This is a genomic window from Pedobacter deserti (genome assembly GCF_024436415.1).
Lineage (GTDB): Bacteria > Bacteroidota > Bacteroidia > Sphingobacteriales > Sphingobacteriaceae > Pedobacter > Pedobacter faecalis.
The window spans coordinates 1,268,771-1,326,441 of the sequence record NZ_JAFMZQ010000001.1 but is presented as its reverse complement, the minus strand read 5'-3'; the positions used below and the strand labels follow the sequence as shown (position 1 = coordinate 1,326,441).

The following is a 57,671-nucleotide window of genomic DNA, read 5'->3' as shown; positions in this document are numbered from 1 at the left end:
ACTACCGGCCGGAGTTCAGGTTTCCCTATTGGCAAAATTTGAGATAAGACAACAAGTAAAAAACCTAAACAAAGTAAAAGTAATGAATTTTTACACTAAAAGCCTATACCGGCATCGACCGGCTATGGCGAAAATTTTGTTGGTGATGAGGCTAATCGTAGTACTATTAACAACGGCAATACTCCAGGTAAGTGCGGCAGGCTACGCCCAAAAAATCAGCCTGTCTAAAAGATCAGCTCCCCTGATCGGCGTATTTAACGACATCAGGAACCAAAGCGGCTACGACTTCGTGTTTACCACCGCCCTGCTCGAAAGCGCCAAGCCCGTAAGCATTAACGTAAAGAACACCGAACTCAAAGAAGTGCTGGACAAAATATTCGAAAACCAGCCCCTCACCTACTCCATAGAAGACAAAACCGTAGTCGTCTCCAAAAAAGAAAGCAGCCTGCTCGACAGGGTAATCGCCCGATTTCAGGAGACTGATGTACGAGGCAAGGTGGTGGACACTCTAGGCAACGGTCTGCCCGGCGCTACAGTAAGTGTGAAAAATGGCAAAGGCTCTACATCTACAGATGCCGGCGGAAACTTCCAGCTGAGGGATGTGGACGAGGGAGCAATGCTGGTTGTAAGTTATTTGGGCTATGTAACGAAGGAGGTAGCTGTGAGTAAGGAGTTTAACTATATAACTTTACAGCAAAGTGCTAGTAAGCTCGATGAGGTGCAAATACAAGCATATGGTGTGACATCGAGAAGACTAAGTACTGGGAATATTTCGACCGTTAAAGCAGACGAAATATCAAAATCATCCTTATCAAATCCTCTTTTGGCCATTCAAGGGAGAGTTCCTGGAATTTTCGTGGAGCAAGCTTCTGGGGTGCCGGGTGGTGGGGTAAAAGTTCGAATCCAAGGGCAAAACAGTATGCAGAAAGGAAATGATCCTTTATATGTTATCGATGGCGTCCCATATGCATCGCAATTACTGCCTGTTCTTAATGGAGGAGATTTAGGTTCATCAGGTCCCAACTCATCGGGTAATCCATTGAACTTTATCAATCCAAACGATATTGAAAGTATTGATGTATTGAAGGATGCCGATGCCACTTCTATATATGGCTCAAGAGCTGCTAATGGTGCCATACTTATTACCACTAAGAAAGGCTTTGGGAAGAACGCAGGAGTAGATATTCAACTTCGTCGGGGTGTAGGGGATGTGGCAAATAAATTAAAGATGCTAAATACTGATGAGTATCTTTTAATGAGACGTGAGGCTAAACGAAATGATGCAGCTGAGATGTATCCTGGGCCCTATGGTGATGTTGATCTGCTTGTATATGACCAGAGTAAATACACTGATTGGCAAAAGGTCTTTCTAGGTGGATCGTCGGCTTTAACTAATATACAAACATCAATTTCAGGAGGCGGGCAACAAACTACGTTTCTGATTAGCGGCAACTATAACAAGGAAACTACTGTAACGCCGGGTGATTTCTATAACACTAAAGGCTCGTTTCACATCAATTTAAACAATAAGTCTGCAAATAACAAATTTACCATCGGGTTTTCCGGAAACTATCAACATGACATTAATAAACTAGGACAAGTGGCAGGGTTGGCTAGCAATGCATTTTTACTACCTCCAAATTCACCAAATCTATACAATGAAGATGGTTCTCTGAACTGGGCTCTAGATTCGGATGCGGTACCTAACTTGTTCAACCCTTTGAATGCTTTGTTTCAGAAGAATACAAATCGGACGAGCAACCTTGTTGCGAATACGGTATTGTCTTATCAGCTTCTGCAAAATTTAAAAATAAAGGGAAGTTTTGGATACAACAACTTAGAATCCGATGAGGTATTGATAAGTCCAATAGCACAGCTGCCTTACTATATTAAAGCTTATACAGTTAGAGAATCGAGTTTTAATTCCGCAAAAATTGAAACATGGTTAATAGAACCTCAAATTACATATAATGCGTCGATTTTCTCCGGCAGGGTGGAAGCGCTAGTTGGTACGACGTTGCAGCAGGAAAAACGAGGCAGGCAACGGGTGAACGCCCAAGGTTTTAATTCTGATGCGCTCTTAGAAAACATCAAGGCAGCGTCAAATATATTTGTTGATGGAGCCGGTGATGCCACTATCTTTTCAACCTATCGCTATAATGCTGGCTTCGCTAGACTAGGTTACAGTTACGCAAATAAATACCTCGCCTCTTTTAATTTACGTCGAGACGGGAGTAGCCGATTTGGAGATGAAAACAAATATCACACCTTCTGGTCGGTCTCAGGTGCGTGGGTTTTTACTAATGAATCAACATTAAAAGCAAATAACTCTAAACTTAGCTTTGGTAAATTAAAGGCTAGTTATGGTACTACAGGGAGTGATCAAATCGGTGACTATCGATACTTGAACATTTATAACTTTGTTCCAGGTATCTCAACTCCATATCAAGATATTATTAGCCTGCAACCTCAAGAAGGTTTTCCAAATCCATACCTGCAATGGGAAGAAACTAAGAAGTTATCTGTAACATTAGACCTAGGTTTTTTTTCTGACCGGGTGATATTCAATGGTACGTATTATCACAATTTGTCTTCAAACCAACTTTTATCGTTAGCTCTTCCTACAATCTCCGGAAATTCAAGTGTGCCTGCAAATGTTCCAGCAAAGATCAGGAATTCAGGATGGGAATTTTTAATTTCTTCGACAAATTTATATAGAGGTGCACTACGCTGGTCATCCTCAATAAATCTGACAATACCAAGCAATAAACTCTTGAGCTACTCTGGAGCTGACGTTGAGAGTTACATTTCCCAAGGTCTTATCGGAAGGCCTGTAGGTGTAGGGAAATATTATCGTTTGATAGGTGTGAATTCGAAAACTGGCCTGTACGAATTTGCCGATAAAAATGGAACCGCCACATCGACCCCGGACCCTAACCAGGACAGAACGGTATTTATAAGTCTGGATCCAAAATATTTCGGGGGTATTCAAAATACGCTTTCTTTTGGAAACCTAGACTTAGATTTTTTGATTCAATTTGTCGCGCAAAAGGGGCAAACTAACTTTTACGGCTCTGCTCCAGGATTTCAAGGTAACCAACCACGAACTGTTCTGAATAGATGGCAAAAGGAAGGCGATAACGCAACAATTCAAAAATTCAGTACTAGCGACGCAGTGGCTGACTTAGTATTTAAAGCTAACAGCAGTGACAAGGCGTTTACCGATGCCTCCTATATACGTTTGAAAAATGTATCGGTTTCGTGGACATTGCCTAAGAACACAGTTTCGAAACTAGGTTTAAGAACTACCAGATTCTTTATCCAGGGACAGAATATATTAACGTTTACTAATTATCTCGGTCTAGATCCGGAAAGCAGAACACTTAACGGTATCCCTCCCCTTCGGGTAGTTTCTTTAGGTTTTAATGTCGGCTTATAACTTAACAGTATGAAAACAATATTTTACCATACAAAAGCGAGAACAGTATTCTCGCTGATTCTAACACTCCTATATGTTTTAATAATTCCTGGATGTAAAAAGTTTGTTGAGGTCTCAGCGCCAACCACTAGCAATAATGGTGAGAACGTATTTCTTGAAGACGCGAGCGCAATAGGTGTCCTTACTGGTATATACGCAAACATGAGTAATTCAAATGTTAATGTGACCAATGGATATTTAACCAATGTCTTTTTTACAACCGGGCTGGCGGGGGATGAACTCGATCTGTTCGATCCAGTAAACCCTGCATATTCACCTTACCTAAACAACAGTATCCGGTCGAGTGAGGCCTCTAGTTGGGCAAACATTTATAAAATGATATTTGTCACAAACTCTGCTTTGGAAGGTATTTCGCAATCAGAATCTCTAAATCCATTGGTTAAGAAGCAACTCTTGGGTGAGGCGCTCTTTATACGATCTTTATGTTACTTCTACTTGGTAAACATCTACGGTGATGTGCCTCTTGTATTAACAACTGATTATAATATCAGCAGATTTTTGGGCAGAGCCGAGATTGCAAAAGTTTATACGCAAATCATAGATGATTTAATTGATGCTAAATCCCTATTGAGTCCGGCTTATCTGGAAAATGACCTGCAGACTACAACTTCGCAAAGCCAGCGAATAAGGCCGACAAAATACGCTGCAATAGCGTTACTTGCGAGAATCTATTTGTATACGAAAAACTACTCTGCGGCAGAAGAAAGTGCTACGGAACTGATAGAGCAATCTGATATTTTTAGCTTGTCGGACCTTAACGACGTATTCCATATGAACAACCAGGAGGCCATCTGGCAACTTCAACCAGTGGGATCGTCATCAAGTAATACTGCTAACACCAAAGAAGGTATCCTTCTTAAGCTTCCTGAAATAGCTATCAACAGTCTATACCCGGTTTTCCTCCGTGAAGCACTTGTGGAAGGTTTTGATGATCGAGATCAACGAAAATCTAACTGGATAGGTAAAGTTACTTATGACGGAAAAACATTTTATTATCCCGCTAAATATAAAATAGGTAGAGAGAATTCACCTGCCGCCGAATACAGTACCGTTCTTCGACTTGCAGAACAATACATTATTAGAGCAGAATCACGAATCCAACTAGGAAAGATTAACGATGGCATCTCTGACCTAAATATTATACGGGAAAGAGCATCAGATAATTCACTATCGTTATCGTCCAAACTGCCAAGGCTCCCGAATGACCTCGACAAAGAGGAAGCCTTAATCGCTGTCGAACTTGAGCGCAGGCATGAGCTTTTCACTGAATGGGGGCACAGATGGTTTGATCTAAAGCGAACAGGGCGCGCTGACGTTGTACTGAAAGCTCTAAAAGGCAGCAACTGGCAAGTTACTGATCAACTGTTTCCAATACCGCAGTCAGATATCGAAAAAAATCAGAGCCTAGTAGGTCATCAAAATCCGGGATATAATTAATCCGAAGACTACATGTAGTTCCCTAAAGCTAAACAAATGAAGCAGTTTTTAATAGTCATCTTTATGATGATAGGATATAATATTGCCCGAAGTCAGACGAAAGGTCGAATTGTAGACTCAACAACGGTTAAAACTTGGCCTGAGATTACTGATCAAGGCATTACTAACGACGGCCGTTATTGCATGTATACCATTAGAAACGTGCCTGTCGGTAGTCAAACGATAGTCGTTAAACAGACATCCGGTAGCTGGGAAAGACATTTCCCGGGTATGAGGAGAGGACATTTTCTGAATGATGGAAAAAAGGCTGTCATTAATAATGGCGACAGTATCTTAATCTTATCACTTGGAACTTCAGAAAGCGAAATTATAACGAACGTGCGGACCTATAGCGTAGATGTCGAATCAAAATCGAAATGGTTAGCATATCAGCCAAAAGGTAAGACGAGTGAGTTAGTTGTTCGAAGTCTAGAATCTGGACTTACTATTAGATATCTCAACGTTCAATATTTTAAGTTCAGTGATAGCTTTAAAAGATTAATATTAAGAATTAGGAAAGACAGTCAAGTCAACCTCGCGATTCTTGATTTAGCATCATTAAAGCTTCAAACAATCTGGACCGGAAAGTCAATTGAAAATTTCATTGCTAATGATGAAGGGACTCGACTCGCATTTGTATCTACAGCAAATAGTTGTAACCTTTCAATATGGATATATAACAATACTGACGACGGAGCGAAAATGGTCGATCTGCCAAGGAATATTGATTTTCACTTAAAAGAGCTTTCTAGATTCAGCGCAGATAGCAAATTTATTTTTCTCAGACTGAAAAAAGTACTCCCGACAAAAAGACAAAATTCTGATGTAGCGGTAAATATATGGAACTATAAGGATTCTGTATTAATGTCTGAACAAAACCAGAATTTGAATCTAAAAGATCGAAGCTATCTCTTTTCCTACTCAATTGAAACTGGTAAATTGTTAAGGCTTGAGCAGGATGATGATAATGTAAACGTCCCATTTTATTCAAAGTATAGCGATACTTGGTTCTCAGGTGGTAGTCGCCTACTCACTCCAGGCACATTGGAAAGGATTGACCATTTTATAGTTAATACTTCGACAGGAAAAAAAATAAAAGTTGAGACTGATGCCACTATATCACCTCATGGCAAATTCGCAGTTTATTTCAACCCAGCAGAGCAGCTATACCATTGTCTAGATCTGAAGTCTGGAAAAGAGAAAGAAATATCAAAAGAATTAACCAAAATCTGGGATAAATCGGCCAATAATGACGCTGATTCTTTTTTACCTGTTTTAAGGGGCGTTGCTGGGTGGACTAGTGATGAAAGATATGTGTTTATCTATGATGAGTTTGACATTTTTAGATTTGACCTTCAGGGCATTGAAAACCCATTGAATGTCACAGGTGGTTATGGTCGGCGAAACAAAATAGTTTTTAACTTTTTGCCAACTGAAAATGATCTCTGGATTGGCAAGACCAACGAATCTGCGGTCCTGATTGCCTTTAATAAGAACAACAAACAAAACGGGTTCTTCCGCATTAAACTGAACTCAGAATCATTGTTAGCTAAGTTGTTTCAAGGGAACTATTTATTTTGGAATCCCACCGCTCTAATTGGTGTCTCTCAGGGCTCAGTGCCGATTAAAGCAAGATTTTCAGAAACTTATCTAATAACCCGCATGAGTGCGACCACATCAGCAAACTTATTTGTGACGACAGATTTAAAAACATTCAAGCAAATAACTGATATCAAACCCGAGCTACCCTATAACTGGTTAACGTCAGAGTTACATAGCTGGCAGACTCCTAAGGGTATTGGACTCAATGGGGTACTGTATAAACCCAAAGATTTCGATCCAAATAAAAAATATCCGATAATTTTCTACTATTATAGAAAGCTCTCCGATGGTCTGAATGCTTCTGTACGCCCTGAATTTTCTGATGGTCGTCTGAACATTGCGTCGTATGTCAGTGATGGCTACCTGGTTTTTACTCCAGATATCTATTTCACAATTGGAGAAACCGGACAAAGTGCGCTGGAAGCTGTAGTTTCTGCAGCAACTTACCTTTCAGAGCTTCCATATGTCAATAATAAAAAAATGGGTATCCAAGGCGTATCATTTGGAGGACTACAAACCAACTACATTCTAACTCATACAAACTTGTTTGCTGCGGCGTGCTCTGCTTCAGGTCATTATGATTTAGTTAGCGGCTATGGCGGGACCTATCTGGACGGGCAGAGCAAACAAGGTATGTTTGAAAAGGGACCATATCAGATCGGAACGAATCTTTGGGATAATCCAAAATTGTACCTTAGGAATTCGCCGATTTTATATGCGGACAAGGTATCGACGCCATTTTTAATGATGCATACGACCCACGATACGACGATTCCAATCGCAGAAGCTGTTGAGTTCTTCACTGCGTTACGACGGCTAGGAAAACGAGTCTGGATGTTGGAATATGACAAATGGGATCACGGATTGTCCGAGAAGGAAGCAGAAGACTTTACCCTGAGAATGAAGCAGTTCTTCGACTATTATCTTAAAGATAAACACCCTCCCAGATGGATGACAAAAGGGCTGCCTTCAACATCCAAAGGTATGGACGACGGTCTACAACTTGATTATTCAGGAGTAAATCCCTGACAGTTTTACATTTTTAAATTTATAAATCCTACACGAAATGAGCCAATTAAAATGTGTTTTAGTTTTCCTCTTAACTCTTTTGCTTTATAACCATGCATTCAGTGAGAACATTCGAACTTCAAAAAGCACCAAACATCAAGATAAAAGTGACCTCTTAAACCTACACGATGAATACCCACGACCTCAGATGACCAGGAAAGCCTGGCGATCGCTGAATGGTCAATGGAATTTCGAAATCACCCGTAGATCAGAACGTGCTACGTTTTCGTCAACGAGCAGGAAAATAAAGGTGCCCTATCCATTAGAATCCGCTTTATCCGGCGCTAATTCTACTTTGAATTCTGACCAACTATTGTGGTATAAAAAGAGGTTTACAGTGGTAGCTAAACCAAAGGAAAGAGTGCTATTGCATTTTGGAGCCGTAGACTGGGAAGCACATGTTTTTATTAATGATAAATTGGTAGGAAGCCATACCGGAGGTTACACCTCCTTTACTTTTGATATTACTGATGCGATTAGAAGTGGAGAAAACGAGCTCGTTGTCAAAGTCTACGACCCTACTGATAAAGGTATTGGCCCACATGGTAAGCAGACCCTTAATCCGGGAAACATCTATTATACGCCGTCATCAGGGATTTGGCAGACGGTGTGGCTGGAAACGGTACCAGAAAATTATGTTGAACAAATAATTATGACGCCTGACATTGACAACAGTTTGTTGCATTTAGTAATTGATGCTTCCTCAAGTACAGCAGCTAAAGCTCAGATCCAAATTAGTACTCCTGGGTGTCAAACCTGCAAAGTAGTTAGTCAAAAGGTGGCTGATGATAAGGTTAACATTACTTTGCGTGTTGCTAACGCACGCTTGTGGTCACCTGATGACCCGTTTCTATACAACCTTGAGATATCCCTGGGAACGGACCGCATCGAGAGTTACTTTGGCATGCGAAAGATTAGTGTTGCTAAGGACAGCGAAGGCTTTGACCGGATTATGTTGAATAACAAATACACCTATAATTTAGGCACGCTTGATCAAGGTTTCTGGCCGGACGGACTCTATACAGCTCCATCTGATGAGGCACTCGCGTGGGATATAAAAGTCATAAAGGCTATGGGCTTTAACACAATTCGTAAACATATTAAAGTCGAACCTGCAAGATGGTATTACTACGCAGACCGAATGGGCATCATGGTATGGCAAGATCTGGTGAATCCTAATCAAGGATTGCCTAAGGGAGCAAAGGAGCAGTTTGAAAAAGAAAGCGCGGAAATTGTTAGCCAACTAATAAGCTTCCCTTGCATTACAACTTGGGTACTTTTCAATGAGAAATGGGGTCAATACGATCAGGAGCGGCTAACTAATTGGCTAAAGGTAACTGACCCAAGCCGCTTGGTTAACGGCCATAGCGGTGAGGATTTATATGTAAATGGAGAACTAAGAAGTCCAAGCCCTAATGCTTACATACGGGCAGATGTGACTGATGTGCATAGCTATCCAAATCCAATGCTATCGCAACGGCATATAGGCAAAGCTCAAGTATGCGGTGAATTTGGGGGAGTAGCAGTTCCAGTACCCGGACATCAATGGGATGACCTTACTGGCTGGGGATATATCCAAGTCACGGCGGATGAGCTGGATCAAAAATATGATAGCCTGGTTAAACAACTCGTCAATCTTGAAAAACTCGGCTTGTCCGCTAGTATTTACACTCAGCCTTTCGATGTAGAGGGCGAAGAAAACGGCCTAATTACATATGATAGGAAGGTAATTAAGATACCAATCAAAAGGCTACGTGAAATACACGCTCAAATGATAAAATTGGATAACGGTCCTAGCTTCGGCAAACTATCGTTATCAGATATAGATAAATCTGATAATGATAGTAGATATGCAGCGTTTCAACTCGAGTTCAAAAATGGTAAACGCGACAGTGCTTTTTTAAGACGGCTTACCCTGATGGCTCAACGGAAAGGAGATACCTTGGAAGTGAATAAATACGGTAAAGAATATTTTGATCGCCTTAAACTTCACTTTACCAAAAGAGATTTGCAATTCTTGGACCACATCACTGCAGGGAGTAACGACTTTGGTTTCCAAATTTATCAAAATCAAGTTAACGAAATCAACGCTGTTTTGGGTCCTAATGCTGCTGAATCGAAAATGCGCGTCATAATTGGCAAAGAAGAATTGTCCCCATACATCAATGCGGGAACTCAAAAACCAGACTGGGTAGGAATCGAAGATAGAGTTAGGACTAAATATGGAAGTATCGGACTAGAAAAGTATTACGGCGAGAGAATGATTTGGGCTTTAGAAGCCAAAGACTGGAAAACCTTTATTGAATCTTATGTACGATACTTTTCAACCGCATATGTTCGGAGCGAGTATCATGTTAATAATATGACATGGCCAATATTCGAGCATTCTGCTGATCCAGAAGTTTTATCTATTGCAATAAAGACAATGGCATATTCAATAAAGCATTTTGACCAGCGAAATTACCAGGCATTTGACACTTACGCAAACTTGCTATATAAGGCAGGCAGAACACAAGAAGCGATCGAATGGCAACAAAAAGCAGTTGAAGGGTTGCCTAATGAAGAGGCTTTGAAAGAAACCCTAGAAAAGATGAAAAAAGGTTTTCCGACTTGGGATGTGAAAAACCAAATAAATTAGGCCCTTCATAATTATAACAACTTTTAGTTAATCGGCTAAGTCCATTAGACTAAGCTCATAAGACATATTTTATGATCAAAATAATTCATGCCTTTGACAGGCTAATGAAATTGCTACGCAGTATTAACCCGGATATGGAACTGCCGCCGCAGTTGGAACCGCTGCTGCGGAGCGAAATGGATGAGATTCACCCTGTGCATCATGAGGTGCTGGTGCATCAGGGGGATCTTCCGCTGTATGCCTATTATATTATCAGGGGTTATGTGTATGTAACGTATATATGCGAGGCCGGGGTAAGGCATGTGCTGCGCTTTTATCGCAGCAATAGTATTGTGGCTTTCCTGAGCTTTCTGGAGCAGAAGGCTTCGCCGTATACGATTTGTGCGGGCAAGGATACGATCTTGTCGCGCGTTAGGATAACTACCATGAAGAAGGTTTACCTGATTACGGGTATGTATGAGTTTGCGCAGCGTACGGTAATGTTGTATGATGCTGCCAAGGAGAAGCTTCGGGAGGATATGATGGGTTTGCCGGTGCCGGAAAGGGTGCGGATGTTTTATAAGGTGTACCCTTTTCTGCTCCCGGCCGAGAGTGCGCGTATGGATGTGTTTGTGGCGGCGTATTTGAAAATTAGTGATAGTACGTTGTATAGGAATAGAATGGATGTGGGGTTGGAATAATTTGAAATTCGTTATATTTGAATATGATCGCAGTGGAATTATCTTTAAGACAGCTATTGGATGCCGTAAAACGGCTATCACCAAACGACAAACTTAAGCTGAACGAAGCTATATGGAACGACAGTAGTGTTATTCCATTGGAGCACAAGGAACTTGTCCGTAAAAGGGTTCATTCTGCTAAAGAGACACCGTCGCTTTTAATTGACTGGGAGGAGGCCGTCAAGAAGCTGAACGATTAATCGGATGTACCAAATTAAAATTCACGCCCAAGCACTCGACGACATCCGAGAGGCCGCTTCATGGTATGATGAGCAATCAAACGGATTAGGCTCTCGCTTTAAAGATGTTGTTATTGCGCACATCAATCGCCTCAAACGCTCTGCATCCATTTACGCAATTCGATATGACGACGTGCGTTGTCTGCTAATTAAAAAATTTCCGTTTATTGTACACTTCTCTATAAATGAAGAGACTCGGACAATCACGATATATGCCGTATTCCACACGAGCCTGAATCCCGAAATCTGGAAAAAAAGGCGGTAACCGTGTTGATTAATGTAATGACGATTATCTTAATGGCTATTATCTTAATGGCCATTACATTAATGCATAAAACGCTGTTTTCCCGTCATTTGACGCCTATTAACGTTATGCCCCGTGTTATTTTTGGTTAACAACTAAATAAACGTAATTATTCCTATGGGCAAATTGAATGTTGAGGGCCGGAATGGCCTTACTGTGTACGCTTACAGAAAAAGAAATAATGCTGCGTCCCTCGTTTTTAGACGTGGCGGCGGACATTTGTTCCGGCTTACCAAAATTGTTTGGGGTGAGCAGGCTATCACTGAACTTGAGCGCTTGCTTACAAATCCGCCAGCTGACGGGGGAATTATGATGGTGGAGAGTCCGCGTGGCCGTCGGCATTGGGTAATTGAGGTTATAGCTGATGATGAGGGGCGGGCAGTGCTTGCAATCTGGGAGATTGGTGTACAAGGTAAGACATTGAAGCGCTTTTCGAACGACTTTTAGATCTTCTCGCCTTTTCGTAAGGCATTTTCTGCGGCGCCTGCTGTGGGAATAAAGCAGTAGTAAACCATCATAAAAACTTAATGAGATGGGACACTTAACAGGTGGCCCGTACTACGACTTGATCGGCAGGACGGGCAACAACGTGGGCCGCAGGGTTCGCGGCAAGAATGTTTTTTCTATGCGTCCGCATAGGGGAAACCGGACCTCGACGGAGGCACAGCTGGCTGTTCAGCTGAAAATGGGTTTAATTTCTTCCTGGATGAGCGATGTGAGTGCTTTCCTGAAGCTGGGCTTTGAGCATGAGGATCCGAAGATGTCGGCCTGGAATGCTGCAGTGAAGTATAATCTGGACAATGCGGTCACGGGCGTGTATCCGAATTTTACGGTAGACTACCCCAATGCTTTGTTCAGCAAGGGAAAGCTTTCGCCCCTGGCAAGCCTTTCTGTAGCAGCAGAAACGGAAGCGCAGCTCGACTTTAGCTGGTCGGCCGCTATTGAGGTGGCGAGGCCGGGTGGGCCTACCGACAAGGCAACGTTTATTGTGTACAATCCGCTGAAGCAGGACTTTGTGGTTTCTCCGACGGGCGTTGTGCGGTCGGGACTGACCTACGACATGGCTCTGCCGCTTGATTTTAGCGGCGATGAGGTGGAGGTGTATGCTGCGGTGCTGAGTGTTGATAATAAGCTCGTGAGCACGAGTGTGTATGTGGGCAGTATCTTGGTGGTATAGGATCATGGCTGTGTTTCGTAACAACCTGCTCGGCGCAATAAGGGGCCGGGTAGGTAACATGGTGAGCTATGTGGTACTGGGCAAGAATGTGGTTCGCATGATTGGCCAGAACAATAAGCCGCCTACGGAGAAGCAACTGGCCAACCGCCAGGCGATGAAGGTGATTTGCGAGGTGCTGAGCATGGCGAAGCCTTTCACACGGATTGGCTTTGACGCGGAGGCGAAACTGAGATCTCTTTACCCGCAGAATGTAGGCATCTCGGTGAATAAGCCTGCTGCGCTGAAGGGTGTGTATCCGCAAATTGAAGTGGATTATCCTAAGCTTAAACTGAGCATGGGCAGCGTGCCCGGATTGATGGGGCTGACCGTGGTAGCGGAGGATGATGGGCTGTGCATCACTTGGACGCCGGTTCTCGACTGGCAATATATGCATGACCGGATTATGGTGGTGGTGTACTTTCCCGAACTGGCCGCTGAAAAGCATGAGAAATCTTGCATCGAGCTTAGTGGTGCGCGCCGGTCGGAAGGTATAGAAAGGATACCGCTCTCCTCCGCCCTGCTTAGCCAGCGTATGGAAGTGTTTGTGGCGATGCGCGCTGCTTGCGGAGCGGATGTTTCGGACAGTCAGTACGCTGGCAGACTAAATTAGCCGCGGTTTTGTACCAACGAAAAAAGGATGCCTGCGGGCATCCTTTTTATTTTGAGGCTTAGGTAGGTTGATTAGGCTACTTCTGCTCCCAAGATGTCTTTCGAATAGGTTTTCAGGTATTTTTTCAGGATTTGACGTGCTACGTGAATCCTGGTTTTTACTGTTCCGATCGGGATGTTTAGCTCTTCTGCGATTTCGTGATATTTGAATCCTTCGAAGTATTTCATGAATGGCACATAGTATTCTGGCTGCAAAGTAGCCAGTGCCTTATTGATGTCGCCAATGACAAACTTGCTTTCGCTTGAGTTGCGTGCTGCGCTGTAGTGCAGATTGGCTGATGATATATCGTCTGACTGTGTGATGAGTGAATTTGTTTTTACCAGTCGGCGATAGTTATTGATGAAGGTGTTTTTCATGATGGTAAATAACCAACCCTTCAAATTCGTACCCTCCTTAAACTTACTGTAGTAAGTTACCGCTTTCAACATAGTGTCTTGTACCAGGTCGTTTGCATCTTCTATATCTTTAGTAAAATTTAAAGCGAATGACTGCAAAGAACTTGTGTGATTGTTCAGCTGGAGGTTAAATTCATTTTTTGTCATAATGTTTTAAGTTTTAGGGTTTTATAAAAGCAAACAAACTAGTTTTCTTTTCCGGGGATCAACCAGGTTTGTCTAATCTTACACACCAAAGCATATACAATAGGTGTACCAAAAAACTTAAATCGATATTAACAAATTAATTTTCGGACGTTACGGGCAATTTAGCCTTATGTCACAAAATATTTACTTCCCTTTCCAGTTTAACGCTAAATTTGGCATCGACCTCTTTTATGATGCGTTCTGAAAAAGTGTACACTTCCTGACCAGTGGCCCCGCCATGATTTACGAGCACCAGGGCCTGGTTTTTCCAGGTGCCGGTGTTGCCATCTACCATCCCTTTAAAACCGCATTGCTCGATGAGCCAACCTGCAGCCAGCTTTACGTCGCCATTGGCCACCGGATAACGCACTGCATCGGGGAACCTGTCGGTAAGTGCATCGGCGGTCTCCCGGCTTACAATAGGATTTTTAAAGAAACTTCCGGCATTGCCGATGGTTGATGGATCTGGAAGTTTGCTGACCCGGATGGAGGATACGACTGCGGATACATCGGCAATTCCGGGATTGCTGATGTGCCGCTTTTTGAGTTCTTCTTCTATAACACCGTAGCGGGTGTTGATTTCTGCCTGGGTGCTTAGCCTGAAGCCGACCTGCGTGATGATGTATTTTCCTTTTTTGGAGGGCTCTTTAAATATACTATGCCGGTAATCGAACCGGCAGTCGCCCGCCGCAAACTGTTCAAACTCCCCTGTATGCGTATTAAATACTTTGCAGTTTTCGAAGACATCTTTCAGCTCCACGCCATAGGCACCTATGTTTTGTACGGGCGAGGCGCCAACGGTACCGGGAATAAGGCTCAGGTTTTCCAGGCCGGCGTAACCTCTGGCTACGCTGTAGCTGACCAGGTCGTTCCACACCACGCCCGCCCCTGCCTGGAGCTTTACGTCTGTGCCGCTGACTTCCGCATCGATGCCCGGAATGGAGATCTTAATGACAAGTCCGTCGAAATCTTTCGTGAAAAGCATATTGCTGCCCCCGCCCAGGATAAGATAGGGCTGGCTGAAGGCGCCGCTTTGATAGAGGGATAGCAGGTCGTCTTCGGTAAATACTTCGGTAAACTGCTTCGCGAGTACATCTACCCTGAAGGTGTTATAGGGCTTTAACGATTTGTTTTCTTCAATTACGGGCATTGTGCGCTAAAGACGTTACATGACATGCTGCAAACTTAGATAAAGATTGTTTATTTTTAGCATTTATGGAGAATCAGGACAAGAAAAGGCTTTTGATTATTGAGGCTGCGCTGAAGAGATTTGCCCACTACGGGCTGGCGAAAACCACAATGACGGAGATTGCGAAGGACATTTCATTTTCTAAGGCGCTCTTGTATTATTATTTTCCGGACAAACTGACGCTGTACGTTACCACGATTGAACACCTGATGCAGGTGATGAGCCGCGACCTGATCAAATCCATAGATAAAACGAAAACTTCTACGGAAGGTATTATTAAACTGCTGCAAAAGCGGCAGACGTATATTCAGAAATATTATAAGCTTTTTGAGTCTAACCAGGTGATTGGTCAGGACCTGCCCAATGGCTTGTCTGAAAAGATTGAGAAGGCAAAGGCTTTTGAAGCGATGGTGGTGAACTCGCTGTTTAACCGCGGCATCGCGAGCGGCGAACTGAGCATGGATAATCCTAAACTGGTGACCGAGGTGTTTATGAACGCGCTGACTGGCATACACTTCGACATCGTTTTAAAGCACCGTTACGTGTTCCCCGATAAGGATCATTTTAAGCAGATCTTTCTGAAGGAAAGGCTGTTTGCTGACGTCTTTATGGCAGGCCTGCAGAAGAAATAGCTTCGTCCGTCATACTTCTGTAACATTTCTACCCTTTTTTGCGTCTACACTTAAACGGTAAATTTTCTGGCCTTAACTTTGACCATTGAAAACGAAAAGTCAAAAAGTAAAAAAGTAGAATGGTAGAGACGGATAAAAAAAGGGAGGCGATTATTGAGGGTGCGATTAAGCGTTTCATGCATTACGGGATCAGTAAGACCACGATGAATGAGATTGCGGAGGACCTTTCGGTATCTAAGCCTTCACTGTATTATTATTTCCCGGATAAGAACAGCCTCGTGCTGGGTGTGATTGACAAAATTTTCTCTGACTATTTTGACATCATCGAAAATGAGCGTTTTGCCGAGGAGCAGCCGCTTGAAGCGCGCTTAGCCGGATTTATTGAGGTGAGGCATCGCTTTTTCCAAAAGTATTATATGCTGCATCTGTCGGGTGCAAGTCCGGATTCGTCGCTCAACTCTGAGGAATTGAAGGCGCATTTTATGAAGATGAAGGCACGAAATCAGCAGTTCCATAAACAAGTGTTCAAAACTGCGGCTGAAAAAGGTGAGATTGAGGATACGGATATGGACAAGGTGGCGGAATTGTATCTGGACAGTCTGGCGGGAATTACTTCGCTGTGCATTACGCATGGAAATAAGGAGTTGTTTCCGAGCAAGAAGGAAATGAAACTGATGCTGGACAAGCAGCTGGGCTTGTCGGGAATTTTTGTTAAAGGATTAAAATAGACCCTAATTAATTAACTATATATGAATACAATAATGAAACAGATAAGAACAATCCCGCTGCTGGTGCTGGGCTTGGTATTGTCGGCCGTTGCATCGCAGGCGCAGCAAACGCTGACGCTGAAACAGGCGCTGAACTATGCGGTCCAGAACAACGTGAACGCCCGCAAGGCTAAGCTGGATATTGATGGTGGCAAATACAAAACGCAGGAGGTTCGTGCGCAGGCTTTGCCGCAGATAACAGCGACCACTGGGCTGACCTATAATCCGATTATCGGACAATTGGTTGCCAACATCGGTGGCGCCACGCAGTCATTTGCCCTGGGACAAGCCTGGAACTCAAACGCAGGTGTGCAGCTTTCTCAGCAGCTTTTCAACCAGCAGGTATTTACTGGTTTGCAGGCAGCTCGCTCCAGTGAGGAGTATTACAGGCTTTCTTCGGAACTGACCGACGAGCAGGTGATTGAGCTGGTGGCGAACAATTATTATCAGGTGCTTGTGGCCAGACAGAGGCTGAACGTAATAGACACAAACCTTAAGAACATTCGCGTGGTGGAAAACATCATTACTACACAATATAACAATGGTTTGGCCAAGAAGATTGACGTAGACCGGATCAAGGTGAGTATCACGAACCTTGAAACACAACGCACACAGGTGATCAACTCGATTACGCAACTGGAACTTCAGCTGAAACTCTCGATGGGTATGCCTGTGGAGACAGCGATTACTTTGCCCAGAACTGAATTGAACGAATCGGTTACGCTGCCAGAAATGAGCGATACGCTAAATCTGGACAACCGGACTGAGGTGAAATTGTTAGATGTGCAGGACAGGCTCCTGGCCTTGCAGCGTAAGGCTTATGTTTCGGAATACTATCCTAATCTTTCGTTATCTGGCAACTACACCTATTCTAGCCAGGCAAACAGATTTGACTATCTTACCTCGAACGGAAGAGCGATCGGTTTCGATGCTTCATCTATCGGGATAACCTTGAGAATACCTGTTTTCAATGGCTTCCTTACCCGCTCACGTATCCGCCAGGCTGATGTGGATATCAAAAAAGCGAACGAGGACCGCAGACAAACAACTAATGCTTTGAACACGGCTTATGAAAATGCCAAGATAGAATTGCGCAACAGCATTAGCACGATAGAGTCGCAAAGAAAGAATGCCGAGCTTGCAAATGAGATCTATCAAAGCACACAAAACAATTATAACAACGGACTGGCAAGCCTTACTGACCTGCTGGACACGGAGAATGCGCTTACTGAAGCACAGAATGCCTACACCCAGGCTTTATTGAACTATAAGGTCGCCGAAATACAATTAATAAAATCTAACGGAAACATTAAATCACTCTTACAATGAAAAGAATAATCATAACAGTCGTAGTTGTCCTGCTTGCCCTGGTGGGTATCGCACTGGTATTGACGAACAACAAGAAGAAGAACGAAGCGAAAACGGCTTTCATTGCCCAGGGCGGCGGAGCGGTTGCCGTTAGGGTAGCCCCTGTGCAAAAAACGGTGGTGGACCAGGATTTTAGTGTGAACGGGAATTTTTCGCCTAAGCAGGAGTTAAATCTGCTGAACGAAAATGCGGGAAGGGTGACCAGAATTTATGTTGATGAGGGTGATCGTGTTTCGAGAGGTCAGGTATTGGCCCGTATTGATGCGGAGATCATGAATACGGATAAAGAAACTGCTGAAGCTACTTATCAGAATGCTTTAAGGGATCAGGCCCGGTACGAGAACTCGTTTAAAACTGGCGGTGTTACACAACAGCAGTTGGATCAGGCCCGTTTGGCTACGCAAAATGCAAAGCTGCGTTTGCAGGCTTCGCAGCGCCGGGTTAGCGACGCTAATATTAAATCGCCGATCAATGGTATTGTAAACAAGCGCTACATTGAAGTGGGTGCTTTTGTGAACTCGCAGGGATCTCAGCTTTTTGAATTGGTTGACGTATCGAAACTGAAGCTGAAGGTGAATGTGAGCGAGTCGCAGGTGGCTAACCTGAAGGTGGGCGACAAGGTTGAGATCAAGTCGTCGGTTTTCCCTAATGATAATTTCTCTGGCAGAGTAAGCTTTATTGCGCCTAAGGCTGATGCTTCGCTGAACTTCCCGATTGAGATTGAGGTGGACAATGCAGGCAAGAACACTTTAAAGGCTGGTATGTATGGCACCGCAGTGTTTAAGTTCCCGAAACAGGCGCCGACTATACTTGTGCCAAGGACTTCATTTGCGGGTAGTGTAAGCAGCAATGAGGTGTTTGTTCTGGATAAAGGAAGCAATACGTCGAAAGTGAGGAAAGTGGTTAGCGGCCGTATTCTGGGCGATAACGTGGAAATCCTGGATGGCTTGAATGAGGGTGAGACAGTGATTATTAGTGGTCAGATCAACTTAAAAGATGGTACTCCGGTATCTGTCGTTAAGTAAACCATATTGAATAAGATATAAGATGAAAATAACAGATATTTCTATAAAAAGACCCTCGCTGGTGATTGTGGTGTTTACCGCACTCACGCTCCTGGGGCTCTTGAGTTACTTTTCGCTGGGTTACGAGTTGCTTCCGAAATTCTCGAACAACGTTGTATCTATACAGACGATTTACCCTGGAGCTTCGCCAAGTGAGGTGGAAAACACGGTGACCAAGAAGATTGAGGACGCGGTTTCTTCGATGGAGAACATCAAGAAGATTAACGCTGTGTCGTTCGAGAGCTTGTCGACCGTAACCATTACGCTGACTGACGCAGCTAATATTGATATTTCCCTGAATGATGCGCAGCGGAAGGTGAACGCAATCCTTTCGGACTTACCGGAGGATGTGAAAACGCCTTCACTGAGTAAGTTCTCACTGGACGATTTGCCGGTAATTACGATGACGGCATCGGCCAATATGGATGATGTGAGTTTTTATGACCTGATTGACCAGCGGATTGCCCCGGTAATTTCGAGGGTTGCGGGTATTGCGCAGGTGAACCTTGTGGGTGGATCGGAACGTGAGATTCAGGTTTCGCTGGATGCGAATAAGCTGCAGGGTTATGGCCTTTCGGCAACGCAGGTGCAGCAAATGGTGCTGAGCTCTAACCTGGACTTCCCTACGGGTAGTGTTAAGACAGAGTCGCAGGACGTACTGATCCGTTTGTCGGGCAAGTACCGGACCATTGAGGAGCTGAGAAATTTGGTGTTGACAACAACTCCTGATGGTGCTCAGATTCGTTTGGGTGATGTTGCCGACGTTCAGGATTCTAAGAAGGAGACGGAAAAACTGGCCCGTATCGACAGACAAGCGTCGATCGCTATCCAGATCATTAAACAAAGTGATGCGAACGCGGTTGAGGTGAGTAAGGGCGTACATGCCATTATTGAGAAGCTAAAAAAGGACTATGAGGCAAATAAGCTGGACATCAAGATCGTTAACGACAGCTCTATTTTTACGTTGCAATCGGCCGATGCGGTTATCCACGATTTGATCATCGCGGTAGTGTTGGTGGCTTTCGTGATGCTTTTCTTCCTGCATAGTTTGCGGAACGCGGTGATCGTCATGGTGTCGATCCCGGCTTCGTTGATCGCAACCTTTATCGGTATCAGCCTGTTTGGCTTTACGCTGAACCTGATGTCGCTGCTTGGACTATCGCTCGTTGTGGGTATCCTGGTGGATGACGCGATTGTGGTACTGGAGAACATCCAGCGACACATGGAGATGGGTAAGAATAAAGTGCGCGCAGCTTCTGATGCGACCAGGGAGATCGGTTTTACGGTGGTATCGATCACTTTTGTAATTGTGGTGGTGTTCTTCCCGATCGCCGTAAGTACAGGCTTGGTGTCGAACGTATTGCGCCAGTTCTGTGTGGTGGTTATTATCGCTACGCTGCTTTCCTTGCTGGCGTCGTTTACGATTGTTCCGCTGCTATTCTCAAGATTTGGTAAGCTGGAGCATATTGAAGGCAAGAATGCATTTGGCCGCTTTATCCTTTGGTTTGAAAAACAACTGAAGAAGTTTACGATCTGGGTTACAGGTATCCTGAACTGGTCGTTGAACCATAAGGCGATTACGCTGGTGGGTGTGGTTGTGCTGTTCTTTAGTTCATGCGGTTTACTGGGTGCCGGATTTATCGGTACGGAGTTTTTCCCGAAATCGGATAAAGGTGAGTTCCTGGTGCAGATTGAATTGCCGAAAGATGCGCCTTTGGAGCAGACCAACTTTTATACGCAGCGCGCGGAGGCTTTCCTTGACAAGCAGCCTGAAATTGTGCAGTTGATTACAACGGTAGGACAGGCCAGCGGTGACTTTGGTGGAACGCAGGCTACGGCTTATAAGTCGGAGATTAACGTGCGCCTCGTTGAACGCGATCAGCGTGAAGGGGTATCATCTGATATCTTCGCCACGAAAATGAGTCGCGCCCTGGCCAAAGAACTTGTCGGCGCCAAGGTAAAAACTGTGCCGATCAGTATTTTGGGTATCGCGGAAAACGCGCCTATCAGTCTGGTGGTAACGGGTTCTGACCTTGACAGCGTGTTAAAGTATGCCCAGGGTGCCAGAGATGTTCTGGCAACTATTCCTGGTGCTACGGAGATTAAGCTTTCGGTAGAGAAAGGTACGCCGGAGATTAATGTGCAGGTAGACCGCGATAAGATGTCGGCCTTAGGCCTTAATCTTTCTACGGTTGGTTCTACGATGCAGACTGCCTTTGCGGGTAATACAGATGGTAAATTCCGTAAGGGTGAATACGAATATGATATCAACATCCAGTTCCAGGACTTTAACCGCCAGAATATAGATGACGTGCGGAACCTGGTATTTGTGAACGATAAAGGCACGCAGGTGAAATTATCGCAGTTTGCCAATATTACGGAAGGTTCAGGTCCTAGTCAGCTGGAGCGACTGAACAAGTCGACCTCGGTATCCGTACAGGCGCAGTCGATAGGACGGCCGACGGGAACGATCGTTGAAGATTTCCAGGCGAAACTTGAGGAGTACCAGGAAAATGGTAAGCTTAAAGCCCCTGTGGGTGTGAGTTATACCTGGGCTGGTGATCAGGAAAACCAAAGTGAAGGTTTTGGTACCTTGGGTATCGCTTTGTTATCGGCCATTATCCTGGTATACCTGATCATGGTGGCCCTGTATGACTCGTTTGTATATCCGCTCGTGGTGATGTTCTCGCTGCCGCTGGCGATGATTGGAGCGTTGCTTGCACTGGCGCTGACGAACAACTCCCTGGGTATCTTTACCATTCTTGGTTTGATCATGCTGATGGGTCTGGTAGCGAAGAACGCGATCTTGCTGGTCGACTTTACCAATCAGCAGAAGGCGGAAGGGAAATCGACCCGGGAAGCTTTGGTGCTGGCTAACCACGCCCGTTTGCGCCCGATCCTGATGACGACGATTGCGATGGTGTTTGGTATGCTTCCGATCGCGATTGCCAGCGGTGCCGGTGCGGAATGGAAGAATGGTCTGGCCTGGGTTATCATCGGCGGTCTGGTGAGTTCGCTATTCCTTACCCTGATCGTGGTTCCGGTGATCTACCTGATCTTCGACAGGATGCTGGACAGATTTGGCTTTAACAAAAAAGGCAAGTCGATAGACGAGCTGATGACGGAGCCTTATGACCATAAGGATGTATTGGAATACGATCCGGATCTTGCACATTAAGGATCGATATCTGTTTTAATAGTTTTAGAGGGGCCTGATAGGCCCCTCTTTTTTTTGCGGGTCAGATTCTTTTGCTATTTTGTTGAAAAGTTGACCATGCTGAGGTACCTGTTTCTATTGCCTTTTTTCTTTTTCGGAAGCTTGGTGCTGCATGCGCAGCATCCGCCGGTGTTTAAGGGTATGACGATGGACACGACGTATATTGTGGTGAGCGACCTGAACGTTAATCTGGTGCGCTACGCTTATGGAGCGCCCAAAGTGAGTTTCCTGGCCATCCATGATAATGAGGATACCGGTGTAAAGGCGGCTTTTGAATATATGCAGTTTAATGGCGGAAGGCTGGTGGATTGTCAGTACGGCGGCGTGCGCAACTTTAAGTTTAAGGTTGATGGTGTAGATTATCAAACGGATCCAAACAGCATCTACACTCGTGACGGCATCCGTGTTGGCCTCGAAAAATATGGGCCGGCCGACGAAAAGGTTATGGATCAGTTGGAGATGGCTTCGAAGGTTATTCTTAATTTATACAACCATGCTAAGTATGGTTACATATTTACCTTGCATAATAATGCCGATGGTGGCTTTGGCATTCCGTCTTATTTGAAGGGATATGAACTGGAAGGTACGGCGGACTCATTGCACATCAATTTTGCCATGGATCCGGACGACCTGGTGTTTGTGACGGAGAAGAAGCTTTTTGATTATCTGAAGCGTGAAAATGTTAACGTGGCGCTGCAATCGCACAACGCGCCGGATGATGGGTCGCTCTCGGTTTACGCCATGAAGCATAGCATTCCGTACATCAATGTGGAGGTGCAGCATGGCAAGCAGGCGGAACACCTGAGGCTGATTGAAATTTCGGTAAAAGCCTTGTTTGCCTGTTACCCGGAACTAAAAGAAAAGGCTGGTACGTCTGACCAGCCTCCTCCTGTTACGCAGTAATTTCTTAGATATGTATTGCCCTGTTCTCAGTAGCGGCTAAAGCTGCTTCCTTGAGCGCTTCTGTATAAGTAGGGTGCGCATGGCAGATGCGGGCAATGTCTTCCGCCGAAGCACGGAACTCCATGGCGACTACCGCCTCTGCGATCATGTCGGCCGCGCGGGGACCGATCATATGCACGCCGAGAACTTCGTCTGTCTTGGCATCGGCCAGCACTTTTACGAAGCCGTCGGTGTCCATACTGGCTTTAGCCCTTCCGCTGGCCTTGAATGGAAACGATCCTGCTTTATATTGCTGGCCCTTTTCTTTAAGCTGCTCTTCGGTATAGCCTACCGAAGCCACTTCCGGCCAGGTATACACGACGCCCGGGATGAGGTTATAATTGATGTGCGGCTTTTGTCCGGCAATGCGCTCTGCAACATAAATGCCTTCGTCTTCCGCTTTATGGGCAAGCATAGCGCCTTTGATCACGTCGCCTATAGCATATACGCCCGGAACGGTAGTTTCCAGATGTTCGTTGACCGGAATCTTGTTGCCGCGTTCTTCGGTTCTAATTCCGATGTTCTCAAGGCCAAGGCCCTCGGTATAAGCGGTACGGCCTACAGCTACGATGCAGTAATCTGCCTCGAAACTCACCTGTTCGCCCTTGGCATTGTCGGCCGTAACGGTCACTTTCTTGCCTTTCACGGTGGCGCCGGTCACTTTATGGTTCATGAAGAATTCCATGCCCAGCGACTTTTTAAGGACCCGCTGAAGTTCTTTGCCCAGTCCGCCATCCATAGTAGCAATGATAGAAGGCATGAACTCGATGACAGAGACTTTGGTACCCAGCCGCGCATATACCGACCCGAGTTCCAGTCCTATTACACCCCCACCGATCACAACGAGTTGTTTAGGAACTTCCGTAATGTTCAAGGCTTCGGTTGAGGTAATGATCCGTTTTTTATCGACCGGCAGGAAAGGCAGCGCAGTTGGCTTGGAGCCCGAGGCAATGATCACGTTCTTCGCAGTGATGGTCTCCGAAGAGCCGTCTGCCTTAGTGATCTTGATGGTGTTTTTATCGGTAAATGAACCCACACCCTCAAAGGCGTCGATCTTGTTTTTCTTAAAGAGGTATTGGATACCGGCGGTGTTCTGTGCTACGACGTCGTTCTTCCTGGCGATCATCTGCGGCATGTCTACCTTGATATCTTTAATGGCAATGCCGTGTGTTTTGAAGCTATGTACTGCATTGTGATAGTGCTCGGAAGAATCGAGAAGGGCCTTTGAGGGGATACAGCCTACATTGAGGCAGGTACCGCCAAATGTTTTATACTTCTCTACAACTGCGGTTTTTAAACCTAACTGAGCGCATCTGATTGCTCCAACATAACCGCCCGGTCCCGAGCCAATGACTACTACATCGTATTGCATATAAAGGTGTTTTTTTACGCTGCAAAGTTAACAAACCTATGTCTAAATAAGGTATTTATACAAACAACATTTGCATTTGCTTATATTTAAGGCTCCTAATCGGCAACTTTTACATGAACCTCCAAAAACTATCATTTCTGTTCGGAGCTATGATGCTCCTGCAGTTTTCAGTTTCTGCGCAGCTGAGCGATTCGGCTTATGTACGGGAACACTACATTAAGATTGAACGACAGATCCCGATGAGGGATGGCGCGAAGCTTTTTACGTCTATTTATATCCCTAAGGACAAGAGCAAAAAGTATCCGTTTCTGATTAACCGCACACCTTATACAGTGGCGCCTTACGGGGAACATAAGTATAAGACCAGTCTGGGCAACTACCCGGCCATGATGCGTGAAGGTTTCATTTTTGTATACCAGGACGTGCGCGGCCGCTGGATGAGTGAAGGTACTTTTGATGATATTCGTCCGCACATAGCGAACAAGCGCTCAAAAAAGGATGTTGATGAAAGCAGTGATACTTATGATACGATAGACTGGTTGCTGAAGAATGTGGGCAACAACAACGGAAAAGCAGGTATCTACGGCATCTCCTACCCGGGCTTTTACTCTACCGCAGCATTGCCAGGCGCGCATCCGGCACTGAAGGCGGTGTGCCCGCAGGCGCCGGTTACGGACTGGTTCATCGGCGACGACTTTCACCATAACGGTGCCTTATTTTTGATGGACGCTTTTGGATTTATGAGCACTTTCGGCGTACCTCGCCCTAAGCCCATTACACCGGAGTTCGGGCCTAAGGCTTTTACGTTCCCTGTTGCCGACAACTATCGCTTCTACCTGGAAGCGGGTTCGGTAAAAGATCTTAAGGACAGGTATTTTGCGGACAGCATCCGCTTTTGGAATAATCTTTTCGCACATCCTGATCTGGATACTTTCTGGCAGGCCAGGAATATTCAGCCTCACCTGAAAAATATAAAACCTGCTGTAATGGTTGTGGGCGGCTTTTTTGATGCTGAGGACGCTTACGGGACTTTCGCTACCTACAAAAGCATCGAAAAGCAAAACCCTGCGGCGAACAATATCCTCGTGGCGGGGCCCTGGTTTCATGGCGGATGGGTGCGAAGCGAAGGCTCAAGCTTCGGAGATATCGAGTTTGGTCAGCCCACGAGTATTCAATACCAGGAACGGTTTGAGCTGCCGTTCTTTAAATACTATTTAAAAGGTGAAGGGCAGTTTAAGCCTGCCGAAGCCAACATCTTCATCACTGGCAGTAACCAATGGAAGGAGTTTTCTACCTGGCCACCTAAAGATGTGGAGTCGAAAATGCTTTACCTGCAGCCTAACGGAAAACTCGGCTTTGAGAAGGTTGGCCGTACAGACAGCTGGGATGAATACGTGAGCGACCCGAACAAACCGGTGCCCTATCAGGATGGTGTACAGGCTAGAAGAACGCGGGAATATATGATAGACGACCAGCGCTTTGCGGCGCGCAGACCGGACGTGATGGTTTATCAGACCGATCCGCTAACCGAGGATATTACGCTGACGGGGCCGCTTCAGGCCAACCTGGTGGTGTCGACCACCGGCTCTGATGCGGATTATGTGGTTAAGCTTATCGACGTGTATCCGGAAGAGACGCCAAATCCGGCAAAGAATCCGAAAAACATTTTAATGGGTGGATATCAGATGCTGGTGCGCGGAGAAATTATGCGAGGCAAATACCGGAATAGTTTTGAAAAGCCTGAGCCTATGGTTCCCGGGGAGATCACGAAGATCAGTTATGAGCTGCCTGATGTAGCGCATACGTTTAAAAAGGGTCATCGCATCATGATCCAGGTTCAGAATTCCTGGTTCCCGCTGGCCGACCGCAATCCGCAGCAGTTTATGAATATTTATGAGGCCGGGGCGGGCGATTTCAGAAAGGCTACACACCGCATATTCCATGATGTGCATAATGCTTCTTCTATAACGGTAAACGTGCTGAAACCTTAATATGATGAAAAGATTCTTTTTAAGCCTGGCACTAACGGCATTAGCCAAATTTGCCCTTGCACAGTTGCTTGGCCAGTCGGACGCCTTTACCCGGGCAGATACGCTAAGGGGTATGCTTACACCTTTGCGCACGTGCTATGACATCAACTATTATCACCTCGATGTGAAGCTGGATATTCCAGGTAGAGCTGTGAGCGGGAGCAACACGTTTCATTTTACGGCTGCAGATGATTTTAGCAGGCTGCAGTTCGATCTTTTCAGCAACATGAAAGTTGACCGAGTGATCTACAAAAACAAGCCCCTTAAGTTTACCCGTGAATTTAACGCTGTATTTGTAGACTTCCCTAGGGAGATTAAGAAAGGCAGTAAAGAAATCTTCACGGTCTACTATGCTGGCAAGCCGGTGGTTGCGAAGAATCCGCCATGGGATGGGGGCTTTATCTTTAAAAAAGACAAAGCGGGCAACCCTTGGGTATCTGTAGCCTGTCAGGGCCTGGGCGCAAGTGCCTGGTGGCCCAATAAGGACCATCAGAGCGATGAGGTAGACAGCATGCTGATCAGTGTTACGGTCCCAAAAGACCTGAAGGAAATCTCCAATGGCCGTTTACGCAGTGTGGTAGCAGTCGGCCGCGAACATATGCAGTATAACTGGTTTGTGGCCAACCCCATAAATAATTACAACGTGACCATGTATGTGGGCAAGTATGCGCACTGGAACGACAAGTACAAGGGAGAAAAAGGTGATTTAAGCCTCGATTTCTGGTCGCTCAAGGAAGATAGCGTAAAGGCGCGCCCGCATTGGGACGCCGACGTGAAACCCATGCTAAAGTCGTTCGAGCACTGGTTTGGCCCCTACCCCTTTTATGAAGACGGCTACAAACTTGTACAGGCGCCGCATTTGGGCATGGAACACCAAAGCGCGGTGGCGTACGGCAACCAGTTCAAGAAAGGATATCTGGGTGGCGATTTGTCGGATTCGGGCTGGGGCCTTAAGTTCGATTTTATAACGATACATGAATCTGGCCATGAATGGTTTGGCAACAATATCACGACCAAGGATATTGCGGATATGTGGGTACATGAGGCGTTTACAAATTATTCTGAAGCCTTGTTTGTGGAGAGTTTATATGGCAAGGAGGCGGGCGACCAGTATGTGAAAGGGATCAGGAGGAACATCAAAAATGACCGCCCGATTATTGGCTCCTATCATGTGAACAGTGAGGGCTCGGGAGATATGTATTATAAAGGTGCGAACATGATTCACCATATACGTAAGCTGATGAACGACGATGAGAAGTTCCGGGGCATTTTACGCGGATTAAATAAGACGTTCTACCATCAGACGGTAACCACTCAGCAGATTGAGGAATATATCAGCAGGGAGAGCGGGCTGGATTTGAAAGCATTGTTTGACCAGTACCTGCGCCAGGCCGCGCCGCCTGAGTATATAGATTGAGAGGGAAGCAATAGTATAAAAAAAGGTCGTAACTGATGGTTACGACCTTTTCTGTTTTATGCTTCTTGTTATAGATTATACGCCAAGGAGTAATCTTGCCGGGTCTTCAAGCAACTGCTTTACACGCACCAGGAAACCCACTGATTCACGGCCGTCAATGATCCGGTGATCGTAAGACAGGGCGACGTACATCATTGGTCTGATGACCACTTCGCCTTTTTCTGCTACAGGACGTTCTACGATATTGTGCATCCCTAAAATAGCCGACTGCGGGGCGTTGATGATCGGTGTAGACATCATGGAACCGAATACACCACCGTTGGTGATGGTAAAAGTTCCGCCGCTCATTTCTTCGATGGTAAGCTTACTGTCGCGCGCTTTCAAAGCCAGTTCCAACACTGATTTCTCAATCTGGGCCAGGCTCATGCTCTCTGCATTGCGAATTACCGGAACAACAAGTCCCTTGGGCGCAGATACAGCTATGGAGATATCGGCAAAGTCGTTATACACCACTTCCTCGCCTTCAATGCGGGCATTCACTGCAGGGAATTCTTTCAAGGCCTCGCAAACCGCTTTGGTGAAGAAACTCATGAAGCCAAGTCCGACGCCATGCTTTTCTTTGAACTGATCTTTATATTTCGAGCGCAGATCCATGATAGGCTTCATGTTCACCTCGTTAAAGGTGGTGAGCATAGCCGTCTCATTCTTAACGGTTACCAGGCGCTTCGCAACTGTTTTACGCAAAGGAGACATCTTTTCCCGACGCTCATTTCTTGATCCTGGTGCAGCAGCCGGACTTGCCGGATTTTTGCCCGATGCTGTCGGCGCAGTACTTTTCTGTTGTGGCTTCTGCGCATTCTGCGCATCTTCTTTAGTGATTCTGCCATCTACACCCGTGCCTTTAACGCTGGCCGGGTCTACCCCTTTTTCTGCCAGGATTTTGCCTGCTGCTGGTGAAGGTGTGCCGGTGGCGTAGCTTTCTCCGGATTTTTCAGCTACGGGAGCTGCTGAAGCATCTGACTTGGGGGAAGCCGCTTCCTGCTTAGGTTCAGCGGCACTTTCTTTTGGCTGCGAAGGCGCGCCGCCTTCTTCAATTTTACATACTACAGCACCGATGGCGAGCGTATCGCCCTCAGCGGCAACTGTCTTTAAAGTTCCAGCCTGCTCTGCTGTTAATTCAAAAGTAGCCTTGTCTGATTCCAGTTCGGCAATTACCTCGTCCATTTCAACAGCATCACCGTCGTTTTTCACCCAGCGCGACAAAACGACTTCGGTTATCGATTCGCCTACCGGCGGAACTTTTATTTCTATACTCATAACAGTGTATTATATTTAGTCTACGTTATATACCTTACTAACTGATTTCTTTGCGATTTTCTGCTCGGTTTCGGTAACCGGCATTTCGAAAGCGCGGGCCAAGATATAGGCCTGCTGATCTGCATGCTGCCTGGCAAAACCTGTGGCCGTACTGCTGCTTTCTTTTCTGGAAAGAACTTCCATGTCACTGAATGCTGTCTTTCTGAACTTACGAACCAGATATGGCCATGCGCCCATGTTTTCAGGCTCTTCCTGCACCCAAACCATTTCCTCAGCGTTTGGATACTGATTGTAAGCCTCCTCCATCTGCTTTACTGGTGTAGGGTACAATTGTTCTACACGCACTATAGCTACGTCTTTGACACTGTCTTTCTGCTGCTTTTCAAGCAATTCGTAATAGATCTTGCCTGTGCAGAACAACACCCGCCTTACATCCTTTTTGTTAAGGTTCGCGTCGACAATAACTTCCCGGAATCCGCCATCTGTGAAATCGGCCAGCGGAGATACGCACTGCGGATGGCGCAGCAGGCTCTTCGGTGTAAATACGACCAGAGGCTTGCGGAAGTCGCGCTTAAACTGCCTGCGTAATGCATGGAAGAAGTTTGCTGGCGTGGTGCAGTTAACAACCTGCATATTATAGTCGGCACACAGCTCCATAAAACGCTCTATGCGGGCCGATGAGTGCTCCGGGCCCTGGCCTTCGTAGCCGTGTGGTAAAAGCATTACCAAGCCGTTTTCACGCTGCCATTTTGTTTCAGCACTGGCTATATACTGATCTACAATGATCTGAGCGCCGTTAAAGAAGTCGCCGAACTGTGCTTCCCAAATGGTGAGCGCATTAGGATTGGCCATGGCATAACCATACTCAAAACCCAAAACGCCATACTCAGAAAGATGCGAGTTGTAGACATCAAATGGTGCCTGCTGATCTGATATGTTTGCAAGAGGGATATATTCCTCTTCTGAATCTTCGAGGGTAATTACGGCATGGCGATGAGAGAATGTACCCCGTTCGACGTCCTGCCCGCTTAATCTGACACGCTTGCCTTCTGCAAGCAATGTGCCGAATGCAAGCTGCTCGCCCATTGCCCAGTCGAACACATGGGTTTCGTTGGCCATCCGGCTGCGCTCTTCAAAAAGCTTTTCGATCTTCTTGAAGAATTTTTTCTCTGCCGGCAGGGTGCTGATCCGCTTGGCGACCTCCAGCAGGGTCGATTTTTTAACGGAGGTGTTCGGTGAGCTTTCGAAATCCTGTGGTGTGGCCAACCGCATGTCGGACCATGCTCCGCCAAACTTCACGTCCTGATAGGTTGAGGTGATTTCCCTGGCTTCGTTGAGCCGCTGCTGTAAAATACCACGGAATTCCTTTTCCATTTCTTTTGCCAGACTGGCCTCCAGCTTGCCCTCTCCAACCAGTTGCTTGATATAGATATCGCGCGGATTTGCATGCTTTTCGATGGCCTTGTATAACAGTGGCTGTGTAAATTTAGGTTCATCGGACTCGTTATGTCCAAACCTGCGGTAGCACAGGATGTCGATAAACACATCGTTGCGGTATTTCTGCCTGTATTCCATAGCCAGGTTAATGGCATAAACCAGTGCTTCAACATCATCTCCGTTAACGTGGAATACGGGAGACAAGGTTACTTTGGCAATATCTGTACAATAGGTGCTCGTTCTGGCGTCTTTAAAGTTGGTTGTAAACCCGATTTGGTTGTTGATGACCAGGTGAATGGTACCGCCGGTTTTATAACCGTCGAGCCCCGCCATCTGGATCACCTCGTACACGATACCCTGGCCGGCCACTGAGGCATCCCCATGGATCAGGATCGGTGCCAGCCGGGCATTATCGCCTCCGTATTTAAAGTCGATCTTGGATCTGCCCATACCTTCAACTACACTGTTGACGGTTTCAAGGTGGGACGGGTTAGGGCATAAGCTAAGGTGAACGCTCTTGCCGCTGTTTGTGGTTACATCTGTGGAATAACCCAGGTGATATTTTACGTCGCCGCCAAACGGTGACTCGGCGCTATAGCCTTTACCTTCAAATTCTGCAAAAATATCTTTATAGGTCTTCTGCATGATGTTGGCCAGCACATTCAGGCGGCCACGGTGTGCCATGCCTATCACAAATTCGTCTATCCCGAGCTCGGCACCTTTCTCAATGACAGAATCGAGCGCAGGGATCAGCGCTTCGGCCCCTTCAAGGGAGAATCGCTTCTGGCCAAGAAACTTGGTACCAAGGAAGTTCTCGAAGCTCACTGCTTCGTTTAATTTTTTAAGGATGCGGCGCTTTTCTTCGATAGAGAAGTTTGGCGTGTTGCGCGCCCCTTCCATCTTTTTCTCGATCCAGCGCAATACCTCAGGGGTACGTACATATTTATATTCTGCGCCGATGGAGCGGCAGTAGGTCTGCTTAAGAAAAGCGACGATCTCACTTAGTTTAGCTGCTCCTATACCGATTTCAACGCCTGAATTGAATACGGTATCCAGATCTGCGTTGCTCAGGCCAAAGTTTTCCAGATCAAGGGTAGGCAAATGCTGCCGGCGTTCCCTTACAGGGTTGGTTTGTGTAAATAGATGTCCTCTCTGCCTATAACCATTAATGAGATTCAGTACGCTGATTTCCTTTAAGAAATGCTCAGGAGTTTCGGCAGTAACTTCTGTTCCTGACGAACTCCTGCCAAAGTCGAAACCTTCGAAAAACTTCTGCCAGCCAAACTCGACCGACTCGGGATCTTCTTTATAAGCTTGATACAGGGACTCAATATATTCGGCATTAGCGCCGTTAAGATAAGACAAATTATCCATTACGTATGAATTGGTATAAGTGTTGCAAAATTAGAACTTTTAGCTGAATACAGGCCTAATACTCGTCATAAATCTTCGAGAAAATCGACCATGTCGCAAACATTTTTAAGCGGTGTCAACTGGTCTTTGACGAGTATGTCGAATTCAGAGATCAAACTTCCTGCCACCAGCAGGGGAACGTCCAAATTGTCCATAACTTTTGTGATCACTTTATTGATATCTTTCCCAAGATTCATGGAGGTAAGCACCATTAAAGCGTAGTCAGGTTTGTAAGATACAATCACTTTCTTCAGATCGGCGTATGGGACTTCCGATCCTAAATACAGCACATCCTGCCCGCATTTTTTAAGGAGATAGCGGGCAAAGAGCAAGCCGGTTTCGTGCATCTCGTTTTCGGGCAAAAACAGGAGAAAACGCTTTTTATCTGCCTTTTTAGGTTTGTGCAGTTTATCGATCTCCACGATGATTTTGTCGCGGATGAGATTAGAGGCAAAGTGTTCGTGAGAGGGGTCTATGGCTCCGGTTTGCCATAGCATTCCCACGCGTTTCATGAACGGGAAAAGTACAAGGTCCATGGCATTGATGAGACCCATTTCCTCTATGCAGCCGCTCAGAATTTTAGAGAACGCGGGTTCGTCATATTTTACTGTTGCATCGGAAAGATTGAGAATTTGAACGGAATCGTTCTTCCAGTCGCTTTTTAACTGGGAAACCAGATCAGATATCTGCTTCCGGCTCATTCGCGCGATTTTGCTGATCTTGTAACCGTTCTCATTCAGCGCCACGATATTGAGCAGGATCTTGAGGTCGTCCTCGTCGTAGTATCTGATATTGGTTGCAGTACGTTTGGGCGGAACCAGGTTATACCGGGTTTCCCAGGCCCTGATGGTATGGGCCTTGATGCCTATAAGTCCTTCTATGTCACTTATTGAAAATGTTTTCACCGTACTACCTCCAACAAACGTTAAACAAAATTGTTTCGAACAACGATTGTTGTTCAAGACTTGCCGAAGATAGTAATTTAAATGATTTAATTCGTGGCACTTACAGGGCCCTCTGCTCAGGCCACGTCGGCGATATCCATATCGAAGACCTTGATTTGCTTTTCGAGGTCAAAAGCAGCTTTATTGGTAACGTTCAGGCCTTTGTGGGCTACGCTGGCCCAATTACCCCAATTGCTCGCGGGAGCATAATCGACCAGCTTTTCTTCAAAGTATGCGGCGCCCCTGATCCAGTCCTGCTTGAGCACATACACGAGATACGTGGCCACAACAAGCCGACCTGCATGCGGTATGTAGCCAGATTTGTTCAGCTCGTTCATATATCCATCTACCAGCGCATTACCGGTTTGCCCTGTCTTCCACCTGACGAGAGCCTCCGGCTCAGCATCTTTATCTTGACGGACGAATTGTTCGAATTCGGAATCCCTAAAAAAGCCGATACCGTGTTTTTTAAACATAAAGCGGTAATAATCGCGCCATAGCAGGCCCAGAAGCACCTGATTAAAATTCGCGGCCCCGGGTACCTGATCAGCCGCCTTCATTGTCCAGTAGACCTTACGCGGCGACAAACAGCCCAAGGCTAACCAGGGCGACAGCCGGGAGAAAAAAGCCTGCTTTCCGGGCGGTTGCTTCGCAGGCCGGTCATAAATCGTGGAGCCGCTACTCAATAATGTGTTGAGATGCTGCAGACCGGCATGCTCCCCGCCGGGTAAATCGCTTTCAGGCACAGCCTCCTCTGAGAAACCCAGGGCTTTCAGATCAGGCACATCTCCCCAGGCTTCACTTTCCACAAAAACGATATGCTCAGGTTCCTCATAGCAAGGTTTGACTATCGCATCGCGCTCGGTTTTCTTTTTAAACTGTGAGAATACATCGGGTATATCTTTAATCGGGAAAGGAAGATCTTCCTTATTATACAAGGTATGCCCGATGAAATGCTTCAGGTTTATCTTCTGCTTCCACAGCGCGTCCTCTACGTTGGCAGATACGGATGTTTCCTCAAAACCTACTTCTCTGTGATGGTAAACCTCTGAGATATCGTATTTCTCCACAAGTGAACAGATGTGCGATTCGGGTGAACCGGTGATAACAAGCAGATTGCCGCCTTTTCGTATCATGGCCTCTCGCAAAGACAGCACACTTTCAATCAGGAACTTAGCACGGCCTGCCCCCGTTTTATCGGTTTGGAGGTTGGTACTCCCGAAATGCCTGGGATCAAAGAAGTAGACGGGAAGAATACCGTCTGACTTAGCCACGGCTTCTACCAGCATCTCATTATCGTGCAGACGCAAGTCATTCCTAAACCAGACTAAAATTCTCTTGGATCTCACTCGTAAAACGCTTTGTATTTGGATATTATAAATACAAAAATATACGATTTTACCGGTTAAAATGCAGATATATCGCAATATTTACAATAACAAAACAAATAAAAAATCCGTAGGTTATTAGTGCATGGCAAAACAGATTCTGATCACTGGGGCGACGGGCATGATAGGTAAAAAGCTTATCGCTGCACTTCAAGATAAAGGTTACGGCATATCTGTCTTGTCGAGAGCACCTCATGCATCGCCTGATGTTAAAACCTATCTATGGAACATTTCCAGCGGCAAAATAGATCCGGCCTGTCTGGATGGTGTAGAAGCCATTATACATCTTGCCGGTGAAAACGTTGCAGCTAAAAAGTGGACTGAGCAGCAGAAACAACGGATCGTCGACAGCCGGGTTAAATCAACAGAACTCTTGTACAAGACCATTAAACAGACAGGCGCCCCGGTGCAGGTGATGATTTCTGCTTCTGCTGTAGGGTACTATGGCGACAGCGGCGATGAAATCCTTACCGAAACTGCGACTCCGGGATACGATTTTCTGGCGAGCTGCTGCCAGCAATGGGAAGAGGCGGTAGACCGGGGCAGATCTCTCGGACTAAGGATAGTCAAACTCCGCACCGGGGTTGTTTTGGACAAATCCTCGGGTGCGCTTTCTGCGCTGGAAAAGCCGATACGGCTTTTTGTGGGTGCACCGATAGGCACTGGCAGGCAATGGGTGCCCTGGATACATATTGATGATATTGTTAACATGTATGTCGGCGCCCTCTCCGATCCACTATACCTGGGGGCTTACAATGCCTGCGCACCCTTTCCGGTAACAAACGAAACGCTGACAAAACAGCTTGCGAAGAAACTGAGCCGACCTGCATGGCCAATTCATGTTCCCGAAAAAGTCATGCAGATGATTATGGGAGAAATGAGTAGTATTGTACTTATGAGTTCGAATACTTCTGCGCAAAAGATCCTTGATCAGGGCTTTCAGTTCAGGTACACATACCTTGAGGATGCGCTTCACGATATTTATGGCAAATGAGTCAGGAGATCAGCATCTGCTGGCTAAGACGTGATCTTCGCCTGGAGGACAATGCAGCACTTTATCATGCGCTCCGGAACGAATACCCGGTCCTGATCCTCTTCATTTTCGACAAAAATATTCTCAATAAGCTATCGGATCGCTATGACCCAAGGGTTACTTTCATACACGACACGATCAGACAGTTAAAGGACGAACTGGAAAAGAATGGCTCCTCGATGCTGGTCTTGTATGATACCCCGGAACAGGCATGGTCTGCAGTGGTGCGGAAATACAACATCAAGGCGGTCTACACGAACCACGACTACGAGCCTTATGCGCGGGAAAGGGATGATGCGCTGGCGGAGTTTCTCAGATCTGAGGACATTATCTTTAAAACATTTAAGGACCAAACCATCTTTGACCGGGATGAGTTGCTGAAGTCGGACGGTAAGCCATATACCGTCTTTACGCCCTATTACAGGGAATGGCAGAAAAAACTAACACCCTTTTACTTCCGCCCCTATCCTACCGAAAGGTATTTTAAAAATCTGTGGAAAACGGCGCCGGCAGATCTGCCCTCGATAGAAGAACTTGGTTTTAGCAGGAGTGACAAAGCATTACCATCCAGAGAATTTGAGCACAAGCTTCAAAGCTATGAGCAGGACCGGGACTTTCCGTCTGCCGATGCAACCACGCATATTGGCATCCACCTTCGCTTTGGTACGGTTAGCATCCGGAGAGCCGCTGCCAAAGCACTGGAGCACGGAGCGCATAAGTGGCTTTCGGAACTTGCCTGGCGCGACTTCTATATGATGATACTCTGGCATTTTCCGCACACGGTGAGCCAGTCGTTCAAGCCTGCCTACGATCAGATTGAGTGGAGAAATAATGAGTCTGAATTCAATGCCTGGTGCCGGGGAGAGACCGGGTTCGCCCTGGTAGATGCGGGCATGCGTCAGTTGAACGCCACCGGCTTTATGCACAACAGGCTTCGGATGCTTACAGCCAGCTTTCTAACCAAGCACTTGTTGGTCGACTGGCGTTGGGGCGAAGCTTACTTCGCTGAAAAACTGCTTGATTACGAGATGGCCAGCAATGTAGGCGGCTGGCAGTGGGCATGTGGGTGCGGGAATGATGCCGCACCTTATTTCAGAATATTTAATCCGGAGCTTCAGTTGTTGAAATATGATCCGAAACTCGAATTTGTGTCTAAATGGATACCGGAACTTAAACAACAAATGCATGTTACACCTATTGTAGAACATGCATTTGCAAGGGAACGTGCTTTACGCACCTTCAAAAAAGCTTTAAATACGGCTAGTTAACCACTGAAGTAATCTCAATATCAAAGTCGAGACTACCATTTGGCGGCACAACCGTGGCCCCGTACGAATCATATTGTCCGTCCGTGCCGTACGCTAGTACTGAGGGCACGAATAATCTAAGCTTGGCTCCTTGCTTAAACTTAGTGAGCACACGCCAGCCATCTACGTTCCCACCAAGCAGACCGGTATATGCGTCTGAGGAGTTAAAAACATTTCCGCCAAGGTTCCTGGCAGCATATTTAGTGGTCACATTGGAATAGATATCTTTCACTGGTTCACCAGATCCAGCATCGGCAAGCACATAATAAACTCCGGAGGCGTCTTTTGTTGCTGTTATGTTGTTTGCGGTTAAGAATGACCTGATGTGCATATCATCTATCTCAGCCTGGGTTTCAGCATAAGTCTTAACCGTCAGATCGAGAATCTCATTTGAAGGGATATTCAAAATATCCATGCCGTTTTTTCCAAAAGCCAGATAAGAAGGCAGGATAATGCGGACCGTGCCGCCAGGACCGATCTTCTGCATTGTTGTCAGGATAGCTTTAATTTTTATACCCAACAGCTGATCTGTATAGCCAACAAAGGTCCCAAGATTAACATATTCCGGGGAGGTATAATAGGTGGTTCCATTCAACAAAGATTTCACCGTAACTACATACCTCACAGAATCGGTAGTCTTGAAAAGATCACCTTCCCCCTGGCTCACAATCTGGTAATAATATCCCGAACCTTCCGGATCTTTAACTGCAGACACCCCATTCTTGGAGATATATTCAGATATCTTGGCATCATCAATATTCTCAATGTACTCATAGTCTTTCTGGCATGCAACTAAGCTTGCAGCCATACCTATCAGGACCAGGACATGCACTTGTATCTTTCTTAACATATATGTATTCACTATTTTTTAACTACTTCAAATATTTCAACCCTAAAATGCAGCGGGGAATTCAGCGGAACGTTTGATACGGGGAAATCCTTGTACGCCATTGTGGAAGGGATAAGTAAACGTATTTGTCCGCCACCTTTTACCAGCGGCAATCCTCTTTTCCAGCCTTCTATGCTCTCCTTTAAATTAAACCGGTAGGGCGTTTCTCCTGAGGAACTGCTAAATACAGTATTGGCGCTATCCAAAAGCCGCCCTTCGTAAAAAACAGCCAGGGAATCCCTTTCTGTAATACTTTCACCGGTTCCGTTCTCTATAATCTCATAATACAGACCGCTCGCATCTTTCGTAAGCGCTGTTCCGGAAGTATCCGCCCAGCGTAGTATGCGCTCCTCGTCCTTTGCGTATTGTGCTTCAGCATCATAAGGCTCCGGCTTTTCACAAGCCGCAGCTCCGACAATTACAAACAACCCGACTAAAAGCCTGCTCTTTAACATTATGCACAAAAGTAGTCTTTTATTGCCGACGGCACAATATTTAACCTATTTTAACAATTCTGAAGTCGGACTAGTAGCAATACCGGTTGGCAGAAATAAGTTCCTGCGCAACCTGCTGACGAACCTCTTTTGCGTTGAATGGTTCCATCTTGGTAAACCTCCGCAAACCGACCATCATCATGCGAAGCTCATCGCCCTCAGCAAAGCCCCACAACGCGTCTTTACCTGCTTTTTGCACGGCATCGACAGCCTCCACGAGGTATATTTTAAGCAGGTTCAGCTGACCTCCGCAGGCGTCGGCTCCGCGCAGGTTGACAAGTTTTTCCGTCCTAAGCATGGCCGATTCTGCCACATAGACATAGCTAGCCATATCAGCGATATTCATGAGTATCTCTTGCTCCTTGGCCAGGCTCATCATGAACTTTTGTACGGCTGCTCCGGCAACCATCAACGTAGCCTTTTTCAAATTAGCGATGATTTTCTTTTCTGCGGCAAAAGGTGAGTCGTCCGCTTCACCAAAATCGGGGATGGCCATCAGTTCAGATGCCACCTGTGTTGCCGGTGTCATCAGATCCAGCTCGCCTTTCATCGCCCGCTTCAAGATCATGTCTACCGTCAGCAAGCGGTTAATCTCATTTGTGCCCTCAAATATCCGGTTGATTCGCGCGTCGCGATATGCCCTGTCCATAGGAGCCTCTGCAGAGAAGCCCATTCCACCATAAATCTGAACGCCCTCGTCGGTCACAAAATCCAAGGCTTCGGAGCCCCAAACTTTTAATATCGCACATTCTACAGCAAACTGTTCTGTGGATTTAAGCTTGGCTTTCCCCTCATCCATCCCCGAGGCCACCAATGCCTCATAGGCATCATCAATATTTTGCCCGGCACGATAATTTGCCGATTCAACGGCGTATACTTTCGCCGCCATCTCGGCCAACTTGTGTCTTATAGCGCCATACTTGGATATTGGCCGGCCAAATTGCACCCGCTCATTTGCATAATTTACGGCCATACTGATTACTCCCTTGGAAGCACCAATGGCAGCTGCTGCTAGCTTTATGCGTCCGATATTTAAAATATTGACAGCGATCTTAAACCCGTTTCCACGTTCAGAAAGCATATTTTCTGCAGGTACGCGACAATCGTTGAAGAATAACTGCCGGGTGGAGGAGCCTTTAATCCCCATTTTTCGTTCTTCCGGATTCATGGTTATGCCACCAAAATCGCGTTCTACAATGAACGCAGTCAGGTTAGCATCATCATCTATCTTAGCGAACACTATGAACACATCAGCAAAACCACCGTTGGTTATCCACATTTTCTGACCGTTGATCAGGTAGTGCTCTCCGTCCTCAGACAAAATGGCTTTCGTGCTTCCGGAATTTGCGTCCGATCCTGAATTTGGTTCGGTAAGACAGTACGCAGCCTTCCATTCCCCGGTAGCAAGTTTAGGGATATATTTGTCTTTTTGCTTTTGATTGCCATAGTAGAGAATTGGCAGCGTTCCGATTCCCGTATGGGCCGAAAGCGCAACAGCAAAGGAATGCCCGGCACCTATTACATCGGCCACCAGCATAGAAGTATTGAAATTTTTTCCGAAACCGCCGTAGTTCTCGGGTATGGAAACCGCCAGCAGGCCGAGTTCGCCTGCCTTGTCCATTAAAGATTCCATCAGGCCGGCTTCCTGCGCGTCGATCCGGTCAAGGTTAGGAAACACTTCTGTTTTCAGGAAATCTTCGCAGGTTTGTGCGATCATCTTTTGTTCCTCGTCAAATTCTTCGGGAATAAATACATCCTGCCATGGAGTTTCGCTGATTAAAAATTCTCCGCCCTTAATGGTATTTCTTTCTTTCGCTTCCATTTCAAAACTGGTTTTGTACTACAATTATTAAAGCATTTCAAATATTCCGGCCGCGCCCTGCCCGGTACCCACACACATGGTTACCATGCCATATCTTTTCTCGCGCCTTTTCAGTTCGTTAAATAGCTGCACGGTTAGTTTAGCGCCCGAACAACCCAAAGGGTGCCCCAAGGCAATGGCGCCACCATTTACGTTCAGCCTTTCCTTGTCCAGACCAAGCTCCCTTACAATGGCAAGCGACTGGGACGCAAAGGCTTCGTTCAACTCGATCAGATCCATTTGACCAAGCGACATTCCCGCCATATCCAGGGCCTTTGGAATGGCATGTATGGGACCGATCCCCATGATGCGTGGAGGAACGCCTGACACACCGTAACTGACCAGTCGGGCTAAAGGCTTTACGCCAAGCTCCTTCATTCGTTTTTCGGAAACGACCAATACAAAAGCTGCTCCGTCGGATGTCTGAGACGAATTGCCCGCCGTAATACAGCCATTCGCAGCAAATACAGGTTTCAGCTTAGATAAGCGCTCTAAAGTGGTGTCGGCCCTGGGTCCCTCATCTGTGTCTACCACATAGCTGCGCGTCTTCTTCTTCATATCGGCGTCGAGGTAGGTTTCCTCTATAGTGATAGGCAGCACGCCGGCTTTAAGGTGACCATTTTGCGTAGCCGCGACAGCCTTCATGTGCGACTGGTAAGCAAACTCATCCTGATCTTCACGGCTTACATTGAATTCCCGTGCGACCGCCTCGGCCGTCAGGCCCATACCCCAATACCAGTCTGGATTGCTTCGCGCAACACGTTCATTGGGTACGAGTTTCCATCCGCCGAAGGGCATGCCAGACATTACTTCTACGCCTCCCGCAATAATGCAATCGGCCATACCCGTACGGATCTTGGCCACAGCCATAGCGATGGTCTCCAACCCCGATGCACAGTAGCGGTTTACCGTTACCCCCGGCACCTTTTCTGTATCAAGTCCCATCAGAGAAATCATACGACCTATATTCAATCCCTGTTCAGCCTCTGGTGTAGCATTACCTACAATAACATCATCAATACGGTCTTTTTCAAGACCTGGCACCGAACTGACCAGCCCGCGGACCACCTCCGCGGCAAGATCATCGGCCCGCGTGAACCGGAACACACCTCTTGGTGCCTTTCCAACCGCCGTACGGTATCCTGCTATGATATATGCTTCCTGCATGTTCTTCTGCTTTAATATAAAACTTAATTGCGCAAGGGCTTACCCTTTGTTACGATACTTTGAATACGCTCCAGTGTCTTTCTTTCACCGCAGAGCGAAAGAAATGCCTCCCGCTCTAAATCAAGCAGGTATTGTTCTGTCACTTCGGTTGGCACAGAAAGATCGCCTCCGCACATCACCCAACCCAGCTTCTCTGATATTTTCTTATCATGCTCAGAAATGTAATTTCCTGAATACATGGAATTTGCTCCCGCGTAAACGATGCCGAGCCCTTGCTTACCCAGCACTTTAATGTCTCTCCTCGGTACGGGCCTGGTATATCCTGCTTCTGCCAGAGCTATTGCTTTTGCTTTTGCATCGGCAATTAACCGGCTTCGGTTCATCGTTATCGCAAACTTATCCTTAAGCAGATATCCGAGTTCAGCGGCCTCCACAGCTGAGGTAGACACTTTAGCTGTCCCGATAGTCAGGAAACGATCTTTGAGCACATTTTGCGCGATCTGGTCTTCTTTGAATTCATCGGATGCACGCAGCGCAAATTCTTTTGTGCCGCCTCCCCCTGGAATGACCCCTACGCCAAACTCAACAAGCCCCATATAGGTTTCGGCATATAGCTGCACATGATCTGCGTGCAAACTGAATTCGCAGCCGCCGCCCAGCGTAAGGTTGTGCGGGGCCACCACGACGGGTATAGATGAATATCTGATCCGCATGGAGGTGTTCTGAAACATCCTGACTGCAAGGTTGAGTTCATCCCACTCCTGCTCAACTGCCATCAGGAAAATCATTCCCACATTAGCACCAGCGCTAAAATTAGCCCCGTCGTTGCCTATGACCAAACCTCTGTATTCCTTTTCGGCCATATCAATCGCCTTATTAATGGCCTGCAAAGTATCGCCTCCGATAGTGTTCATCTTCGAATGGAACTCGACGTTCAATATGCCGTCGCCCAAATCGATAATGGAGGCTCCAGAATTTTTCCAAATCAGCTTACTGGCCCTCAGATCGTCGAGAACGACAAAAGCTGCGGCACCGGGTAATTCTTTGTAGGCTTTCGCATCAATATCATAGTATTTGCTTATGCCGTTTTCCGTTTTGTAAAAACGCTCATAACCAGCAGCAAGCATTTCGTGCACCCAGGGAGCCGCTTCATGACCATAAGCTTTCATCCCTTCCAGAGCATTCGCCACGCCCAGAGCATCCCAAACCTCAAAGGGCCCGAGTTCCCAGCCGAAGCCGGATCTCATGGCATCATCAATGCGGTACAGCTCGTCCGATATCTCGGGAATCCGGTCAGACACATATTCGAACAGTCCGAAAAAGGATGCCCGGAATAAATCAGCAGCCTTGTCCTTTCCTGCAGCAAAAATTTTCATACGCTCCCGCACGTTATCTACCGGCTTGACCAGGTCGAGCGTAGCGGACTTAACTTTAACCTGCGGACGATATTCCAGCGTTTTTAAATCCAGCGCCAGAATCTCAGTCTTCCCCTCGGCGGTTTTAGTCTTCTTGTAAAAACCCTGCCCCGTCTTGTCGCCCAGCCACTGGTTGATTTCCATCTGCTGCACATAGGCCGGAAGTTTGAAGAGTTCGTGAGCCTTATCGCCCGGCACATTATCGTAAAGACCCTTGGCCACTTTAATCATGGTGTCGAGCCCTACTACGTCGGTAGTACGAAAGGTCGCCGATTTAGGTCTGCCCAGGGCTGGACCGGTAAATTTGTCTACCTCCTCTACGGTAAGTCCCATTTTTTCGATCAGGTGCAGCAAGGCCATTATAGAATACACACCAACCCGGTTAGCTATAAAGGCGGGGGTATCCTTACATAAGACCGTTGTTTTACCCAAAAACTTATCTCCATATGCCATCAGGAAATCGACAACATCCTGTTTTGTATAAGAAGTGGGGATAACCTCGAGCAAGCGCAGGTAACGCGGTGGATTAAAAAAATGTGTGCCGCAAAAATGCGCCTTAAAATCATCACTGCGTCCCTCAGCCATCAAACGTATAGGGATGCCAGAGGTATTGGATGTAACCAGTGTTCCTGCTTTTCTGTATTGCTCTACCTGATCGAAAACTGATCTTTTGATCTCAAGATTTTCAACAACTACCTCTATAATCCAGTCACAGCTAGCGAGTTTAGGCATATCATCTTGAAAATTGCCTGTTGCAATCTTCTGAACAACCTTTTTGGAATATACCGGCGAAGGACTAGATTGAAGTGTGTTCTGTAAAGCTGCGTCTACAATGCCGTTTTTTGCACCATCCTTAGCGGGGATATCAAGCAACAGTACCTGCACACCGATGTTTGCAAAGTGACAGGCAATGCGTGATCCCATAATTCCGGAACCCAGAACAGCTACACTATTTATTTTCTTGTTCATGATATAACGAATTGATCGGATAAGCCGACGTCAGTTTATTCAGTTTCTGCAAGGTTTTAATCAGGCCCTGCTTTTCATTAATGCTGAGATTCTCGTTCAGGTATTCATTAAACTTCACGACAACATCCCTTGCCTCCTGCCGCTTGTCGCGACCAAAATCGGTGAGATATACCTTGACGGAACGCTTATCTCCATCCGAGGTTTCACGGTAAATCAGGTCGAGCTCCTCCATATTGTTGAGCATTCTAGACAGGCTGGTTGCTTTTACACCCAGCATACCTGCAAGTTGCGTAACCGGAGTACCCTCTTTTTCAATATTAATGAGCACATACCCGATAGCCTGAGTAATCCCAAAGCCAGAGGCGACCTGGTTATACATGTTTGCCATGTTTTGCCAAACTACCTTCAAATAATAGTCAACCGTATCCTGCTGTTTCATTTATATTATGCTTGCATAACAAAGCTAATCAATAAAATCGTTGATTACAATACCAATTTTAAGGTAAACGGCTCAATGCGGGGTTGAATTTTCTTCCGCACGATAGTGCTCAGCGTCCAGGTAAACCCGCTCTATTTCATCTTTAAATTTCTCCAGAATCACTTTCCTCTTCAGGCTAAGCTTAGGGGTGAGCTCACCGCCATCTATGGTCCACAGCTTCGGCAGTAAAGCAAAGCGTTTTACCCGCTCCCATTTGCCGAAGTCTTTACACGTTTCTTCGACAACGCGGTTAAACTTGTCGACCACCACCGGATGGCTGACCATTTGGGCATCTGAGGTGTATTCGATACCCTTTTTTGCAGCCCAGTTGCGCAATGCTGTAAAGTTCGGCACAATAAGGGCCATCGGAAACTTGCGATTCTCTCCGAGCACCATCACCTGTTCCAGCAATGGCGCTTCCTTAAATTTGTTCTCTATGATCTGAGGTGCAATGTATTTGCCCCCCGCCGTTTTAAACATCTCTTTTTTACGGTCGGTTATCTTCAGAAAACCTCCTTCTAATAGCTCCCCGATGTCACCGGTGTGAAACCAACCCTCCGCATCTATGGTTTCGGCAGTCAGATCCTCTCTTCCATAATATCCCTTCATCACGGCATGACCGCGTACAAGCACCTCACCATCATCTGCAATCTTCACCTCAACACCGTTGATAGGCGGCCCGACGGTTCCGAACATAGTATGACCAAAGTAGTTTACCGTGATTACGGGCGACGTTTCTGTAAGTCCATAGCCCTCAAAAACAGGCATGCCCGCGGCCCAGAAGATCCGGGCAAGCCGGGCGTTTAATGCGGCGCCGCCGGAAATGATCACGACGATATTGCCGCCCAGTGCAGCCTGCCATTTCTTGAAGACCAGCTTACGGGCTATCCCTAATTGCGCCCGGTACATCCAGCCTCGCTGCAGTTCAAACTTTTCTGCCAGGGCCAGCGACCAGAAAAAGATATTCTTTTTTAAGCCAGCAAGCTCTTTGCCTTTTTCCATAATCTTGTCATAGACCTTCTCAAGCAGGCGCGGTACAGTGGAGAAGGCATTTGGCTTTACATGCTGTATATCGGCCACGATGGTCTCCATACTTTCTGCATAGTAAACGGCCGTGCCATTATACATGTAGAGGTATACAACCATCCTTTCAAATATGTGAGATAGCGGCAGAAAGCTAAGCGCAGAGCCGATACCTGCCGGTAGCAATACAGCTGAATTCTGGAAATTTTTGACAAGGTTGTTGTGTGTAAGCATTACACCCTTCGGTGTTCCGGTAGTACCGGAAGTATATATCAATGTAAGGATATCCTCGGGTTTTACTTCTTCCCGGTAGCTTTCCAGGTCGATGTCGCTTTGCATCTGGCCCTCGGCGACCAGTCTCTTCCAATCAGGGACCTCTGCAACTTCGTCAAAACTATAAATCGCTATCTCCCGGCGGCACAGCTCGCAGGCCGATTTAACCTTGCTATATAACGATCCGTCGGCTACGAACACCATGCTCACTTCCGCATTTTCGAGTATGAAGCGGACGTCATGATCAGGTAGTGTCGGATAAAGCGGAACTTGATAAGCACCGATCTGCATGATCGCAAAATCCGTGATATTCCACTCAGGACGGTTCGGTGACATCACCGCAATCCGGTCGCCCTTTTTCACGCCAGATGCAATCAAGCCTCTGCTCAGGTTGTCACTTAGTTCACAGAACATCTCCGTGCTGTAATTCACCCATTCGCCCCTGATCTTTCCGCACACAAAGTTGTTTTTCGGGAAATTTATCCGGTTGTGTTTAAGCAAATCGAACACTCTTGTTATCGTAGCAGACATAATTGCATCGTTTTAATTTGGCCGTTGTAGTCATTGCGAGAAAGAGAAGGACTACCTACAGCAATATACAAAATATTAAACAAGTGCCAAAGCCGAACTGTTCTAGAAGCTCAATCCTAAAGAAATGAAACAAATGAACATCGATGAGTCCTTGAAAGTAACGGTCGACTTTGAGGATGAAACGCTTCCTGAAACGGCCAGGGAACTGCAACCTTTGGTTTGGAAGGAGCAAGACAGGTATTATTGTCTGCTCGGCCCCGACCGGGACTCCGGAATATTTGGCACCGGCGAAAGTCTTGAGCAGGCGATCAGCAGTTGGAATGAACAACTTGTGCGGCACTTACGGACGGCACCGGAAGAGGACGAGGTGGCGCTTTATGTCAAAGACATGTTTAACAGCAGCCCAGACAAAGTATGGTAGTATCTGAAAAGTAGGGGTGTATGATCCTAACCGGATATATCCGGTTAGGATGTGGTCTGCGCTGCTGCTTCTAAATATATTAGCGGCGATATAAACCCTGTCGCTATGAACCACACCATTCGGTCGGCCAGTTTTGCACTGTGTTTTTTAATGCTCCTGGCCGCCTGCAAGAAACAGACTAAGGAGCGTGATCCTGAAACGGAGGATAAGGAAACACCTGATACAGAAACGTCAGTAAAACACTTGCTGTTGCCTTCGAAAATCGTATACGGACAGCTTACCACAACGTTTGAATACATCCCGGGGAGCAGACGGCTTAAAAGCATTAGCAAGTCGACCGGCACGAGCTACCATTTCAGGTACAAAAACGACACATTGCTTTATATCTGTGAAATTGTACAAGGGAATAACACCGTACAGGAAAACGGTATAAAACGTAATGCTAAGCTTACACCAACTGCGGTGACAAGATTCCGGCTGACTGGCAATGTTTATAGCCTGTTGAGCCAGGATAAGCTGACTTTCAATACCGCTGGCCGACTTACGGAAAGCGAGATCTATGATGCAGCCAACACGCTAACCTTACAGAACTCCTTTACATATCTCGCCAACGGAGCCATTGCTACCATCACAGGGAAGGCGAACACCGGGAGCATACAACACAGCTTAACATACGACGAAAAAAATTCGATTTTTAAAAATGTGTCGGATGGCTTTCTGATCTACCTGCTTTACGGAGATCTTCTCTTCACTGCTCCAACGCATAATATATTAAGTTACCAGAGCACGGAAAAAGCAGAGGATAATATGGCGATCAGCTATGAATATAACGAGCAAAATTATCCGACTAAGATGGTCATCAAACGCGCCAAATGGACAGAAACGCATTACATTTCCTATACCTTATATCCCGACAAATAACTCACTCCTTTATGATTTTGGCGGCTTTCCCGATGCGCTTACCACGATCGAACAATTGGACAAGATATATCCCCTTTTGCAGTCCCCCGATGTAGAGCACAAATTCAGAATCTGCCCCCAGAGCGCCTAAGGATTGGCTGACCACTGTGTTGCCGAGCAGATCGCTCAGCCTGGCAGTCGCGTTTTGCAGAGCCATCCTGACTTTCACATGCAGCATTTCTTTCGCGGGATTTGGGTAGGCAACAAAATACTGCGCGACGGCTTTGTTTCCTGAAACGGGAGTTGACCTGCGCATTCTGAGTGTAAATCGGTCCCCACCGAAACTTTCGGGCTTCTGCAGATCGATATCGAAAGTGACTATGGAATCAGATGCTTTAAGAACCGTAGCTGTCTTCTTATAGTGGTCATGCAATTCCAGCATACGGCCTCCCGGGAGCTCCCCCGTCTTAAAATGAAGTTCATAATTTCCTGTCTCAAATCCATACACCTCAAGATGGATGTTGTCAGCACTGTCGGCCTCCGACACCAGTTCGTCTACCGAGAAACGTTTCCCTGCCCTTTTACTCGCCAAACTCACAAAGCCTTCGCCAACCTTCACGGCGCTGTTGCTTTTGGGAACGTCATTAGGTTTGTCGACAATATTGATATGCAATGGTTGTGAAAAGGATGCCCTTCTCAGCGTAATTGTAAGGCTTTGGTTGAGCTTCGGAGCGCTCTCTTCTTTGGAAGATTCCGTGAATCCGAGACTTCCGGAAGAAAAACCCTCTTTTACCCGCACAAAGAAACCGGTTCCGGCCGGTATCCTGGCCTGCGGATCATTGGTAACATAATACGCATTGTTTTGAGGATCGAACAGCCATACCGCATCCTGAAGGTTTACTTTGGTCAATGCCCCCCAGGTAACGGGCGAAGCGTATGGATTGCCGACAAGATTGAAGCCATCGCCGTCGCCCACCGCACCACTCCTGAAACAGGGTACGGTGAACGACCCGGTAAACAGCTGGCCTGTATAGGTGAGGACGTAGGGTTCCGGGTTCATAAAAGGCGCTGCCGCAATTTGCTTTTCGTAGGCATTGGGGGTCAACCTGCTGCCCCTGGAGTATAGGTAAAAACCGCGTCCGAGAGGTACGTGAGTCGACATCCCCGTTATGGGTTTATATTTTTGGGCAAGTGTTCCGGGAAGTGACTGGTCGTGTGTGTAGATGGTAGCGCCGTTATTTGGAGATGGGTCGAAACCGTTGCTTTGGCCTCCAGATCCGGTGATAAACACGGCATCTTTCAGCACTTCAAATCCGTACGTCATGTTACTGTTATGGTAAACAGGCGAACTTAACAAGCGCCAGCCGCGGCCGCTGGACGGTGAAGGGAACGACCCGTCGATATACTGCTGAACATGAACGTTACCACGGATGACAGCTTGCTCTGGTACCGCGACCGGGCCTAGCCGCGCCGCGCCGTCCGGGCCGGCCAAAAGGGTAAGATAACCGTTAGCGTTAAGCACGCCTCTTGAAAGTTCAAGTTTCCCGGATACGTATACCTCACTTTCCAATCGAACCTCAGCCCCTGGATAAGCGGCATTTACGACGAGGCCAGACGCCCGTAAAGTGCCGGGGCCTTCCAGCCTCGAGCCTTCGCCCGACAAAGTTAGCTTTCGGTCATCGTCGACCTCAATAGCGGCATCGAGCCCCAGGCGAACGCTGCAATTTAACTGAAGATCAGCGCCAACCGAAATTCGCGCGCCGCTATCAAGCCGAAGTCTGCCAAGGACTGCCGGAGCGTTGATCCTTGCCAGACTGCCGGCAGAGATACAGATCTTGCTCTGGGAATCCGGTCTCTTGTTGTCGACCCAATTGCCCGATATATTCCAATCGGTGCTTACTACACCCCTAAAGGTGATCCAAGTTGGGTCGCGCTCTTCTTTCCCAATATAAAAATTACTTTGATGCTGGCCTTGCGCTATATAGCTGTTGCGGATCATATAACCGGGTAGCGCCGTGTTAAATAACCGAACCTCGTCGACGAGGCCTTTAAAATAGAAGCCTCCGCTTTTCCCTTTTCCTACATAAAGCGAGCCGCCGGATGCAGTCATACGAAGCGCGGTACTTGATACCGAACCTGAGGTTGACCCGTTAATATAAATGCCGGCGCTGCTGCTGTTTGTGCCGGTAACCGAATAATAGCATGCGATATGCGTCCATACGCCTGGACTTAGGATCTGGGTGGACATTCTGGAAAAAACCTGGCTGGCCGTACGGTAGGTGATCAGTTCCAGCCTTCCGTCTGGATTTATCTGCAGCTTCCAACCCATTCGGGCCAGACTATCATTGCCTGCAATAACCTGGACATCGTTGCCTCCCTCCCATTTAATCCAAGCCATAAAAGTAAAACTGCTACTTGTATTCCCCTGCGTTTGCAAGAACTGATTGGTTCCATTGAACCGTGTGGCTCTACCAACCTTGCCTTCTACAACATCGGACAGGCTAAAACCCTCACCGCTCAGGTCTCTATGCGCGCTTACAGATTTCTGATCCCTGCTGCCAAAATCATGTCGTTCCCCATCCATGTGCCATACCCCGTCATACGTGGAGTTCCAGGTATTCAAGCCATCTTCAGAGCGACTTTCATGCAGGTCCTTGCCTGAATAGTAAAGATAGACGGAGGTTGGCGGCGTGGGTGATTTCGCAGCAGAAAGGCTAGGTACGCGCACCCAAAAACGATATTTCCCGGTTAAATGGTCGTACGACTCAATTTGAAAATTAAGCTTTGCGGCAGGGGCTTCTGCTGTGGCAAACGCAATGTTCCTTCCCTGCAGGTCATATACAGCGCCCTCGCATACAGCGGGTACTTGATATTTAAGCACATCATCCTCAATCTCCAGGAGCATAACGAGGTCGCTGATGTCATAATAGGTCTGACCCGAGCTTGTGTTTTTAAACTCCCCTTCAAATCTCGTCTTATCAAAGGTGATCTTCTTCCTGAACTCGTAACCAGCCATCCATGACTGAGCGGATAATAAAGACGGCAACAGCCATAGCAATGCAAAAAGTTTAATTCTACACATACAATTGAAAAGTGCAGAAACTTAGTGGCCCCGGGATACCCACACCAAATATTAACCGGATATATCCGGTTAATATCAGCTGCCTGTTTCTAGCTTGTTGGATTAATCCATAGACTTGGCCAATGAAAAGGATATTATTGATTTGCTTGCTATGTGCAACAACGGCGTTGATGGCACAACCAGAAGACCCGGGACTGCCAGGGGGAGATCCGGATGTTCCGCTGGACGGAGGAACGGGCTTCCTGCTGCTGGCTGGCGCCTTATATGGCGCTAAAAAATTAAAACAGCCTAAAGACAGAAATCGCCGTTAAGTTCAGATAAGGATGCCTTCACGTTTGAGTATGTAATGATAGATTTCTTCAATTGGCTTTTGAAGGATCTTACCAACTTTTACGCCGTTCGCCTCGCAAACAGCTTTCAGGACATCCTGATAATAATAGGCTATGGAGCCAACAAAATGGCAGTCGAGGTTCTTATAGTCGGGATAGTCTTTAATGTTTGTGTCTACAAATTCCTGAAAACCCTCTCTCAGTATAGTTTGTATAAAAGGGTGATCTAAATGCGCCGCCATAAACTTACTTATGGAAGCCAGATAGATATTTGCCGAGGGCCGCTGATACACATTGGTAATCACCGACTCTTTATTTATATCATATTTCTGAGCAAGTTCAATCCCTAATTCAGGCGGCATTTGTCCGTAAAGATAGCTGGTAATCAGCTTCCTGCCGAAACTGGTTCCTGAGCCTTCATCCCCCAAAGCATAACCCAATCCGTGTGAACCGCTATGCACATCCGCTCCATCGAAATAGCATATGTTTGACCCCGTACCTAGAATGCACGTAAGCCCTTCTTTGTCGCCGCAGGTTGCAAATGCTGAACCGAGGAGATCGTGCTCGACAGCCACGTAGGCGTTGGTAAAAAAGCTCGATATTCCGTTAGACATGACTTCTATCTTGTCGGGCGACGAACAGCCTGCTCCAAAGAAGTAGATTTCCCGGACCTTATCCACATATGCAGCCAACTCCTTTTTTTTAGCAAGTATTTTGTAAATATCATGGGCATTCAAAAAGTAAGGATTAATGCCCTGTGTACTGAAAACGAGTTTTTCATCCGGACTGTAACCAATCCAGTCCGTTTTTGAAGAGCCACTGTCTGCTACGAGTATCATGCCATAAAAATAGCAAATTATTGGATACTTAGCGTGCCGCTGATCTCTTGAAGAGCCACTTCCGTAAGCTTGGCCTGATGTTCAGCCTCGAGATGTCGGGCGACTGCGTCGATATAGTTCCGTTGCGCTTCACGGAGTTCCAGCGGGGCAATGCTTCCAAGCCGGTATTTCTCAAGCGTAATATCCAGACTTTGTTTGGCCACATCCACGTTATTGCTTTGTACCTTCAAGATGTCCAGATTTGTCCGATAATCCTGGTAAGCATTAAGTAATTGTGCGCCGATATTTTGGCGGGTTTGCTCAAGACTAAGCTCAGAGGAATTGATCTGCACTTTTGCGTTCCGCTCGTTTTGCCGCTGCAAAAAACCGTTGAAAATGTTGATGCTGGCCGTAACCCCATAAGTGAAACCGTTGGCACGTGTAGCTATGTTAAAGCCGGTCGGACTGGTATTACGTTGAACATCATATCCGCCATTTACACCTATAACCGGATAGCGCTGCCCTTTGATCTGTTTTAGGTTAAGTTCTGCGATTTTCTTATTGATGAATGCATTTTGAAGAGCGGGATTGAGCTGTTCCGTTTGACTGGTAAGGGCTGTGTAGTCCAGTGCGGCATTGATCTGAATGTCTTCATCAACTTCAAATGCTATATTCAGATCACGGGCCAGTATTCTGTTGAGTTCGGTTCTGGCATCTTTCAGCAAATTCAGTTCCTGAAGGTAGGCAGCGGTATCTGTGTTATAGTCGACCTGCGCAGTAAGCACATCCAGCTTAGAGCCCCTTCCCAGGCTTAGTTTGTTATCAGCTATCTGCAATCTTAGTGTAGATACATCGATAGCGCTGTCTCTGGCCGACACCAGTTTTTGCTCTTTTAACACGGTATAGTAGCTGCTAACCACAGCGCTGATGGTCGACAATATTGCGGCTCTTGAATTCACCTCTCCTTGCTTTTCCAGCTCCTTCAGCCGCTCATAGTTCGTGAACATCTGCAGGCCATCGAAAATGGTCCAGCCCAAAGCCACGCCATAACTCATATTGGTATTGCGCACGCCGCTCAGACTTTGCTCATTACCGTTACTTTGCGTCCTTGTAATATTTTGTCTGCCCGCACCTTCGCTAAAGGTACCTTCTACGCGTGGCAGCATGCCGGCATTCCCTGGATTTACGTTATTCCTGGCTATCTCCAGATCATTATTTACGAGCTTGATATCGTAGTTGTTTTCCAATGCAATACTCACCGCTTCTCGAAGCGATAAACGCTCTTGTGAATATCCCGAAATTGCGAAGCACGAGATAGCTAAACAAGAAACTAATAGAAGTTTGTTAACCCGCATGTTGATCCCTTTTTATGTTTGCGTCCGCTTCATTTGCCAAGGCCGTTTTAAGCGATGCCTCCAGATCGGCATTGGCTTTATGTTCTTTTGACCAATAGGTATAGATGGCCGGAATAACGAAAAGCGTAAGGATCAGAGAAAAAGTGGTTCCGCCCACAATTACGATACCCATGCCCATCCTGCTTTTAGCAGCCGCACCTAGGGCCATAGCAATTGGCAAGGCACCAATGGCAATCGCTAAACTTGTCATAAGAATAGGCCTTAGCCTAGACACAGATGCTTCCCTGATCGCCTCCTTAACACTCTTGCCCTGCTCCTTAAGCTGATTGGCAAATTCGACAATCAAGATACCGTTTTTCGTTACAAGCCCGATAAGCATAATGGTGCCGATCTGACTGAAGATATTCCAGCTCTGGCCGAACAGCCACAAGGACAGAAATGCTCCCGCCACCGCCATCGGAACCGTGAGAATAATAATTACCGGATCGATAAAACTCTCAAACTGCGCAGACAGTATCAGATATACCAGCAGCAAGGCTAGCAGGAAGGCAAACAACGTGTTTGAAGAACTTTCTTTGAAATCCCTTGATTCGCCCCCAAGATCGGTTGAAAATGACTCGTCGAGTACCTTCTCCGAGATCCGGTCCATGGCCTCAAGACCATCACCAATACTATTGCCCGGCGACAAGCCTGCGGAAACGGTGGCCGAAATGAACCGGTTGTTCCGGTATAATTGCGGGGGACTGCTCTGCTCTTCGGCAGTAACGACGTTATCGAGCTGAATGAGCTGGTTGCGGCTATTTCTCACGTAAACGGAACTGAGATCGAGCGGAGCTTTGCGTTCGCTTGCTTCAAACTGACCGATTACCTGATACTGTTTGCCGTCCATAAAGAAATAGGAGAATCGCTGACCGCTCAGGCCAAGCTGCAATGCGGTACCGATATCCGCAGCAGAAACACCTAGCGCCTTAGCTTTGTCACGGTCTATCGTCAGGTTGATTTCAGGCTTGTTAAATTTCAGGTTTACGTCTGAGGTGGTAAACGTAGGGTCTTTGCTTACCTCCTCCATAAAGACAGGCAGCTTTTCACGCAATTTTTCAAAATTCTGTGCCTGAATGATATAGTTGATAGGCAAGCCCCCGCGCCGACCCACGGAAATGGTAGGCTGCTGGGTAACCACCGCTTTGCCCTCTGTATATTTCCTGGTAATCGAAGTGAGTTTCGCGGCAATCTCCGCCTGGGAACGCTCGCGGTCGCCAGGATCCACCAATCCCATTCTTACAAAACCGCTGTTTGTTGACCCCCCACCAAACCCAGGCGAGGTGATGGTGATATTGACTTTCTTTTCGGGAACAGAATCATTGATCATGTCGACGATTTTACCCATAAAGCGATCGGTATAAGCAAACGAGGAGCCCTCGGGTGTAGAGATATTCATATTTATTGCGCTCCGGTCATCGTATGGGGCGGTCTCTTTCGGTATAATGTTCCAAAATAATACGATCAGACCAACGCATACAAGCAGAATAGGAACAGCAAGCCATTTTCTGGCGAGAAACTTATCAAGCCGCTCGGCATAACCATCGTTTAGTTTTACAAAGTAGGGTTCCGTAGCCTCATAAAACCTGGTCTTTTTATGCCCGCTCTTTTTCATCAGATAGGCGTTCAGCATTGGAGTAAGGGTAAGGGACACGAAAGCGGAGATCAGCACCGCCGCACCTATCACCACACCGAACTCGCGGAACAGCCGCCCGACAAATCCCTCGAGAAAGATGACCGGAAGGAATACTGCGGCAAGCGTTATAGATATGGAGATTACCGCGAAAAAAATTTCATTAGACCCCTTTATTGCCGCTTCAAAGGGCGAGTAGCCTTCTTCAATCTTTTTAAAGATGTTTTCTGTAACCACAATACCGTCGTCAACAACAAGCCCAGTGGCAAGTACAATAGCCAAAAGCGACAGTACGTTGATCGAAAACCCAAAAATATACATGATAAAGAAGGTAAAGATCAGCGATACCGGTATATCAATAAGGGGTCGAAATGCAATGGCCCAATCACGAAAGAACAGGTAGATGATGAGTATAACCAGAATTAACGAAAGGACTATCGTTTCCGCAACCTCGGTAACGGATTGCTTGATAAACTTCGTCGTATCCAGCGAAATATTTAGTTTGATGTCTTTAGGGATATCTTTTTGCAGTTCTTCAAAACGGCGGTCAAATTCCTTTGAAATATCGAGGTAGTTAGCTCCAGGCTGCGGAATCAATCCGACCGCCACCATGGGCTTTCCTGACTCGCGTAGCACGGTTTCTTCATTCTCTGATGCCAGTTCCGCATATCCGATATCGCTCAGGCGCACAAGACTTCCCGAGTCGGATTTAAGGATCAGGTCATTGAACTGCTGTTCATTAGTCAGCTTTCCAAGCGTTTTGACCGTGAGTTCCGTATTGGCTCCGGTGATGCGGCCTGAAGGCAATTCAACATTCTCCTGGTTCAGTGCATTGACGATATCCTGAGAGGTAAGCCCGTAAGCAGCCAGCTTATCGGGGGCTATACGTATGCGCATGGCATATTTACGCTGACCCATGATGCGCACACTGCTAACTCCTGTGATGGTTTGCAAACGATCTGCAATCACATTTTCAGCATAGTCGCTAAGCTCCATCACGTTCCGTTTGTCGCTTTGCACGGTCATGGTAATCACCGCATCGGAATTGTCATCCGCTTTACTCACCACCGGATTTCCGTCGATATCCTTTGGCAAACTTCTGGCTGCCTGCGAAACCTTGTCGCGCACATCATTTGCCGCGTCATCAATATTTTTATCGAGATTGAACTCTATGGTGATGTTGCTGGAACCCTGATTACTGGACGAAGTGATGTTCCTGATTCCGTCGATACCATTAATGGATTTTTCCAGCGGCTCTGTTATTTGGGATTCAATGATATCAGAATTTGCACCCGGATAGGAAGTCCGCACAGACACTACGGTTGGCTCGATGTTGGGAAACTCCCTTACGCCGAGAAACGTATAGCCGATGATCCCGAACAGGAGAATCATCAAGTTCATCACAATGGCCAGTACCGGCCGCTTTATACTCGTGGTAGAAATACTCATCTCAGCTTTATTGATTAACCACAGTTACTTTTACCGCAGCGTCAGGTTTCACGGCCATCGCCCCGGTGGTCAGCACCGTATCTCCTTGCTGCAAGCCGGCAGTTACCACGATATGTTCGGCGGTTCTGGTTCCGGTTTCGACTTTGACCTGCTGCGCTTTACCATTACGGCTTACGAAGACTGTTTTCCCGTCCAGCACAGGTATTATCGCCTCATTAGGGATAAGGATAGCATCTTCTACAGCGCGCAGGTTAAGTTTTATTTTGGCAAAAGAGCCGGGCAACAGCTCACCGCTTGCATTTGGCACACTAGCCCTGATTTGCAGGGTACGCGTCTGCACATTAACGCCAGGCTCTATAGCGTACACTTTTCCTTTAAAAGTTTTATTTAAGCCGTCAGTGGTGAATGAAATCTCCGAGCCGTTGGTGATCTGCCCCATGTAACGCTCCGGCACAGAAAAGCTGACTTTTAAAGGATTAATGCTCGAAAGCCTTGCAATTAAAGTAGCCGGTGTGATATACTCACCTACAGATATTGAGCGTAAACCTACCTTACCGCTAAAGGGTGCGTATATAGCGGTCCTGGCCAATTGAGCACGAATAAGTTGAGTTTGAGCTTCGAGAGAACGCAGGTCGGCCAGCGAGGTATCGTATTCTTCCTGACTGATGGCACCCTTCTCCAGCAGTTGTCTGGACCGGTTTTCTACAGTAGCGGAAAGCTTCTGACGGGTTAGTGCCTCCTGCAGTTGTGCCTGGATATCACGATCGTTAATTTTAACAAGCAAAGCTCCTTTACGCACGTCAGTCCCCTCCCTGAAGTTTATACTCGTCACCAATCCGGAAACCTCACTGCGAAGTTCAACAGCTTCATTCGCTTCCAGTGTACCGGTTACTTCTAGAGCATTGTTAAAATTACCTGGTTTAACAACGATACCCTCAACCTGCAAACTTGAAGATCCTCCTGCCGGACCGCCTTTACCGCGTTGTCCCTCCAGTTTCTTATTCGCATTAATACGATAGAAGACAAGCGACCCGATTCCTATCACAAGAAGTGCATAAATGATATATTTCAGTTTCATTCGTGTATGTACTAGTCTGTAAACGTGCAAAAATATTCAAATATGATGCCTGTAAGAACTTGTATTAAGGTTGTTACGCGACCAAAATAAATGCTGATCTCCATTTTTGCTAAGTTTTTGGGTAAGTTTGGGCAATTTATTGTTTGTGTTATATGAAAACAGCAGCAGCCACCATCATTATTCTACTCGCATTTAATATGATCAGCAAGTCTCAGGTTAAAATTGGATTTGAAGTTAGCTTTACCGAACCACAGGCCCATTATGCCGAAATCGAAATGACAATTTCGGGGTTAAAGAAGGACCACGTCGACATCAGAATGCCAGTTTGGGCGCCTGGATCTTACCTGGTTAGGGAATTTTCCAAAAACATCGAAGGCCTGACTGCAAGTTCGAATGGTAAATCCATCCGCACGGAAAAAATAAGGAAAAATGCCTGGCGCATTTATAGTGCAAACGCGAATAGCATCAAAGTAAAGTACCGCATTTATGCTTTTGAGGTTTCTGTGCGTACCTCGTTTGTAGACGACAGCCATGCTTTCCTGTCGCCCACCGGCATTTTCATGTATCCGGACGGGATGCTTGATTTACCGAGCACTGTTCGCATCAAACCTTTTAAAG

The 57,671-nt window shown here is 46.5% G+C and carries 43 protein-coding genes (1 of these 43 cut by a window edge); 24 read left to right on the top strand and 19 right to left on the bottom strand.

What is annotated here, in order from left to right:
• The first annotated feature begins 28 nt into the window (after nucleotides 1-28).
• The 10 genes from J3P40_RS05895 to J3P40_RS05855 all read left to right on the top strand — a co-directional run bounded on the left by J3P40_RS05895 (nucleotide 29) and on the right by J3P40_RS05855 (nucleotide 13,371).
• Nucleotides 29-3,439, top strand: a complete 3,411-nt coding sequence (locus tag J3P40_RS05895) for a SusC/RagA family TonB-linked outer membrane protein (protein ID WP_256003766.1) — start codon at nucleotides 29-31, stop codon at nucleotides 3,437-3,439.
• Between the two features lie 9 nt (nucleotides 3,440-3,448).
• Nucleotides 3,449-4,936: a RagB/SusD family nutrient uptake outer membrane protein gene (locus tag J3P40_RS05890; RefSeq protein WP_256003763.1), complete on the top strand. Its 1,488-nt coding sequence runs from the start codon at nucleotides 3,449-3,451 to the stop codon at nucleotides 4,934-4,936.
• A gap of 36 nt (nucleotides 4,937-4,972) precedes the next feature.
• A complete protein-coding gene (locus J3P40_RS05885; RefSeq protein WP_256003761.1) occupies nucleotides 4,973-7,606 on the top strand; it encodes an alpha/beta hydrolase family protein in 2,634 nt (877 codons plus the stop codon).
• Between the two features lie 37 nt (nucleotides 7,607-7,643).
• Complete coding sequence (locus J3P40_RS05880) at nucleotides 7,644-10,283, top strand: glycosyl hydrolase 2 galactose-binding domain-containing protein (RefSeq protein ID WP_256003758.1); 2,640 nt, start codon at nucleotides 7,644-7,646, stop codon at nucleotides 10,281-10,283.
• A 71-nt stretch (nucleotides 10,284-10,354) separates the two neighbouring features.
• Nucleotides 10,355-10,963, top strand: coding sequence for a Crp/Fnr family transcriptional regulator (locus J3P40_RS05875; protein WP_256003756.1), 609 nt, complete (start codon nucleotides 10,355-10,357; stop codon nucleotides 10,961-10,963).
• A gap of 23 nt (nucleotides 10,964-10,986) precedes the next feature.
• Nucleotides 10,987-11,202, top strand: a complete 216-nt coding sequence (locus tag J3P40_RS05870) for a hypothetical protein (RefSeq protein ID WP_256003753.1) — start codon at nucleotides 10,987-10,989, stop codon at nucleotides 11,200-11,202.
• Nucleotides 11,203-11,206: 4 nt separating this feature from the next.
• Nucleotides 11,207-11,506: a type II toxin-antitoxin system RelE/ParE family toxin gene (locus J3P40_RS17805; RefSeq protein ID WP_370687709.1), complete on the top strand. Its 300-nt coding sequence runs from the start codon at nucleotides 11,207-11,209 to the stop codon at nucleotides 11,504-11,506.
• Nucleotides 11,507-11,662: 156 nt separating this feature from the next.
• Nucleotides 11,663-11,992 (top strand): hypothetical protein, encoded by a 330-nt coding sequence (locus tag J3P40_RS05865; protein ID WP_256003752.1) that lies wholly within the window; start codon nucleotides 11,663-11,665, stop codon nucleotides 11,990-11,992.
• Nucleotides 11,993-12,077: 85 nt separating this feature from the next.
• Nucleotides 12,078-12,722, top strand: coding sequence for a DUF6266 family protein (locus J3P40_RS05860; RefSeq protein WP_256003749.1), 645 nt, complete (start codon nucleotides 12,078-12,080; stop codon nucleotides 12,720-12,722).
• Nucleotides 12,723-12,726: 4 nt separating this feature from the next.
• Nucleotides 12,727-13,371, top strand: coding sequence for a DUF6266 family protein (locus tag J3P40_RS05855; RefSeq protein ID WP_256003747.1), 645 nt, complete (start codon nucleotides 12,727-12,729; stop codon nucleotides 13,369-13,371).
• Between the two features lie 71 nt (nucleotides 13,372-13,442).
• Here the strand turns inward: J3P40_RS05855 and J3P40_RS05850 are convergent, their stop codons facing one another.
• Nucleotides 13,443-13,973 carry an RNA polymerase sigma factor gene (locus J3P40_RS05850; protein ID WP_256003745.1) on the bottom strand — a complete coding sequence of 177 codons (531 nt, stop codon included), beginning with the start codon at nucleotides 13,971-13,973 and terminating at the stop codon, nucleotides 13,443-13,445.
• A gap of 172 nt (nucleotides 13,974-14,145) precedes the next feature.
• On the bottom strand, nucleotides 14,146-15,162 hold the full coding sequence (gene murB, locus J3P40_RS05845) for a UDP-N-acetylmuramate dehydrogenase (protein WP_256003743.1): 1,017 nt from the start codon (nucleotides 15,160-15,162) through the stop codon (nucleotides 14,146-14,148).
• Nucleotides 15,163-15,227: 65 nt separating this feature from the next.
• Between murB and J3P40_RS05840 the strand changes: the two genes are divergently transcribed.
• The 6 genes from J3P40_RS05840 to J3P40_RS05815 all read left to right on the top strand — a co-directional run bounded on the left by J3P40_RS05840 (nucleotide 15,228) and on the right by J3P40_RS05815 (nucleotide 23,152).
• A complete protein-coding gene (locus J3P40_RS05840) occupies nucleotides 15,228-15,833 on the top strand; it encodes a TetR/AcrR family transcriptional regulator (protein ID WP_256003741.1) in 606 nt (201 codons plus the stop codon).
• Nucleotides 15,834-15,952: 119 nt separating this feature from the next.
• Nucleotides 15,953-16,561 carry a TetR/AcrR family transcriptional regulator gene (locus J3P40_RS05835; RefSeq protein ID WP_256003739.1) on the top strand — a complete coding sequence of 203 codons (609 nt, stop codon included), beginning with the start codon at nucleotides 15,953-15,955 and terminating at the stop codon, nucleotides 16,559-16,561.
• Between the two features lie 33 nt (nucleotides 16,562-16,594).
• Entirely contained in the window at nucleotides 16,595-17,929 is a 1,335-nt protein-coding gene (locus J3P40_RS05830) for a TolC family protein (RefSeq protein ID WP_256003738.1), read from the top strand.
• Nucleotides 17,926-18,993, top strand: coding sequence for an efflux RND transporter periplasmic adaptor subunit (locus J3P40_RS05825; RefSeq protein WP_256003736.1), 1,068 nt, complete (start codon nucleotides 17,926-17,928; stop codon nucleotides 18,991-18,993). Before J3P40_RS05830 ends, J3P40_RS05825 begins: the two co-directional genes overlap by 4 nt.
• 22 nt (nucleotides 18,994-19,015) lie before the next feature.
• Nucleotides 19,016-22,210 (top strand): efflux RND transporter permease subunit, encoded by a 3,195-nt coding sequence (locus J3P40_RS05820; protein WP_256003734.1) that lies wholly within the window; start codon nucleotides 19,016-19,018, stop codon nucleotides 22,208-22,210.
• Nucleotides 22,211-22,306: 96 nt separating this feature from the next.
• A complete protein-coding gene (locus J3P40_RS05815; RefSeq protein WP_256003732.1) occupies nucleotides 22,307-23,152 on the top strand; it encodes a hypothetical protein in 846 nt (281 codons plus the stop codon).
• A gap of 4 nt (nucleotides 23,153-23,156) precedes the next feature.
• Here the strand turns inward: J3P40_RS05815 and lpdA are convergent, their stop codons facing one another.
• Nucleotides 23,157-24,563 carry a dihydrolipoyl dehydrogenase gene (lpdA, locus tag J3P40_RS05810; RefSeq protein WP_256003730.1) on the bottom strand — a complete coding sequence of 469 codons (1,407 nt, stop codon included), beginning with the start codon at nucleotides 24,561-24,563 and terminating at the stop codon, nucleotides 23,157-23,159.
• A gap of 113 nt (nucleotides 24,564-24,676) precedes the next feature.
• On the opposite strand from lpdA, the gene J3P40_RS05805 reads away from it, so the two are divergent.
• Both J3P40_RS05805 and J3P40_RS05800 read left to right on the top strand, forming a co-directional pair.
• Nucleotides 24,677-26,554, top strand: coding sequence for a CocE/NonD family hydrolase (locus tag J3P40_RS05805; RefSeq protein WP_256003728.1), 1,878 nt, complete (start codon nucleotides 24,677-24,679; stop codon nucleotides 26,552-26,554).
• A gap of 4 nt (nucleotides 26,555-26,558) precedes the next feature.
• Nucleotides 26,559-28,010 carry a M1 family metallopeptidase gene (locus J3P40_RS05800; RefSeq protein ID WP_256003726.1) on the top strand — a complete coding sequence of 484 codons (1,452 nt, stop codon included), beginning with the start codon at nucleotides 26,559-26,561 and terminating at the stop codon, nucleotides 28,008-28,010.
• Nucleotides 28,011-28,085: 75 nt separating this feature from the next.
• Here J3P40_RS05800 and odhB read toward each other — a convergent pair whose 3' ends face one another.
• The 4 genes from odhB to J3P40_RS05780 form a co-directional block, all read right to left on the bottom strand.
• Entirely contained in the window at nucleotides 28,086-29,327 is a 1,242-nt protein-coding gene (gene odhB, locus J3P40_RS05795) for a 2-oxoglutarate dehydrogenase complex dihydrolipoyllysine-residue succinyltransferase (RefSeq protein ID WP_256003725.1), read from the bottom strand.
• Between the two features lie 15 nt (nucleotides 29,328-29,342).
• Nucleotides 29,343-32,138 carry a 2-oxoglutarate dehydrogenase E1 component gene (locus J3P40_RS05790; protein ID WP_256003724.1) on the bottom strand — a complete coding sequence of 932 codons (2,796 nt, stop codon included), beginning with the start codon at nucleotides 32,136-32,138 and terminating at the stop codon, nucleotides 29,343-29,345.
• Nucleotides 32,139-32,203: 65 nt separating this feature from the next.
• Nucleotides 32,204-33,082, bottom strand: coding sequence for a MerR family transcriptional regulator (locus tag J3P40_RS05785; protein ID WP_256003723.1), 879 nt, complete (start codon nucleotides 33,080-33,082; stop codon nucleotides 32,204-32,206).
• A 116-nt stretch (nucleotides 33,083-33,198) separates the two neighbouring features.
• The gene (locus tag J3P40_RS05780; RefSeq protein ID WP_256003722.1) at nucleotides 33,199-34,470 is read right to left on the bottom strand and encodes a DASH family cryptochrome; all 1,272 of its coding nucleotides are present in this window, start codon (nucleotides 34,468-34,470) and stop codon (nucleotides 33,199-33,201) included.
• Between the two features lie 124 nt (nucleotides 34,471-34,594).
• On the opposite strand from J3P40_RS05780, the gene J3P40_RS05775 reads away from it, so the two are divergent.
• Together J3P40_RS05775 and J3P40_RS05770 are read left to right on the top strand one after the other, a co-directional pair.
• The gene (locus tag J3P40_RS05775; RefSeq protein WP_256003721.1) at nucleotides 34,595-35,503 is read left to right on the top strand and encodes a TIGR01777 family oxidoreductase; all 909 of its coding nucleotides are present in this window, start codon (nucleotides 34,595-34,597) and stop codon (nucleotides 35,501-35,503) included.
• Entirely contained in the window at nucleotides 35,500-36,810 is a 1,311-nt protein-coding gene (locus tag J3P40_RS05770; protein ID WP_256003720.1) for a cryptochrome/photolyase family protein, read from the top strand. Before J3P40_RS05775 ends, J3P40_RS05770 begins: the two co-directional genes overlap by 4 nt.
• Here the strand turns inward: J3P40_RS05770 and J3P40_RS05765 are convergent.
• From J3P40_RS05765 to J3P40_RS05735, 7 genes are all read right to left on the bottom strand, one after another.
• Nucleotides 36,803-37,699, bottom strand: a complete 897-nt coding sequence (locus tag J3P40_RS05765; protein WP_256003719.1) for an FKBP-type peptidyl-prolyl cis-trans isomerase — start codon at nucleotides 37,697-37,699, stop codon at nucleotides 36,803-36,805. The genes J3P40_RS05770 and J3P40_RS05765 overlap by 8 nt on opposite strands.
• A gap of 11 nt (nucleotides 37,700-37,710) precedes the next feature.
• Nucleotides 37,711-38,193 (bottom strand): FKBP-type peptidyl-prolyl cis-trans isomerase, encoded by a 483-nt coding sequence (locus J3P40_RS05760; protein WP_256003718.1) that lies wholly within the window; start codon nucleotides 38,191-38,193, stop codon nucleotides 37,711-37,713.
• A gap of 70 nt (nucleotides 38,194-38,263) precedes the next feature.
• The gene (locus J3P40_RS05755; protein ID WP_256003716.1) at nucleotides 38,264-40,054 is read right to left on the bottom strand and encodes an acyl-CoA dehydrogenase FadE; all 1,791 of its coding nucleotides are present in this window, start codon (nucleotides 40,052-40,054) and stop codon (nucleotides 38,264-38,266) included.
• A 27-nt stretch (nucleotides 40,055-40,081) separates the two neighbouring features.
• Complete coding sequence (locus J3P40_RS05750; protein ID WP_256003715.1) at nucleotides 40,082-41,260, bottom strand: acetyl-CoA C-acyltransferase; 1,179 nt, start codon at nucleotides 41,258-41,260, stop codon at nucleotides 40,082-40,084.
• Between the two features lie 23 nt (nucleotides 41,261-41,283).
• Nucleotides 41,284-43,644 carry a 3-hydroxyacyl-CoA dehydrogenase/enoyl-CoA hydratase family protein gene (locus J3P40_RS05745; RefSeq protein WP_256003714.1) on the bottom strand — a complete coding sequence of 787 codons (2,361 nt, stop codon included), beginning with the start codon at nucleotides 43,642-43,644 and terminating at the stop codon, nucleotides 41,284-41,286.
• Nucleotides 43,625-44,083, bottom strand: a complete 459-nt coding sequence (locus J3P40_RS05740) for a MarR family winged helix-turn-helix transcriptional regulator (protein ID WP_256003713.1) — start codon at nucleotides 44,081-44,083, stop codon at nucleotides 43,625-43,627. Before J3P40_RS05740 ends, J3P40_RS05745 begins: the two co-directional genes overlap by 20 nt.
• A gap of 72 nt (nucleotides 44,084-44,155) precedes the next feature.
• Nucleotides 44,156-45,949, bottom strand: coding sequence for an AMP-dependent synthetase/ligase (locus J3P40_RS05735; RefSeq protein ID WP_256003712.1), 1,794 nt, complete (start codon nucleotides 45,947-45,949; stop codon nucleotides 44,156-44,158).
• A 124-nt stretch (nucleotides 45,950-46,073) separates the two neighbouring features.
• Between J3P40_RS05735 and J3P40_RS05730 the strand changes: the two genes are divergently transcribed.
• Both J3P40_RS05730 and J3P40_RS05725 read left to right on the top strand, forming a co-directional pair.
• Complete coding sequence (locus tag J3P40_RS05730; protein WP_256003711.1) at nucleotides 46,074-46,370, top strand: hypothetical protein; 297 nt, start codon at nucleotides 46,074-46,076, stop codon at nucleotides 46,368-46,370.
• Between the two features lie 105 nt (nucleotides 46,371-46,475).
• Nucleotides 46,476-47,291, top strand: coding sequence for a hypothetical protein (locus tag J3P40_RS05725; RefSeq protein ID WP_256003710.1), 816 nt, complete (start codon nucleotides 46,476-46,478; stop codon nucleotides 47,289-47,291).
• A 1-nt stretch (nucleotide 47,292) separates the two neighbouring features.
• On the opposite strand, the gene J3P40_RS05720 is transcribed toward J3P40_RS05725, so the two are convergent.
• Nucleotides 47,293-50,352: a LamG-like jellyroll fold domain-containing protein gene (locus J3P40_RS05720; RefSeq protein WP_256003709.1), complete on the bottom strand. Its 3,060-nt coding sequence runs from the start codon at nucleotides 50,350-50,352 to the stop codon at nucleotides 47,293-47,295.
• Between the two features lie 170 nt (nucleotides 50,353-50,522).
• Here J3P40_RS05720 and J3P40_RS05715 point away from each other — a divergent pair, with 170 nt between their 5' ends.
• Nucleotides 50,523-50,663, top strand: a complete 141-nt coding sequence (locus J3P40_RS05715; protein WP_256003708.1) for a PID-CTERM protein-sorting domain-containing protein — start codon at nucleotides 50,523-50,525, stop codon at nucleotides 50,661-50,663.
• Nucleotides 50,664-50,665: 2 nt separating this feature from the next.
• Here the strand turns inward: J3P40_RS05715 and J3P40_RS05710 are convergent, their stop codons facing one another.
• From J3P40_RS05710 to J3P40_RS05695, 4 genes are all read right to left on the bottom strand, one after another.
• A complete protein-coding gene (locus J3P40_RS05710; protein ID WP_256003706.1) occupies nucleotides 50,666-51,520 on the bottom strand; it encodes an N-acetylglucosamine kinase in 855 nt (284 codons plus the stop codon).
• A 17-nt stretch (nucleotides 51,521-51,537) separates the two neighbouring features.
• On the bottom strand, nucleotides 51,538-52,758 hold the full coding sequence (locus J3P40_RS05705; RefSeq protein ID WP_256003704.1) for a TolC family protein: 1,221 nt from the start codon (nucleotides 52,756-52,758) through the stop codon (nucleotides 51,538-51,540).
• An 85-nt stretch (nucleotides 52,759-52,843) separates the two neighbouring features.
• Nucleotides 52,844-55,975, bottom strand: a complete 3,132-nt coding sequence (locus tag J3P40_RS05700; protein ID WP_256003701.1) for an efflux RND transporter permease subunit — start codon at nucleotides 55,973-55,975, stop codon at nucleotides 52,844-52,846.
• Nucleotides 55,976-55,982: 7 nt separating this feature from the next.
• A complete protein-coding gene (locus J3P40_RS05695) occupies nucleotides 55,983-57,053 on the bottom strand; it encodes an efflux RND transporter periplasmic adaptor subunit (RefSeq protein ID WP_256003699.1) in 1,071 nt (356 codons plus the stop codon).
• 152 nt (nucleotides 57,054-57,205) lie between these two features.
• Between J3P40_RS05695 and J3P40_RS05690 the strand changes: the two genes are divergently transcribed.
• Nucleotides 57,206-57,671, top strand: the 5' portion of a protein-coding gene (locus J3P40_RS05690; protein WP_256003698.1) for a M61 family metallopeptidase. Its footprint extends 1,322 nt past the window's final position; 466 of the gene's 1,788 nt are visible here — the first part of the coding sequence; it begins with the start codon at nucleotides 57,206-57,208; its stop codon lies off the right edge, out of view.

Bases quoted from the DNA above. Each gene is read 5' to 3' on its own strand.
- J3P40_RS17805 (WP_370687709.1), top strand. From the start codon at position 11,207: ATGTACCAAATTAAAATTCACGCCCAAGCACTCGACGACATCCGAGAG.
- odhB (WP_256003725.1), bottom strand. From the start codon at position 29,327: ATGAGTATAGAAATAAAAGTTCCGCCGGTAGGCGAATCGATAACCGAA.
- J3P40_RS05740 (WP_256003713.1), bottom strand. From the start codon at position 44,083: ATGAAACAGCAGGATACGGTTGACTATTATTTGAAGGTAGTTTGGCAA.
- J3P40_RS05730 (WP_256003711.1), top strand. From the start codon at position 46,074: ATGAAACAAATGAACATCGATGAGTCCTTGAAAGTAACGGTCGACTTT.
- J3P40_RS05840 (WP_256003741.1), top strand. From the start codon at position 15,228: ATGGAGAATCAGGACAAGAAAAGGCTTTTGATTATTGAGGCTGCGCTG.
- lpdA (WP_256003730.1), bottom strand. From the start codon at position 24,563: ATGCAATACGATGTAGTAGTCATTGGCTCGGGACCGGGCGGTTATGTT.
- J3P40_RS05720 (WP_256003709.1), bottom strand. From the start codon at position 50,352: ATGTGTAGAATTAAACTTTTTGCATTGCTATGGCTGTTGCCGTCTTTA.
- J3P40_RS05830 (WP_256003738.1), top strand. From the start codon at position 16,595: ATGAAACAGATAAGAACAATCCCGCTGCTGGTGCTGGGCTTGGTATTG.
- J3P40_RS05700 (WP_256003701.1), bottom strand. From the start codon at position 55,975: ATGAGTATTTCTACCACGAGTATAAAGCGGCCGGTACTGGCCATTGTG.
- J3P40_RS05710 (WP_256003706.1), bottom strand. From the start codon at position 51,520: ATGATACTCGTAGCAGACAGTGGCTCTTCAAAAACGGACTGGATTGGT.
- J3P40_RS05870 (WP_256003753.1), top strand. From the start codon at position 10,987: ATGATCGCAGTGGAATTATCTTTAAGACAGCTATTGGATGCCGTAAAA.
- J3P40_RS05765 (WP_256003719.1), bottom strand. From the start codon at position 37,699: ATGTTAAGAAAGATACAAGTGCATGTCCTGGTCCTGATAGGTATGGCT.
- J3P40_RS05760 (WP_256003718.1), bottom strand. From the start codon at position 38,193: ATGTTAAAGAGCAGGCTTTTAGTCGGGTTGTTTGTAATTGTCGGAGCT.
- J3P40_RS05750 (WP_256003715.1), bottom strand. From the start codon at position 41,260: ATGCAGGAAGCATATATCATAGCAGGATACCGTACGGCGGTTGGAAAG.
- J3P40_RS05885 (WP_256003761.1), top strand. From the start codon at position 4,973: ATGAAGCAGTTTTTAATAGTCATCTTTATGATGATAGGATATAATATT.
- J3P40_RS05800 (WP_256003726.1), top strand. From the start codon at position 26,559: ATGAAAAGATTCTTTTTAAGCCTGGCACTAACGGCATTAGCCAAATTT.
- J3P40_RS05850 (WP_256003745.1), bottom strand. From the start codon at position 13,973: ATGACAAAAAATGAATTTAACCTCCAGCTGAACAATCACACAAGTTCT.
- J3P40_RS05815 (WP_256003732.1), top strand. From the start codon at position 22,307: ATGCTGAGGTACCTGTTTCTATTGCCTTTTTTCTTTTTCGGAAGCTTG.
- J3P40_RS05880 (WP_256003758.1), top strand. From the start codon at position 7,644: ATGAGCCAATTAAAATGTGTTTTAGTTTTCCTCTTAACTCTTTTGCTT.
- J3P40_RS05805 (WP_256003728.1), top strand. From the start codon at position 24,677: ATGAACCTCCAAAAACTATCATTTCTGTTCGGAGCTATGATGCTCCTG.
- J3P40_RS05860 (WP_256003749.1), top strand. From the start codon at position 12,078: ATGGGACACTTAACAGGTGGCCCGTACTACGACTTGATCGGCAGGACG.
- J3P40_RS05755 (WP_256003716.1), bottom strand. From the start codon at position 40,054: ATGGAAGCGAAAGAAAGAAATACCATTAAGGGCGGAGAATTTTTAATC.
- J3P40_RS05745 (WP_256003714.1), bottom strand. From the start codon at position 43,644: ATGAACAAGAAAATAAATAGTGTAGCTGTTCTGGGTTCCGGAATTATG.
- J3P40_RS05855 (WP_256003747.1), top strand. From the start codon at position 12,727: ATGGCTGTGTTTCGTAACAACCTGCTCGGCGCAATAAGGGGCCGGGTA.
- J3P40_RS05715 (WP_256003708.1), top strand. From the start codon at position 50,523: ATGGCACAACCAGAAGACCCGGGACTGCCAGGGGGAGATCCGGATGTT.
- murB (WP_256003743.1), bottom strand. From the start codon at position 15,162: ATGCCCGTAATTGAAGAAAACAAATCGTTAAAGCCCTATAACACCTTC.
- J3P40_RS05735 (WP_256003712.1), bottom strand. From the start codon at position 45,949: ATGTCTGCTACGATAACAAGAGTGTTCGATTTGCTTAAACACAACCGG.
- J3P40_RS05835 (WP_256003739.1), top strand. From the start codon at position 15,953: ATGGTAGAGACGGATAAAAAAAGGGAGGCGATTATTGAGGGTGCGATT.
- J3P40_RS05775 (WP_256003721.1), top strand. From the start codon at position 34,595: ATGGCAAAACAGATTCTGATCACTGGGGCGACGGGCATGATAGGTAAA.
- J3P40_RS05825 (WP_256003736.1), top strand. From the start codon at position 17,926: ATGAAAAGAATAATCATAACAGTCGTAGTTGTCCTGCTTGCCCTGGTG.
- J3P40_RS05725 (WP_256003710.1), top strand. From the start codon at position 46,476: ATGAACCACACCATTCGGTCGGCCAGTTTTGCACTGTGTTTTTTAATG.
- J3P40_RS05875 (WP_256003756.1), top strand. From the start codon at position 10,355: ATGATCAAAATAATTCATGCCTTTGACAGGCTAATGAAATTGCTACGC.
- J3P40_RS05820 (WP_256003734.1), top strand. From the start codon at position 19,016: ATGAAAATAACAGATATTTCTATAAAAAGACCCTCGCTGGTGATTGTG.
- J3P40_RS05790 (WP_256003724.1), bottom strand. From the start codon at position 32,138: ATGGATAATTTGTCTTATCTTAACGGCGCTAATGCCGAATATATTGAG.
- J3P40_RS05695 (WP_256003699.1), bottom strand. From the start codon at position 57,053: ATGAAACTGAAATATATCATTTATGCACTTCTTGTGATAGGAATCGGG.
- J3P40_RS05865 (WP_256003752.1), top strand. From the start codon at position 11,663: ATGGGCAAATTGAATGTTGAGGGCCGGAATGGCCTTACTGTGTACGCT.
- J3P40_RS05770 (WP_256003720.1), top strand. From the start codon at position 35,500: ATGAGTCAGGAGATCAGCATCTGCTGGCTAAGACGTGATCTTCGCCTG.
- J3P40_RS05890 (WP_256003763.1), top strand. From the start codon at position 3,449: ATGAAAACAATATTTTACCATACAAAAGCGAGAACAGTATTCTCGCTG.